At 73.5% G+C, this 53,406-nt stretch carries 62 protein-coding genes (2 of these 62 only partly in view); 34 read left to right on the top strand and 28 right to left on the bottom strand.

Going from position 1 to position 53,406, the window contains the following annotated elements; all coding sequences use genetic code 11:
• Positions 1-448, bottom strand: the 5' portion of a protein-coding gene (locus AC54T2_RS10590; RefSeq protein WP_206054538.1) for a TetR/AcrR family transcriptional regulator. 176 nt of this gene lie to the left of the window's left edge; 448 of the gene's 624 nt are visible here — the first part of the coding sequence; it begins with the start codon at positions 446-448; its stop codon lies beyond the left edge, outside the window.
• Positions 449-487: 39 nt separating this feature from the next.
• Between AC54T2_RS10590 and AC54T2_RS10585 the strand changes: the two genes are divergently transcribed.
• The 8 genes from AC54T2_RS10585 (at position 488) to AC54T2_RS10550 (ending at position 6,477) form a co-directional block, all read left to right on the top strand.
• Positions 488-1,741 carry an acyl-CoA dehydrogenase family protein gene (locus tag AC54T2_RS10585; protein WP_496666144.1) on the top strand — a complete coding sequence of 418 codons (1,254 nt, stop codon included), beginning with the start codon at positions 488-490 and terminating at the stop codon, positions 1,739-1,741.
• Positions 1,738-2,526, top strand: coding sequence for an SDR family NAD(P)-dependent oxidoreductase (locus tag AC54T2_RS10580; protein ID WP_186341585.1), 789 nt, complete (start codon positions 1,738-1,740; stop codon positions 2,524-2,526). Before AC54T2_RS10585 ends, AC54T2_RS10580 begins: the two co-directional genes overlap by 4 nt.
• Positions 2,523-3,596, top strand: a complete 1,074-nt coding sequence (locus AC54T2_RS10575; protein ID WP_186341584.1) for a phosphotransferase family protein — start codon at positions 2,523-2,525, stop codon at positions 3,594-3,596. The genes AC54T2_RS10580 and AC54T2_RS10575 overlap by 4 nt, the downstream gene beginning before the upstream one ends.
• Positions 3,593-4,261, top strand: coding sequence for a histidine phosphatase family protein (locus AC54T2_RS10570; protein WP_496666143.1), 669 nt, complete (start codon positions 3,593-3,595; stop codon positions 4,259-4,261). Before AC54T2_RS10575 ends, AC54T2_RS10570 begins: the two co-directional genes overlap by 4 nt.
• Before the next feature lie 7 nt (positions 4,262-4,268).
• Positions 4,269-5,012: an SDR family oxidoreductase gene (locus tag AC54T2_RS10565; protein WP_496666142.1), complete on the top strand. Its 744-nt coding sequence runs from the start codon at positions 4,269-4,271 to the stop codon at positions 5,010-5,012.
• A gap of 93 nt (positions 5,013-5,105) precedes the next feature.
• Complete coding sequence (locus tag AC54T2_RS10560) at positions 5,106-5,549, top strand: DinB family protein (RefSeq protein ID WP_496666141.1); 444 nt, start codon at positions 5,106-5,108, stop codon at positions 5,547-5,549.
• A complete protein-coding gene (locus AC54T2_RS10555; RefSeq protein WP_496666140.1) occupies positions 5,542-5,832 on the top strand; it encodes a DinB family protein in 291 nt (96 codons plus the stop codon). Before AC54T2_RS10560 ends, AC54T2_RS10555 begins: the two co-directional genes overlap by 8 nt.
• A 231-nt stretch (positions 5,833-6,063) precedes the next feature.
• The gene (locus AC54T2_RS10550; RefSeq protein ID WP_186341581.1) at positions 6,064-6,477 is read left to right on the top strand and encodes a type II toxin-antitoxin system PemK/MazF family toxin; all 414 of its coding nucleotides are present in this window, start codon (positions 6,064-6,066) and stop codon (positions 6,475-6,477) included.
• A 156-nt stretch (positions 6,478-6,633) separates the two neighbouring features.
• Here the strand turns inward: AC54T2_RS10550 and AC54T2_RS10545 are convergent, their stop codons facing one another.
• Both AC54T2_RS10545 and AC54T2_RS10540 read right to left on the bottom strand, forming a co-directional pair.
• Positions 6,634-7,245: a DUF1294 domain-containing protein gene (locus tag AC54T2_RS10545; protein WP_496666139.1), complete on the bottom strand. Its 612-nt coding sequence runs from the start codon at positions 7,243-7,245 to the stop codon at positions 6,634-6,636.
• 198 nt (positions 7,246-7,443) lie between these two features.
• Positions 7,444-8,718 (bottom strand): HNH endonuclease signature motif containing protein, encoded by a 1,275-nt coding sequence (locus AC54T2_RS10540; RefSeq protein ID WP_496666138.1) that lies wholly within the window; start codon positions 8,716-8,718, stop codon positions 7,444-7,446.
• A 240-nt stretch (positions 8,719-8,958) separates the two neighbouring features.
• On the opposite strand from AC54T2_RS10540, the gene AC54T2_RS10535 reads away from it, so the two are divergent.
• On the top strand, positions 8,959-9,666 hold the full coding sequence (locus AC54T2_RS10535; RefSeq protein ID WP_496666137.1) for a VOC family protein: 708 nt from the start codon (positions 8,959-8,961) through the stop codon (positions 9,664-9,666).
• A 47-nt stretch (positions 9,667-9,713) separates the two neighbouring features.
• Here AC54T2_RS10535 and AC54T2_RS10530 read toward each other — a convergent pair whose 3' ends face one another.
• Positions 9,714-9,857 (bottom strand): LuxR C-terminal-related transcriptional regulator, encoded by a 144-nt coding sequence (locus AC54T2_RS10530; protein ID WP_496666136.1) that lies wholly within the window; start codon positions 9,855-9,857, stop codon positions 9,714-9,716.
• A 144-nt stretch (positions 9,858-10,001) separates the two neighbouring features.
• Here AC54T2_RS10530 and AC54T2_RS10525 point away from each other — a divergent pair, with 144 nt between their 5' ends.
• The 3 genes from AC54T2_RS10525 (at position 10,002) to AC54T2_RS10515 (ending at position 12,507) form a co-directional block, all read left to right on the top strand.
• A complete protein-coding gene (locus tag AC54T2_RS10525; RefSeq protein WP_186341576.1) occupies positions 10,002-10,880 on the top strand; it encodes an ABC transporter ATP-binding protein in 879 nt (292 codons plus the stop codon).
• Between the two features lie 74 nt (positions 10,881-10,954).
• Positions 10,955-11,674 (top strand): ABC transporter permease, encoded by a 720-nt coding sequence (locus AC54T2_RS10520; protein ID WP_186341575.1) that lies wholly within the window; start codon positions 10,955-10,957, stop codon positions 11,672-11,674.
• Entirely contained in the window at positions 11,671-12,507 is an 837-nt protein-coding gene (locus AC54T2_RS10515; RefSeq protein ID WP_186341574.1) for a protein kinase domain-containing protein, read from the top strand. Before AC54T2_RS10520 ends, AC54T2_RS10515 begins: the two co-directional genes overlap by 4 nt.
• Positions 12,508-12,546: 39 nt before the next feature.
• On the opposite strand, the gene AC54T2_RS10510 is transcribed toward AC54T2_RS10515, so the two are convergent.
• The 4 genes from AC54T2_RS10510 to paaK form a co-directional block, all read right to left on the bottom strand.
• Entirely contained in the window at positions 12,547-13,845 is a 1,299-nt protein-coding gene (locus tag AC54T2_RS10510; RefSeq protein ID WP_496666135.1) for a S8/S53 family peptidase, read from the bottom strand.
• A 296-nt stretch (positions 13,846-14,141) separates the two neighbouring features.
• Positions 14,142-14,612 (bottom strand): DUF5709 domain-containing protein, encoded by a 471-nt coding sequence (locus AC54T2_RS10505; RefSeq protein ID WP_496666134.1) that lies wholly within the window; start codon positions 14,610-14,612, stop codon positions 14,142-14,144.
• Positions 14,613-14,665: 53 nt separating this feature from the next.
• Positions 14,666-16,780: a DEAD/DEAH box helicase gene (locus tag AC54T2_RS10500; RefSeq protein ID WP_186341571.1), complete on the bottom strand. Its 2,115-nt coding sequence runs from the start codon at positions 16,778-16,780 to the stop codon at positions 14,666-14,668.
• 196 nt (positions 16,781-16,976) lie between these two features.
• The gene (gene paaK / locus AC54T2_RS10495) at positions 16,977-18,284 is read right to left on the bottom strand and encodes a phenylacetate--CoA ligase PaaK (protein ID WP_496666133.1); all 1,308 of its coding nucleotides are present in this window, start codon (positions 18,282-18,284) and stop codon (positions 16,977-16,979) included.
• Positions 18,285-18,343: 59 nt separating this feature from the next.
• Between paaK and AC54T2_RS10490 the strand changes: the two genes are divergently transcribed.
• Positions 18,344-18,970: a TetR/AcrR family transcriptional regulator gene (locus AC54T2_RS10490; protein WP_496666132.1), complete on the top strand. Its 627-nt coding sequence runs from the start codon at positions 18,344-18,346 to the stop codon at positions 18,968-18,970.
• On the opposite strand, the gene paaI is transcribed toward AC54T2_RS10490, so the two are convergent.
• Genes paaI through paaA form a run of 6 tightly spaced genes read right to left on the bottom strand, consistent with a single transcriptional unit; the run spans position 18,924 to position 23,221 of the window.
• Positions 18,924-19,328: a hydroxyphenylacetyl-CoA thioesterase PaaI gene (gene paaI, locus AC54T2_RS10485; protein ID WP_186341568.1), complete on the bottom strand. Its 405-nt coding sequence runs from the start codon at positions 19,326-19,328 to the stop codon at positions 18,924-18,926. The genes AC54T2_RS10490 and paaI overlap by 47 nt on opposite strands.
• Positions 19,321-20,376 (bottom strand): 1,2-phenylacetyl-CoA epoxidase subunit PaaE, encoded by a 1,056-nt coding sequence (gene paaE, locus AC54T2_RS10480; protein WP_241005358.1) that lies wholly within the window; start codon positions 20,374-20,376, stop codon positions 19,321-19,323. The genes paaI and paaE overlap by 8 nt, the downstream gene beginning before the upstream one ends.
• A gap of 2 nt (positions 20,377-20,378) precedes the next feature.
• Positions 20,379-20,891: a 1,2-phenylacetyl-CoA epoxidase subunit PaaD gene (gene paaD / locus AC54T2_RS10475; protein ID WP_496666131.1), complete on the bottom strand. Its 513-nt coding sequence runs from the start codon at positions 20,889-20,891 to the stop codon at positions 20,379-20,381.
• Positions 20,888-21,844, bottom strand: a complete 957-nt coding sequence (gene paaC / locus AC54T2_RS10470) for a 1,2-phenylacetyl-CoA epoxidase subunit PaaC (protein WP_489976580.1) — start codon at positions 21,842-21,844, stop codon at positions 20,888-20,890. Before paaC ends, paaD begins: the two co-directional genes overlap by 4 nt.
• Positions 21,845-21,884: 40 nt before the next feature.
• A complete protein-coding gene (paaB, locus tag AC54T2_RS10465) occupies positions 21,885-22,265 on the bottom strand; it encodes a 1,2-phenylacetyl-CoA epoxidase subunit PaaB (protein ID WP_186341566.1) in 381 nt (126 codons plus the stop codon).
• The gene (paaA, locus tag AC54T2_RS10460; RefSeq protein WP_186341565.1) at positions 22,262-23,221 is read right to left on the bottom strand and encodes a 1,2-phenylacetyl-CoA epoxidase subunit PaaA; all 960 of its coding nucleotides are present in this window, start codon (positions 23,219-23,221) and stop codon (positions 22,262-22,264) included. The genes paaB and paaA overlap by 4 nt, the downstream gene beginning before the upstream one ends.
• Positions 23,222-23,329: 108 nt before the next feature.
• On the opposite strand from paaA, the gene paaZ reads away from it, so the two are divergent.
• Together paaZ and AC54T2_RS10450 are read left to right on the top strand one after the other, a co-directional pair.
• The gene (paaZ, locus tag AC54T2_RS10455) at positions 23,330-25,360 is read left to right on the top strand and encodes a phenylacetic acid degradation bifunctional protein PaaZ (protein WP_496666130.1); all 2,031 of its coding nucleotides are present in this window, start codon (positions 23,330-23,332) and stop codon (positions 25,358-25,360) included.
• Between the two features lie 38 nt (positions 25,361-25,398).
• Positions 25,399-25,617, top strand: a complete 219-nt coding sequence (locus tag AC54T2_RS10450) for a PLD nuclease N-terminal domain-containing protein (RefSeq protein WP_186341564.1) — start codon at positions 25,399-25,401, stop codon at positions 25,615-25,617.
• A 10-nt stretch (positions 25,618-25,627) separates the two neighbouring features.
• On the opposite strand, the gene AC54T2_RS10445 is transcribed toward AC54T2_RS10450, so the two are convergent.
• A complete protein-coding gene (locus tag AC54T2_RS10445; protein ID WP_496666129.1) occupies positions 25,628-26,284 on the bottom strand; it encodes an SDR family oxidoreductase in 657 nt (218 codons plus the stop codon).
• Positions 26,285-26,335: 51 nt separating this feature from the next.
• Positions 26,336-26,548, bottom strand: a complete 213-nt coding sequence (locus AC54T2_RS10440; protein ID WP_496666128.1) for a hypothetical protein — start codon at positions 26,546-26,548, stop codon at positions 26,336-26,338.
• Between the two features lie 108 nt (positions 26,549-26,656).
• Here AC54T2_RS10440 and AC54T2_RS10435 point away from each other — a divergent pair, with 108 nt between their 5' ends.
• Entirely contained in the window at positions 26,657-27,643 is a 987-nt protein-coding gene (locus AC54T2_RS10435; protein WP_496666127.1) for an LLM class F420-dependent oxidoreductase, read from the top strand.
• A gap of 178 nt (positions 27,644-27,821) precedes the next feature.
• Here the strand turns inward: AC54T2_RS10435 and AC54T2_RS10430 are convergent, their stop codons facing one another.
• From AC54T2_RS10430 to AC54T2_RS10420, 3 genes are read right to left on the bottom strand one after another with little or no spacing between them, the layout of a single operon-like run.
• Entirely contained in the window at positions 27,822-28,844 is a 1,023-nt protein-coding gene (locus AC54T2_RS10430; RefSeq protein WP_489976576.1) for an LLM class flavin-dependent oxidoreductase, read from the bottom strand.
• Positions 28,845-28,858: 14 nt separating this feature from the next.
• Positions 28,859-29,797: a cation diffusion facilitator family transporter gene (locus AC54T2_RS10425; protein WP_496666126.1), complete on the bottom strand. Its 939-nt coding sequence runs from the start codon at positions 29,795-29,797 to the stop codon at positions 28,859-28,861.
• A 4-nt stretch (positions 29,798-29,801) separates the two neighbouring features.
• A complete protein-coding gene (locus tag AC54T2_RS10420; protein ID WP_489976574.1) occupies positions 29,802-30,467 on the bottom strand; it encodes a hypothetical protein in 666 nt (221 codons plus the stop codon).
• A gap of 66 nt (positions 30,468-30,533) precedes the next feature.
• On the opposite strand from AC54T2_RS10420, the gene AC54T2_RS10415 reads away from it, so the two are divergent.
• The gene (locus AC54T2_RS10415; RefSeq protein ID WP_496666125.1) at positions 30,534-31,574 is read left to right on the top strand and encodes a 1-aminocyclopropane-1-carboxylate deaminase; all 1,041 of its coding nucleotides are present in this window, start codon (positions 30,534-30,536) and stop codon (positions 31,572-31,574) included.
• Between the two features lie 31 nt (positions 31,575-31,605).
• Here the strand turns inward: AC54T2_RS10415 and AC54T2_RS10410 are convergent, their stop codons facing one another.
• Positions 31,606-32,319: an aspartate/glutamate racemase family protein gene (locus tag AC54T2_RS10410; RefSeq protein ID WP_496666124.1), complete on the bottom strand. Its 714-nt coding sequence runs from the start codon at positions 32,317-32,319 to the stop codon at positions 31,606-31,608.
• A gap of 74 nt (positions 32,320-32,393) precedes the next feature.
• On the opposite strand from AC54T2_RS10410, the gene AC54T2_RS10405 reads away from it, so the two are divergent.
• The 3 genes from AC54T2_RS10405 (at position 32,394) to AC54T2_RS10395 (ending at position 35,936) form a co-directional block, all read left to right on the top strand.
• On the top strand, positions 32,394-32,996 hold the full coding sequence (locus AC54T2_RS10405) for a GNAT family N-acetyltransferase (protein WP_496666123.1): 603 nt from the start codon (positions 32,394-32,396) through the stop codon (positions 32,994-32,996).
• 91 nt (positions 32,997-33,087) lie between these two features.
• Entirely contained in the window at positions 33,088-35,778 is a 2,691-nt protein-coding gene (locus AC54T2_RS10400) for an FAD/NAD(P)-binding protein (protein ID WP_496666122.1), read from the top strand.
• 5 nt (positions 35,779-35,783) lie between these two features.
• Positions 35,784-35,936, top strand: coding sequence for a hypothetical protein (locus tag AC54T2_RS10395; protein WP_186341554.1), 153 nt, complete (start codon positions 35,784-35,786; stop codon positions 35,934-35,936).
• Positions 35,937-35,992: 56 nt separating this feature from the next.
• Here AC54T2_RS10395 and AC54T2_RS10390 read toward each other — a convergent pair whose 3' ends face one another.
• Positions 35,993-37,126 carry a carboxylate-amine ligase gene (locus AC54T2_RS10390; protein WP_496666121.1) on the bottom strand — a complete coding sequence of 378 codons (1,134 nt, stop codon included), beginning with the start codon at positions 37,124-37,126 and terminating at the stop codon, positions 35,993-35,995.
• A gap of 95 nt (positions 37,127-37,221) precedes the next feature.
• Positions 37,222-38,340: a fatty acid desaturase family protein gene (locus AC54T2_RS10385; RefSeq protein ID WP_496666120.1), complete on the bottom strand. Its 1,119-nt coding sequence runs from the start codon at positions 38,338-38,340 to the stop codon at positions 37,222-37,224.
• A 94-nt stretch (positions 38,341-38,434) separates the two neighbouring features.
• On the opposite strand from AC54T2_RS10385, the gene AC54T2_RS10380 reads away from it, so the two are divergent.
• The 7 genes from AC54T2_RS10380 (at position 38,435) to AC54T2_RS10350 (ending at position 43,057) form a co-directional block, all read left to right on the top strand.
• Positions 38,435-38,599, top strand: coding sequence for a hypothetical protein (locus AC54T2_RS10380; protein WP_496666119.1), 165 nt, complete (start codon positions 38,435-38,437; stop codon positions 38,597-38,599).
• Complete coding sequence (locus tag AC54T2_RS10375; RefSeq protein WP_489976566.1) at positions 38,596-39,408, top strand: hypothetical protein; 813 nt, start codon at positions 38,596-38,598, stop codon at positions 39,406-39,408. Before AC54T2_RS10380 ends, AC54T2_RS10375 begins: the two co-directional genes overlap by 4 nt.
• Before the next feature lie 32 nt (positions 39,409-39,440).
• On the top strand, positions 39,441-39,875 hold the full coding sequence (locus AC54T2_RS10370) for a phage holin family protein (RefSeq protein ID WP_206054535.1): 435 nt from the start codon (positions 39,441-39,443) through the stop codon (positions 39,873-39,875).
• Complete coding sequence (locus AC54T2_RS10365) at positions 39,851-40,447, top strand: DUF3618 domain-containing protein (protein WP_186341549.1); 597 nt, start codon at positions 39,851-39,853, stop codon at positions 40,445-40,447. Before AC54T2_RS10370 ends, AC54T2_RS10365 begins: the two co-directional genes overlap by 25 nt.
• A 145-nt stretch (positions 40,448-40,592) precedes the next feature.
• Complete coding sequence (locus AC54T2_RS10360; RefSeq protein WP_222129686.1) at positions 40,593-41,729, top strand: zinc-dependent alcohol dehydrogenase; 1,137 nt, start codon at positions 40,593-40,595, stop codon at positions 41,727-41,729.
• A 13-nt stretch (positions 41,730-41,742) separates the two neighbouring features.
• Positions 41,743-42,297, top strand: coding sequence for a hypothetical protein (locus AC54T2_RS10355; protein ID WP_489976565.1), 555 nt, complete (start codon positions 41,743-41,745; stop codon positions 42,295-42,297).
• 52 nt (positions 42,298-42,349) lie between these two features.
• The gene (locus AC54T2_RS10350; protein ID WP_186341546.1) at positions 42,350-43,057 is read left to right on the top strand and encodes a hemerythrin domain-containing protein; all 708 of its coding nucleotides are present in this window, start codon (positions 42,350-42,352) and stop codon (positions 43,055-43,057) included.
• Between the two features lie 236 nt (positions 43,058-43,293).
• On the opposite strand, the gene AC54T2_RS10345 is transcribed toward AC54T2_RS10350, so the two are convergent.
• Entirely contained in the window at positions 43,294-44,388 is a 1,095-nt protein-coding gene (locus AC54T2_RS10345; RefSeq protein ID WP_496666118.1) for a putative manganese transporter, read from the bottom strand.
• Positions 44,389-44,409: 21 nt separating this feature from the next.
• Positions 44,410-45,330, bottom strand: a complete 921-nt coding sequence (locus tag AC54T2_RS10340; protein WP_186341544.1) for a manganese catalase — start codon at positions 45,328-45,330, stop codon at positions 44,410-44,412.
• 236 nt (positions 45,331-45,566) lie between these two features.
• Here AC54T2_RS10340 and AC54T2_RS10335 point away from each other — a divergent pair, with 236 nt between their 5' ends.
• Positions 45,567-46,307 (top strand): AfsR/SARP family transcriptional regulator, encoded by a 741-nt coding sequence (locus tag AC54T2_RS10335; RefSeq protein WP_496666117.1) that lies wholly within the window; start codon positions 45,567-45,569, stop codon positions 46,305-46,307.
• Between the two features lie 9 nt (positions 46,308-46,316).
• Here the strand turns inward: AC54T2_RS10335 and AC54T2_RS10330 are convergent, their stop codons facing one another.
• Together AC54T2_RS10330 and AC54T2_RS10325 are read right to left on the bottom strand one after the other, a co-directional pair.
• Positions 46,317-47,123 (bottom strand): MBL fold metallo-hydrolase, encoded by an 807-nt coding sequence (locus AC54T2_RS10330; RefSeq protein WP_496666116.1) that lies wholly within the window; start codon positions 47,121-47,123, stop codon positions 46,317-46,319.
• Positions 47,124-47,134: 11 nt separating this feature from the next.
• Positions 47,135-47,602: a DUF4383 domain-containing protein gene (locus AC54T2_RS10325; protein WP_496666115.1), complete on the bottom strand. Its 468-nt coding sequence runs from the start codon at positions 47,600-47,602 to the stop codon at positions 47,135-47,137.
• Positions 47,603-47,813: 211 nt separating this feature from the next.
• On the opposite strand from AC54T2_RS10325, the gene AC54T2_RS10320 reads away from it, so the two are divergent.
• The 3 genes from AC54T2_RS10320 to AC54T2_RS10310 all read left to right on the top strand — a co-directional run bounded on the left by AC54T2_RS10320 (position 47,814) and on the right by AC54T2_RS10310 (position 49,547).
• Positions 47,814-48,482, top strand: a complete 669-nt coding sequence (locus AC54T2_RS10320) for a hypothetical protein (protein ID WP_496666114.1) — start codon at positions 47,814-47,816, stop codon at positions 48,480-48,482.
• Between the two features lie 87 nt (positions 48,483-48,569).
• A complete protein-coding gene (locus AC54T2_RS10315; protein WP_241005429.1) occupies positions 48,570-48,650 on the top strand; it encodes a DUF2200 family protein in 81 nt (26 codons plus the stop codon).
• 45 nt (positions 48,651-48,695) lie between these two features.
• A complete protein-coding gene (locus AC54T2_RS10310) occupies positions 48,696-49,547 on the top strand; it encodes an alpha/beta fold hydrolase (RefSeq protein ID WP_496666113.1) in 852 nt (283 codons plus the stop codon).
• 42 nt (positions 49,548-49,589) lie between these two features.
• Here AC54T2_RS10310 and AC54T2_RS10305 read toward each other — a convergent pair whose 3' ends face one another.
• Positions 49,590-49,802, bottom strand: a complete 213-nt coding sequence (locus tag AC54T2_RS10305) for a hypothetical protein (protein ID WP_489976558.1) — start codon at positions 49,800-49,802, stop codon at positions 49,590-49,592.
• Positions 49,799-50,320 (bottom strand): hypothetical protein, encoded by a 522-nt coding sequence (locus tag AC54T2_RS10300; protein WP_489976557.1) that lies wholly within the window; start codon positions 50,318-50,320, stop codon positions 49,799-49,801. The genes AC54T2_RS10305 and AC54T2_RS10300 overlap by 4 nt, the downstream gene beginning before the upstream one ends.
• 314 nt (positions 50,321-50,634) lie before the next feature.
• On the opposite strand from AC54T2_RS10300, the gene AC54T2_RS10295 reads away from it, so the two are divergent.
• From AC54T2_RS10295 to AC54T2_RS10285, 3 genes are all read left to right on the top strand, one after another.
• Positions 50,635-51,327: a response regulator gene (locus tag AC54T2_RS10295; RefSeq protein ID WP_489976556.1), complete on the top strand. Its 693-nt coding sequence runs from the start codon at positions 50,635-50,637 to the stop codon at positions 51,325-51,327.
• A gap of 164 nt (positions 51,328-51,491) precedes the next feature.
• Entirely contained in the window at positions 51,492-53,195 is a 1,704-nt protein-coding gene (locus AC54T2_RS10290; RefSeq protein WP_496666112.1) for a GAF domain-containing sensor histidine kinase, read from the top strand.
• A 95-nt stretch (positions 53,196-53,290) separates the two neighbouring features.
• A protein-coding gene (locus tag AC54T2_RS10285; RefSeq protein WP_496666111.1) for a siderophore-interacting protein crosses the window boundary here: on the top strand, positions 53,291-53,406 show its 5' end (the start). 688 nt of this gene lie beyond the right edge of the window; 116 of the gene's 804 nt are visible here — the first part of the coding sequence; its start codon is at positions 53,291-53,293; its stop codon lies beyond the right edge, outside the window.

The following is a 53,406-nucleotide window of genomic DNA, read 5'->3' as shown; positions in this document are numbered from 1 at the left end:
CGCCGAGCGCCGCCACGACGCGGTCCGTGCTGACGTCGCGCACGGAGTCCATCACCTCGCTGACCCGCGGGTCGGCGACCCCGTGCCCGTGGACGAGCGCGAGGTAGGACCGGCGCCGGCGGTCGATCTGCTCGATCATCAGGCGCGTGGTCATCTCGACCTGCGCCTCCCCCGCCAGCGACTCGTCGGGAGCCGTGTTGCGCAGGATCCGGCGACCGGCCGCCGCGATGCAGGCGAGGTAGAAGTCGGTCTTGGTCGGGAAGTAGTGGAACAGCAGTCCGCGCGAGATGCCGGCCTCCGCGGCGATGTCGTCCATCGACAGGTCCTGGATCGGCGTCTCGACGATCATCGCGAGGCCGATGCCCACCAGCTGGCGGCGCCGGTCGTCGGCGCTCAGCCGTCGTCGTACGACGGGCGCGTCGGCGGGCGGCACCGGGGCGTCGGACATCTGTTGAGCATTGCTCAACAGTGTGCGAAGGTCAACGCCATGGACTTCTCCCTCTCCCCGCGCGCGGACGACCTGCGCGAGCGCGTGCGCGCGTTCGTCACCGACGAGATCGAGCCCGTCGAGGCCGAGGCGCACCGCCGGATCACCCGGCTCCGCGAGTCCGGCGGCGACAACTGGACCCCCGACCCCGTCATCGCCGAGCTGCAGGCCAAGGCCCGCGCCCAGGGTCTGTGGAACCTCTTCCTCCCCGCCTCGCACGCCGGGCGGTACGCCGCCGACTTCGGCACCGACGGCGGCGACGGGCTCACCAACGTCGACTACGCGCCGGTCGCCGAGGCGATGGGCCGCTCGTTCCTGGCCCCGCTGGTCTTCAACTCCAACGCCCCCGACACCGGCAACATGGAGGTGCTGCTCAAGTACGGCACCGAGGAGCAGAAGCAGCAGTGGCTCGAGCCGCTCCTGCGCGCGGAGATCCGCAGCGCCTTCTGCATGACGGAGCCCGACGTGGCGTCGTCGGATGCCACCAACATGGCCGCCACCGCGGTGCTCGACGGCGACGAGGTCGTCATCAACGGCCGCAAGTGGTGGTCGACCGGCGTCGGCAACCCCGACTGCAAGGTCTTCATCTTCATGGGGCTCTCCGACCCCGACGCCGACCGGCACTCGCGCCACACCATGGTGCTGGTGCCCCGTGACGCCGAGGGCGTCGCCGTCGAGCGGATGCTCACCACGATGGGCTACTACGACGAGCCGCTGGGCCACGGCGAGGTCTCCTTCGACGACGTGCGGGTCCCGGCCTCCCACGTCCTGCTCGGCCCGGGACGCGCGTTCGAGATCGCCCAGGGCCGGCTCGGTCCCGGCCGGGTCCACCACTGCATGCGAGCGATCGGCCTCGCCGAGCGGGCCCTCGAGCTCGCCTGCGCCCGTGCGCTCTCGCGCACCGCCTTCGGCAAGCCGATCGCCAGCCTCGGCGGCAACCGCGAACGCATCGCCGACGCGCGGATCGCCATCAACCGCTCGCGACTGCTGGTGATGCACGCCGCCTGGCTGCTCGACCAGGGCATGAGCCGGGAGGCCTACTCCGCGGTGAGCGAGATCAAGGTCGAGGTGCCGGCGATGGCCCTGGACGTGATCGACATGGCGATCCAGCTGCACGGCGGGGCCGGGATGTCCGACGACTTCCCGCTCGCGGCCGCCTGGGTCGGGGCCCGCACGCTGCGGCTGGCGGACGGACCCGACGAGGTGCACCGCAACGTGGTCGCCAAGATCGAGCTCGGGAAGCACGCCTCGTGAGCGCCCCGTCGAGCAGCAGCGCGCGACGCGTCCTGGTCACCGGTGCCGCCTCGGGGCTCGGTGCCGCGCTGGTCACCGCCTTCCGCGAGAGGGGTGACGAGGTGCTCGCCACCGACCGGGTCGACGCCGACGGCATCGACCTCGTCCTCGACATCACCTCCGACGCCGACTGGGACGCGGCCGTGGACGCCGTCCGGGAGCGGTGGGGCGGTCTCGACGTGCTGGTCAACAACGCCGGCGTCGCCGGTGGCGGGCGGGTCGACCGCTGCACGATCGAGGAGTGGCAGTGGATCACCGACGTCAACCTCTTCGGCGCGGTCCGCGGCACCCGGGCGTTCGTCCCGATGCTCAAGGAGCGGCGCTCGGGCCACCTCGTCAACGTCGCCTCCCTCGCCGGGCTCGTGCACCCGGGCGGGATGGGCTCCTACAACGCGGTGAAGGCTGCTGTCGTGGCCTTCACCGAGACGTGCGGCCACGAGCTGGCGTCCCACGGCATCCGCGCGAGCGTCGTCTGCCCCTCCTACTTCCGCACCAACCTGATGGACTCCCTGCAGGGCAGCGACGAGGCCGTGGGCCGGGTGGTCGCCGGGCTGGTCGAGCGCTCGACCACCACCGCTGACGACATCGCCGCCGCGGTCCTGGCCGGCATCGACGCCGGCGACGACGTGATCGTGCCGGACGAGGCGGCCCGGCAGGCCTTCTTCCTCAAGTGGGCCGACCGACCGGCCTACGACGCGATCATGCGCGACCAGGCCGCCAAGCTCGAGGCGGGAGCGGGCTCGTGAGCGACGTGCCGGGCGCCCGCGAGGTGCGCGCGGAGGACGCGTTCGACGTCCCCCGGGTCGCGGCCTGGCTCCGCGACCACGCCGAGCACGCCGACGGGCTCGACGGCGAGCCGGAGGTCCGCCAGTTCACCGGCGGCGCGTCCAACCTCACCTACCTGCTGCGCTACCCCTCGGGCCGCGACCTCATCGTGCGACGCGCCCCGGCCGGCACCAAGGCGCGTGGGGCGCACGACATGCACCGCGAGCACGCCATCCAGTCGGCGCTCGCGCCGGTCTTCGGCTACGTCGCCCCGATGGTCGCCTTCTGCGACGACGCCGACGTCATCGGCGCCGACTTCTACGCGATGGAGCGGATCCCCGGCGTGATCCCGCGCAGCGAGTGGCCGGGCGACGTGCCCCTGTCCGCCGAGCAGGCGCGCGAGCTGTGCCTGCACGCCGTCGACGTGCTCGCCGAGCTGCACGGCATCGACCCCGGGGCGGCGGGCCTCACCGGTCTCGGCAAGGGCCGCGGCTACGTCCGCCGCCAGGTCGAGGGCTGGTCGACGCGCTACCGCAACGCCCGCACCGACGACGTCCCCGACCTCGAGTCGGTGATGGCGTGGCTCGACGCGCACCAGCCCGACGACGTGGCCACCTGCGTGATCCACAACGACTACAAGCTCGACAACCTGGTGCTCGCCGAGGACGACGTGACGCGCGTGGTCGGGGTGCTCGACTGGGAGATGGCGACCCTGGGCGACCCGCTGATGGACCTCGCGGGCTCGATGGCCTACTGGGTGCAGGCCGACGACGACGAGGAGTTCCAGCTGATGCGGCGGGTGCCGACGCACCTGCCGGGGATGCTGACCCGCGGCGAGTTCGTGGCGGCGTACGCCGAGCGCACCGGCCGGTCCGTCACGCCCGAGCAGTGGCGCTTCTACGAGGTCTTCGGGCTCTTCCGGATGGCCGTGATCGCCCAGCAGATCTACTACCGCTACGTCCACCGCCAGACGACCAACGAGATGTACGCCCTGTTCGGCGCGGCCGTGCAGGTCATCGGCCGCCGCGTCGACGGACTGATCGTCCGGTGAGCAGCATCCTCCTCGTGCGGCACGGGCAGGCCTCGTTCGGCGCCGCCGACTACGACGAGCTCTCCTCGACCGGCCACGAGCAGTCGCGGCTGCTGGGCGCCGCCCTCGCCGCCCGGGGGGTCGTGCCCGACCTGGTCGTGACGGGCGGGATGAGGCGGCACGCCCAGACGGCGGCCGGCGTGCTCGACGGCGCGGGCTGGTCGACCCCGGCGGACGTCGACCGCGGCTGGAGCGAGTTCGACCACCTGCAGGTGCTGGCCGTCCACGACCAGCCCACCACGGCCGGCGGCGAGTCGGAGAAGGCCGCCTTCCAGCGGTGGTTCGAGGAGGCGACGCGCCGCTGGACGTCGGGCGACCACGACGAGTCCTACGACGAGTCGTTCGCGGCGTTCACCGCCCGAGTGGGCGCGGCGCTCGACCGGCTGGCCGACGCGCTGCCCCGCAGCGGCACGGCCGTCGTGCTGACCAGCGGCGGACCGGTGGCCTGGGCGGCGGCCTCGCTCCTCGCCGACGGCGAGCCCGCGCGGACCGACCTGTGGCTGCGGCTCAACCCCGTGTCGATCAACACCGGCACCTCGACCGTCGTCCGTGGCTCGCGCGGCACCACGCTCGTGACGTTCAACGCCGCCGACCACCTCTCCCCCGACCTGATCACCTACCGCTAGGACCCCCGTGCCGACCACCCTCATCACCGGAGCGAGCAGCGGCCTGGGCGCCGAGATGGCCCGCCAGCTGGCCGCCCGCGGCCACGACCTCGCGCTCTGCGCGCGGCGGACCGACCGGCTCGACGCGCTGCGCGACGAGATCGTGGCCGCCCACCCCGAGCGCCGCGTGGTGGTCAAGGCGCTCGACGTCGACGACCACGACGCGGTCTTCCGCGTCTTCGGCGAGCTCCGCGACGAGCTCGGCGGACTCGACCGGGTCGTCGTCAATGCCGGGATCGGGAAGGGCCAGCCGCTCGGCACGGGCCGCTTCGACGCCAACCGCCAGACCGCGATGACCAACTTCGTCGGTGCGCTGGCCCAGACCGAAGCGGCGGCGGCGATCTTCCGCGCCCAGGACTCCGGCCACCTGGTGGTGGTCTCCAGCTTCTCGGCCCTGCGCGGCATGCCGCGCAACATGACGACGTACGCCGCCTCCAAGGCCGCGGTCGCCCACCTCGCCGAGGGCTTCCGCGCCGACGTCCACGGCACGCCGATCAAGGTCACCGTGCTCTACCCGGGCTTCATCGTCTCGGAGATGTCGGCCACCGCCACCGCCACTCCCCTGGTCGCCTCGACCGAGAAGGGCGTGCGCGCCATGGTCGAGGCGATGGAGAAGGAGAAGGGCTCCGCCGTGGTCCCCGCCTGGCCCTGGGTGCCGCTGGGGTTCCTGATCAGGCGCGTGCCGGTGTCGGTGCTGCGACGTCTGGCCTAGCGCCGGCTCAGGTGCCTCGTTCGCCCGGGTGAGCCCGAGCCTGCTCGGGCCATGGCGGGGTGGATGTCGGTATGGCGGTGCAGAGTGTCCGGCATGGTCACATTCGAGGATCAAGACATGACTGGTGCCGAGTTTCGCGAGTGCGACATGACCCGGGCTCGTCTGATCGGCGTGGTGATGCAGGACGCGGTCATCGACGGGCTGGTCACCAACCTGGTGGTCAACGGAGTCGAAGTGACGGCGTACGTCGAGGCCGAGCTGGACCGGCGGCACCCGGTGCGAGCGCTGATGCGATCAACCGACCCCACAGACCTACGCGGGGCCGAGCGAGGCCTGCGGGACAGCTGGGCATCCACGGTCGCGCGACTGCGCGGCATGCCCGAGGGGTCAGAGCACCGGCGCGTCGGCGGCGAATGGTCGGCGGTAGAGACCCTGCGCCACCTGGTGTTCGTGCACGACTCGTGGTTCCGTCGCTGCTGCCTTGGGGTCACCTCGACGGTTCACGGCAATCGGGTTGGCACCGGCCTTCGTGCCTGACCAGGAGGAGCAAGGCCTGGACCGAGCGGCTGCGCCTGGCCTCGACGAGGTGCTGACGGTGCGCGAGGAGCAGGCCGCCGAGCTCGAGCGTTGGTTGGCGAGCGTGACGACCGATGAGCTGTCGGCGCCCGCGCCCGTGCCTGCTGGGCCGGGCTGGCCGCCGTACGCCGCGGGGAAGACGGTGCTCGAGTGTCTGCGGGTGGTCTTGAACGAAGAGTGGGCGCATCACGGGTTCTGCGAGCGCGACCTCGACCTGCTGGGGGGTGATCGTCGGACGCGATGAGCCATCGGTGGGTACGAGCGGGGGCAGACCCGCGAGGTTCCCCTCCATCTCGACGGCAGGTCGACGAACAACGGCTGGGAAGCCGCCGCCCTTCTCCGTCACGCGGCGATGACGCACCCTCCCGACGCACGCCCAGCGGCAGCTCCGGATGGCCGACGCCTCGCACGCCATGGGCATGAGCGGGCGCCTTGAGTCGTCCTTGCCACACATCAGAACTGGTAGTTTCGCCAGGTGCGTCGTGGCGAGCTGTGGTGGGCAGAGATCGACGGGAAGCGACCGGTGGTTGTGCTGTCGGACGAGGCGCGCTCTGAGGTCCACGTCATGCAGATCGTCGCACCGGCCACGTCGGCCGAGAAACGCGGCTTCCTGATCATGTCCGGCGACCAGGCGGTCGACGCCGACAACCGGCGCCGCATGGTCGCCGAAGCCGGTCAGGTTCAAGCCATCGGGATCGAGGTCTGGTTCGGCAGCTCGGAGGGGCTGGCCGAGGAAGGTGTCGTGCGAGTCGCGCTCCCGCAGAACGCGACGGTCTTCTGCACCTGGGGTACGCGCCTCGGCGAGGAACTTCTTGTCGAGCGGATCGGCGCCTGTTCGCCGGAGAAGCTCCGTGAGCTCGACGCCGCCATCCAGTTGGCCGGCCCCTGACGTTCACAGGTGCAGCGTTGTCGGCAACCGGATGGCACAACCAGACCATGCAGGAGGCGGACAGCGGCTGTCCGGGTGCTTTCCAGGTGGCGCGGACAGGCGGCCGAACGGCCAAGGTCGGGGCCGGCACCGATTCGTGCAGCGGACCCCACCTGGTCAGGGCAGCGTCACAGGCGCGTCGTACACGAACCAGGCAAGTGCCACGCAGTTGGCGATGACCGTGAACCAGAAGATCGTGCGGAACGGTTGCTTGGTCGTCTTGTGTCGGAAGACCCGTCGCGCGACCAGCGCACCCGGCCAGCCACCCAGGAGGGCGATCGTGTGGAGGGTGGACTCCGACGTGCGCCACCTCCCCTGTTCCGCTGCGGACTTGTCGGCGCCGTACATCAGGAACGCCACTCCGCTGCACAGGCCGTAAGCAGCCAACAGCGTGACTGGCAGCTCGTCCAGCACGAGAAGGCCCACCAGGAGGGTGAAGAACAGCGTCGCTGCGGCGAGCGCCAGGGGCATCCCGGTGACGCCTGGACGGCCGGCCCAGACGGCGCCGACGTATCGCACCTCCGATGCACGCGCCCGGTTGCGCTCGTCTCGAAGCTCGGCGTAGGTGACCTCGCACCCGGTGACGGGCCGCCGACCACGAGGGAACGCACTTACGTGCACGAACACACGCGGGCCTCCAACAGCGGGCGTGATGAAGCCGAAGCCCCGGTCGTCGTTCCAATCCGCCAGGACCCCCTGCTGCCGCCCGACGACGGCGTCAGAAGTCACGTCTTCGGCTCCTTGGCTCGGGTGTCGCCAGGCTGGTCAGCCTGGATCGCGGCACAGGTGGCTCCCGCCCTCGGAGCACCGAGCACCTGTGATCGGCATTATGCGACGTTCGATCTCGCGACGGGTCGAACTCCGAGAAGACGTGACACGAGCGTGCCCAGGCGAGCGGAGACATCGTCGGTCAAACGGCGGTGACCCTCACGTCCGCCTGGTGAAGCGGACGTCGCCGTTGGGGAGGCGCGCGGCGTTGTAGGCGGGGTCGTGGGCGCGGTGGTGGTGGTGGCTGCAGAGCAGGACGCCGTCGTCGAGGTCGGTGCGGCCGCCGGAGAGCCAGGGGTTCCAGTGGTGGGCCTCGGCCCAGGTGCCGGGGATGTCGCAGCCCTCGCCGCGGCACGTCCGGTCCCGGATCAGGAGGGCGCGCTGCTGGGCGGGGCTGAACAGGCGGCGGGTGCGGCCGAGGTCGAGGACCTCCGAGGGGCCGCCGAGGACGGCGGGCACGATCCTCGCGCTGCACGCGAGCCGGCGGGCCTCGGCGGCCGTGATCATGTCCCCGGACCCCGCCGGGCCGTCGGAATCTCCGGGCACGGTCGGGGCGATGAGCCCGGCGGTGGCGAGGTCGGCACGCAGTGAGTCGAGACCGATCGTGACGACGAGGGTGGTGGCGTCGCCGCCGTGGACCGGGAGGCGGCGCGGGTCGACGGCCTCGAGGAGCCGGCAGAACGCCTCGCCGAGCTTGCGCGGGTGCGGGAGCCGACCGAGCGCGTCACCAGCGGCAGGGGCGGTCGTGCCGTCGTCGCGGCGGGGGTTGGTGTACGCCGTGAGGTAGGTGACGAACCGGTGCGCGACGGCGTCGGGGACGAGCGAGGTGATCCGGGTGGTGCCGTGACCGAGCCGGCGCACGGTGGTGCGGGTCTTGCGGTGCGCCTCGGCCTCGAGCTCGGCCAGCCGCCGGGCCTCGGCGTCGTCGACGAGCTCGGGGGCGACGGTGGCGAGGATGTGTCGGCCGACCTTCGCGAGCCGCTGCGGGTCCAGGGTCGCGGCGTGGCGGACCAGGGCGCCCTCGGCAGCGGCGAGGACGTCGCCGGGGACGGTGTCGGGCAGGTTGTCCAGCGCCCGCACGATGACGCGGGCCTGGGCGAGGTTGGCCGACCCCTCCCGCAGCGCGGCACCGACCACCGGCCAGCGCCGGTCGACCGCCGACGCGAGGCGCAGGTCGGCGCGGGCGTCCTCGGGACGCGACAGCGTGGCCCACGCGAGCCAGCCGGCGGCGTCGCGGGCGGCCGCACCCGCGGCCACGTCACCGGCGTCGGCCAGCACCCGCAACCTCAGCTCCGCCAGCCGGGTCTCGAGCCGGATCAGCTCGCCCAACGCGGCGGCCTTGTCGGACGTCGACATGAACGTCGGGTTGGTGTCCGCGACGCTCTTGAGCGTCTCGTCGATGACGCCCGCGGCAGCGAGGATCGGGTGGGTCACAGGTGGTCCCCTTCCCGTCGGCGTCGTGCGAGCGTAGCTCGATCCTACCGCCCTTCTGGCGTTATTCGAATACATGTTCGATCAAGGAATCCGCAAGAGATGCCCCCATCCCAGGGACCTTGCGCGCGCCGGTCGCTCGGAGGACGGCCGGCAGCGGCCAGCGCGGTGACGGTGCCGACCTGGCGCGCCGCACGTCGTCGTACGGGCATGGCGCTCCCGATCAGGGGTAGGTTCGCGCGCATGGACATGCTGCGCGGGCCCCAGATCGCCGGGGCGGAGCTGACCGACTGGCGCAAGCTCGCCCAGGGACTGCACGCGCGCTACCTGACCGACGACTTCGGCGCCGCCGTCCGGTTCGTGACCACGATCGGTGAGGCGGGCGACGCGATCGGCCACCACCCGAGGGTGAGCATCGGCACCGGGAACGTCGACCTCGAGCTGGTCACGGGCGACGCGATCTACCGCGACGACGAGGGCACCGAGCACGTCGTCGAGTGGGTGACCCAGCAGGACATCGACCTCGCCCGCCGGATCACCGACATCGCCGCCGACCACGGGCTGACTGCCGACCCGGCGTCCGTCAGCGAGGTCGAGCTCGGCCTCGACACCTCGCGCTCGGCGACGGTCGCGCCTGTGTGGGCCGCGCTCCTCACGGGAGATGCCGACTCACAGGGCAGGGGCTCGCCCGGCGACGAGGTCCGCGACGCCACCGGACGCGTGCCCAACCTGTGGTTCGACGACAGCGCCGACGAGGGCGCGTCCCACCAGCGGCTCCACGTCGAGGTGTACGTGCCGCTCGAGGTGGTCGAGGAGCGGATCGCCGCCGCCGTCGCCGCGGGCGGGACGGTCGTCGACGACACCCAGTCGCCCGGGCTCACCGTCCTCGCCGACCCCGACGGCAACACCGGCGTCGTCTGCGCCGACGTGTCCGCGGCCGGCAGGGGCTGACGCAGTCGATCGCCCGTCGTCTCGCCTGAGCCCGTCCAGGAGCCGGGTCAGGACAGTCCCACCTCCCTGAGCTGGCGGCGGCGAGAGCCGATGTCCAGCTTGCGGAAGATGTGGCGCAGGTGGGCGTCGATCGTGCGCGGGCTGAGGAACGGCTGCGAGGCCGCCTCCCGCGAGGTCGCCCCGGTGGTCATCACCGACGCGACCCGGACCCGCAACGCCTCCCGTCCCTGGAGGCCGACGATCCGGCGAGCACATCGGTGACTTTCACCGACGCGGTGGTGCCGTCATCAGCACGAGCCTGATGACACACCACCACCTCGACCCGAAGGATCCCCATGTCCACCAGTCCCGTCATCGATGTCGCCGACCTCCACGTCACGTACGGCGACTTCACCGCCGTCAAGGACCTCTCGTTCCAGGTCGGACAAGGCGAGCTCTACGCCCTCCTGGGCACGAACGGGGCCGGCAAGACGTCCAGCCTCGAGGTCGTGGAGGGTCACCGGCCGGCCGCCTCCGGCGCGGTCCGGATCTTCGGGCAGAGCCCGATGGACAGGCGCGCGGTGCGGCCGCGGATGGGCATCATGCTGCAGGAGAGCGGCTTCTCCGCCGACCTGACGGTGCGGGAGTCGGTGGGCCTGGTCGGCTCGTTGAGCGGGCGGCTGGACGACGTCGACCGGTTGCTCGACGTCTCCGGTCTCACCCGCCGGGCCGACACCCGCGTGGCGCAGCTGTCGGGGGGCGAGAAGCGCCGCCTCGACTTCGCCACGACGATCTACGGCGGGCCCGACCTGGTCATCTTGGACGAGCCCACGACGGGTCTGGACATCCAGTCCCGCGACGCGCTCTGGGACGCCGTCGAGCGGCTGCGCGAGGACGGCGCCACGATCGTGCTCACCACCCACTACCTGGAGGAGGCGCAGGAGCGCGCGGACCGCATCGGGCTCATGCACGAGGGCACCCTGCGACGCGAGGGCACCGTCACCGAGCTCACCGAGTCCCTGCCCTCCGTCATCACCTTCACGCTCCCCCCCGGCGCGCCCGAGCCGCCCCTCGTCGGCGCGCTCAACGGCGCGTTCCATGTCGAGACCTTCCGCCTGCAGGAGGACCTCCACCGGCTGCTGGGCTGGGCGGACGACTCCGGGGTGGAGCTGCGGGAGCTGGCCGCCGGGCCGACGCGGCTCGACGACGTCTTCCGCACGCTCGATGCGGCCTGAGGCCTCTGCGCCGCCACCCACCGCACCCGCGCCCGCCGACCGGCGTACGCCCCCACACCCGAAGGGAACCACCCATGCTCGAGATCGCTCGCAGCGAGCTCATCCAGATCTTTCGCAACCGGCTCGTCCTGGTCACCGGACTCGTCATCCCGGTCGCCGTCGGCGGCTACTTCGTCCGCCAGCACGAGACCTTCTCCGAGCTCGGCAGCCTCGGCTACGTCGCCGGGATCGTGATGTTCACCGTGCTCGCGTTCGGCCTCTACACCACCGCCGTGACCACCCTGGCCGCGCGCCGGCAGAACCTCTTCCTCAAGCGACTGCGCTCGACCGCGGCGAGCGACCGGAGCATCCTCGCCGGGCTGGTCCTGCCCATCACGGTCATCTCGCTCATCCAGGTCGTCGCCATCCTGGTCGTGCTGGGGGCGGTGGTCCGCAGCCCCGCGCACGTGCCGCTGCTGGTCGTCGCGGTGCTCGCGACGACGGCGATGATGCTCGCCCTCGCGCTGGCCACCGCCGGGCTCACGAACTCGCCCGAGCACGCCCAGGTCACCACCCTGCCGGTCAGCCTCGCGGTGATCGCGATCGCGAGCTGGGTGGGGATCACCGGCACGGAGGAGCTGGCCTACCTCAAGCGCCTCCTTCCCGGTGGCGCGGCGACCGAGCTGGTCGTCGACGCCTGGAACGGTGGGGTGCCCCTTCGCGACTCGCTCCCCCTGCTGGCGCCCACGCTCGCCTGGGTCGCCGCCTCCGTGGCGCTCGCCGAGCGATTGTTCCGGTGGGAGCCGCGCCGATGATCGCCGAGTCGGTCGTCGACGGCCGCTACGCGGTGGGTGACGTCATCGGGCGGGGCGCCACGGCCGAGGTCCACCGCGGCCACGACCTCCGCTCGGGGCGCCCCGTCGCCATCAAGGTGCTGCGCCAGGACCTCGCCCGCGACCCTGCGGCCCGGTCCCGGTTCCGGCGCGAGGCACGGACCGTGGCTCGCCTGGACCACCCCGCCATCGTGTCGGTCTACGCCGCTGGCGACAGCGCCGACGAGGGGCTCGGGGGCGAGACTGCCGGCGGGGTCCCGTTCCTCGTCCTGGAGTACGTGGCGGGGCGCACCCTGCGCGAGCTCCTGGCGACCCGCGACCTCGGGCGCGACGAGGCGATCCACTACCAGACCGGGATCCTCGCCGCGCTCGACGCCAGCCACCGGGCGGGCGTCGTCCATCGCGACGTCAAGCCGGCCAACGTGATGATCACGCCCGAGGGCGCCGTCAAGCTGCTGGACTTCGGCATCTCGAGCGCCGGGACCGACCCCGCCGCGACCCAGACCCACGGGCGGACGTTCCTCGGGACCCCGTCGTACACCTCCCCCGAGCAGGTGCGGGGTCACCCGGTGGATGCCCGCAGCGACCTCTACGCCGCCGGCTGCGTGCTCCACGAGCTGCTGACGGGGCGGCCGCCGTTCGTCGGGGACGACGCCGTCTCCGTGGCCTACCAGCACGTCCACGAGGCGCCCGCCGCCGTCAGCACCGCCCTCGCCCCGCTCGACGCGGTGCTGGCGAGGGCCCTGGCCAAGGAGCCGGACGACCGGTTCCAGGACGCGTCCACGTTCCGCGACGCGCTCCTGTCCGCGGCGTAGCAGCGACGCGAGGGCGGTCGTTCCTCGCCCGAGGGGCTGTCAGCCGCCGCCCGGCGAGGCGCTGGTCGGCCGGGCGTCAGGGTCGTGGATCGGGTCACCGCGCTCGTCGAGGTGCGCGTGCACGGCCCGCTGCGCGTACGTCGTGGGTGGGCCACCGACGCGCAGCCTCGAGTGACCGTGGCCCGTCGCCCCCGGCGGGCCGACCTCGACGAAGAGGTCCTCGTGCTCGGCGGCGTAGAGCTGCTCGCACGTCTCCAGGTCCGCCAACGACCACAACTCGCCCAGCTCGTGGTCGAGCGCGGCGGCGACGGCGGCTCGTCGCTCGTCCCACCGGCCGCCGTCGGCGAAGAGCCGCAGGAACCGCGAAGGGGTCATGTCGGCGAGGAGCGCCCGCACCGACTCGCGGGACACGACACCCGCGCCGCCGCCGACGGGGTCGGGCGCGGGGCCGGGGCGGGCGGTGGCGAGGAGGACGCGCGCCACCCAGTCGGCGCCGGCGTCGAACGCCACGGGCACCTGCTGCGCAGCGGCATGGTCCATGACCCGGCCCAGCCACCAGATCCGGCGCATCGTCGCTCCCGCGTAGATCACCGAGCCGGCAGGCGAGATCCCGCGGCCCTGGCGAAGCGCGACGAGCGCGTCGACGTCGTCGCGGGAGAAGTCGCTGTCGACGTGGGCGAGCCGGGAGGGCGCCGGCATCTCGGCGAGCCGCTCCCCTGCCCGGGCGGCGCTCGCCTCAGCGGCCAGGCACTGGAGCATCGAGCGGATCCAGACGCAGAGGACCGCGACGCGCGCGGCGGCCAGGCCGGTACCCGGCCTCGCGGGGCCGGTGGGGTCGGTCCCGTCCGCGGTCAGGGTCGGTCGTGCCCCGTCGACGGTGCCGCGGCTCGAGCAGTCGAGCAGCAGCCCGTCCGGCGTGCACCCGGCCACCGCGATGACGCCCGGGGCGCGGGCGAGGTCGTCGAGGGTGCCCGGGCGCGGACCCCAGTCGCCCGCGGCCGCCACCACGAGCCGGTTGCTCTCGCGCAGGAACCGGGTGGCGTGCGCCAGCGGGTCGGACTCGGGATCCCGCGAGCGGGTCACCCCCAGGCTGAGGCGGTAGACGTGCGCGTCGTGGGCCTTGGCGGCATCCAGCGCGTGGAGGAGGCGCAGCCGGGTGCGCGGGTAGCGCGGCCACGTGCGCAGCACCTCGAACCTCGGGTCGGGAGGCACTCCGGCGGGCCAGGCCAGGAGGGGCAGCCCGCGGAACACGATCCCGCCGTCGGCGGTGTCGTACGGGTCGCCGTCGCGCAGGTCCGGAGGGGCGGGCAGGAGGTGCACGTCGAAGCGTCGTGCCATGCCTGCCTCCCTCGGTCCCCCGGCCACGTGGCGGGACCGCCCTCACTCGTGGGGCGTGGACGTCACCGTGGCGGTGCCGCGGACCTGCCGGTCCCGGGCCATGGCCCGGACCCCGTCGGTCACGCCCATCCGCTCTCCCGTTCCTGCGGCTCCCCCTGCTCGGGGCGCCTACGTCCACGGTGACCCCTGCCCCGCGCCACGGTCAAGGCCGGACGGCCCGGGTCGCCGACGCCGATCGGGGAGGATCCGAGCCACCTGGTGACCGACCCGGATCCGCCACGATCACGCGGGCGCGGTCAGTAGTCGTCGGGCTCCGCGGGCTCGGGCTCGCGGGTGAGGTGCATCGCGGCCTCCTCGGCCGACGCGCCGGCGCCGTCGATGCCGATGTCGTGGGCGATCTCCTGCTTGTCGCGGTCCTCGCCCAGACCCTGGTCGGGAGCGACGAGGCGGCCGGTGCGCTCGTCGGGCTCGTCGAGGCCGAGCTGCTCGTCGAGCGCGTTCTCGTCCTCGCTGTCGTCGTCGGCGTCGTCCTGGGCGTAGGGGTCGGGGTCCGGCTCCTCCTCGGCCAGCCGCTCGTCGAGGGACTCGCCCTGGCGGCGCTCGGCCTCGGTCGGGTAGTCGTCGTAGCCCTTCGGCGCGCGGTCGGGCGGGGAGTAGCCGCGGTCGAGCACGTCGTCGAGGTCGGTGTCGTCGAGCGTGTCCTCGGGCTGGAGCTGGTCCTCGTCGTCGATGGACATGTCGAGGTAGGTCTCGCGGTCCTCCGTCATGCCTACAGGCCTACCCGACCCGCGCGGGGCGGGCAAGGGCCGGACGGGACCGCTCAGCCGAGCTCGCGCTCGAGCGCCTCGGTCAGCAGCGTCACCAGCGCCTCGGTCTGGATGTTGGCCGAGGACGACACCTCCTCGTCGGAGCCGTCGAGCGCCCGGGCGGCGAGGCCGGCCTTGGAGTCGATCAGCTCGGCGATGCGGGTGTCGATGGTCTGCGCGGCGATGATGCGCCACGCGGTGACCGGGTCGCTCTGGCCGATGCGGTGCACGCGGTCGATCGCCTGGGTCTGCTCGGCGTCGGTCCACGACAGCTCGGAGAGCACGACGTTGGAGGCGACCTGCAGGTTGACGCCGACGCCGGCCGCGGCCAGCGAGCAGACGATGACCTGGACGTCGGGGTCGTTGACGAAGGCGTCGATCGCCTTCTCGCGGGCCCGGGGCGTCTGGTCACCGCGGATCGAGGTGTGCTTGAGACCGCGGCGGGTGAACGTGTCCTCGGCGATGTCCATCACGTCGACGTGGCGGGCGAAGAAGACGACCTTGCCGACGTTGCGGGCCAGCTGCGCGGCGTAGTCGGCGGCCAGGCCGGCCTTGGCGCGCCCGATCCTGCGGAACATCGAGAAGACGTTCTCGCCGCCGGTGCCGGAGTCCATCTCCTCGCGCTCCCACGTCGCGACGCGGCGGACGAGCTCGTGGTCGATGCCGTCGACGACCGAGCCCGTACGACGTGTCTCGAGCGCGGCCCTGTAGCGCTGCACGAGGCGACGGGCGAGGTCGTCCTCGGCCGCCCGGATGGAGCGGGTGTCCTCGTCGTCGAGCTCGACGGGGATGTCGGCGATGCGGCGGGCCGGGATGTCCTCGGCCACGTCGACCTTGCGGCGACGCACGATGCCCATGTCGATGACGGCCTTGCGCGCCGCGGGGTAGAACGGCGGGTCGGCCGGGGTCAGGTCGGTCTCCTCGAGCGCCTCCATCAGCCGGGCCAGCGGCTTGGTGTCGTCGATCCAGCCCAGGAACTGCCAGATCGCGCGGAAGTCCTCGATGTCGTTGATCAGCGGGGTGCCGGTCAGCGCCATGAGCAGCGGGCGGGCGGTGCGCGCGCGGAGCTGCTCGGAGAGCTCGAGCACGTGGCGCGAGCGCTGCGAGGTCTTGTTCTTGATGAAGTGGGCCTCGTCGACGACCATCCCGCGGAAGCCGAAGGAGCCGAGCCAGCCGACGTGCCGGTCGAGGATCTCGTAGTTGACGATGATGACGTCGGCGAACGCGTCGACCTCGTCGCCGTCGCCGTGGATCACGGTGGCCCGGCGGCGGGGCGTCCAGCGCTCGGTCTCGCGGGCCCAGTTGGTCTTGACGACGTTGGGGCACACCACGAGCAGCGGGAACGCGTCGGCGGCCTGCGCGGCGAGCAGCGCCTGCGCGGTCTTGCCGAGGCCGGGCTCGTCGGCGAGGAGGAAGGTGCGGTGGCCCTCGGCCGCGGCGGCGATGAGTCGCGCCTGGTGCGGCATCAGCTCGAGCTTGCCGGGGGCGCTGAGCGAGGTGGCCTCGGGCAGGTCCATGCACGAGGAGGCGCCACCGAGCTCGAAGGAGCGGAAGAGCGGGCCGAGGAGCTCCCACGACGACAGCCGGCCGTGGATGCTGCGGCGCTCGCGGCCGATGCCGAAGTCGGGCACGAGGAACGGGTTGGCCAGCTGGTGCTGGACCACCGAGCGGGGCACCACGCGGCGCTCGCCGAGACCGGGGCCGGCCTCGTCGTCGGGCTTGGGCTCCTCGGGGGCCACCTCGACGCCGGCCCGGCGCAGCATCTCCAGGCGCAGGTCGCGGGCGCTGTCGGTGACCACGGCCTCCTCCGAGAGCAGGCCGAAGAGCGAGGGGTCGCGGGTGGCGGTCTTGGCCAGGATCGTGGCGATGCCGTCGAGGCGCTTGAGCTCGTCGGCCTTCTGGGCCTCGCTCAGCTCGGTGGAGGCCCGCACGTCGGTGCGGTGCTCGCGCACCAGCAGCGCGACGACCTGGAAGCGCACCCGCTGGCCGGGGGCGAGCGGGCCGCGCTGCACCGCCGACTCGAGCTCGCGCACGGCGCGCGCCAGGACCGGGACGATGCCCTCGTTGTCCTTGTGGCGGGCGTGCGCAGGGGTGCGGCGACTGCCGCGTTGGCGCTGGCGCTGGGCCAAGGTGGTCCTCCCGGACTGGGTACGCGTCGTGGAGCAGGCGACCCGTACGGCTCTGCCTGGCACGCCACGGCGTGGAGGTGTGGAGCGGGCGTCAGGTGCGCGGTGGCGACGGATCAGGGGCGATCACTGCGGCACGGCGTCTGGACGCTCGGACCACTGTACCGCCCGCGCGCCGGTTGCCGGTAAACGCATTGCCTCAGCGCGCCGCGCGGTGGTCGACGATGCGGCGCATCTTGCCCACCGAGCGCTCGATGGAGGCCACGTCGACGACCTCGACGCCGACACTGACGCCGATGGAGGCCTTGATCCGCTGCTGCAGCTCGGACTGCGCGTGGGCGGCCTCGGTGTCCGTCGTGGCGTCGCGTCGCTCGACCCGCACGGTGAGGCTGTCGAGGTTGCCCCGGCGCTCGAGGTGGCACTGGAAGTGCGGCGAGAGGGTCGCGATGCCGAGCACGATCTCCTCGATCTGCGTGGGGAACAGGTTGACCCCGCGCAGGATGATCATGTCGTCGGTGCGTCCGGTGATCTTCTCCATCCGCCGCATGCTGCGGGCGGTGCCGGGCAGCAGCCGGGTCAGGTCGCGGGTGCGGTAGCGCAGGACCGGCATCGCCTGCTTGGTGAGCGTGGTGAGGACCAGCTCGCCCTCCTCGCCGTCGGGCAGCACCTCGCCGGTGACGGGGTCGATCACCTCGGGGTAGAAGTGGTCCTCCCAGACGTGCAGGCCGTCCTTGGACTCCACGCACTCGCTCGCCACCCCGGGACCGATCACCTCGGACAGGCCGTAGATGTCGACCGCGTGCATGTCGGTGCGCTCCTCCATCTCCCGGCGCATGTCGTTGGTCCACGGCTCGGCGCCGAAGATGCCGACCTTCAGCGACGTCGAGCGCGGGTCGACGCCCTGCGCCTCGAGCTCGTCGAGGACCGAGAGCATGTAGGACGGGGTGACCATGATGATGTCGGGCTCGAAGTCGAGGATCAGCTGCACCTGGCGCTGCGTCATGCCGCCCGAGACGGGCACGACGGTGCATCCCAGCCGCTCGGCGCCCGCGTGCGCGCCGAGGCCGCCGGTGAAGAGCCCGTAGCCGTAGGCGTTGTGCAGCACCATCCCCCGCCGGCCGCCCGCGGCCCGGATCGAGCGGGCCACGACGTCGGCCCACATGTCGAGGTCGTCGCGGGTGTAGCCGACGACGGTCGGCTTGCCGGTCGTCCCGCTGGAGGCGTGCACGCGCACGACGTCCTCGCGCGGCACCGCGAACATCCCGAACGGGTAGTTGTCGCGCAGCGTCGCCTTGGTGGTGAACGGCAGCCGGCCCAGGTCCTCCAGCGACCGTACGTCGTCGGGGACGACGCCGGCCTCGTCGAGGGCGCTGCGGTAGTGCTGGACGTTGTCGTAGGCGTGGCGCACCGACCACTGGAGCCGCTCGAGCTGGAGGGCGCGCAGCTGCTCGACGGGTGCGGTCTCGATCGGCTCGAGGTCGCCGGGCTGCGGAGTCAGGTCGTGCACGGTGGGGTCCTCAGGGTGGCGGGTCGGGTCGCGGGTCGGGTCGTGGGAGGCTGGGGCTCATGACGGAGGGAGCGACGCGGCGCGGACGCCCGGGCCACGACCAGCACTCCGTGCTGCGGGTGGCGGTCGAGCTCTTCAACCGGCAGGGCTACGACGCCACCAGCGTCGGCGACGTGGCCCGCGAGCTGGGGCTGACCAAGTCGGCGATCTACCACCACGTGCCGAGCAAGGAGCACCTGCTGCAGAGCGCTGTGGACGAGGCGCTCGACGCGCTCACCGCCGCGCTCGACGAGGTGGCGGACGCCGAGGGCCTCGACGCCGGCCAGCGGCTGCGGGTGGCCGTGCGGGCCAGCGTGACGGTGCTGGTGCACCACCTGCCGGCGGTCACGCTGCTGCTCCGGGTGCACGGCAACACGCCCGTCGAGAAGGCGGCCCTGGCGCGCCGGCGCGCGATCGACGAGCGACTGGCCGACATGGTGCGCGACGCGGTCGACGAGGGCGTGCTGCGCGACGACCTCGACCCGCTCGTGATCAGCCGGCTGCTGTTCGGGATGGTCAACTCGCTGGTCGAGTGGGTGCGTCCCGGCATCGACGCCGACGCGCTCGGCGACGCCCTGGTGGCGCTGGCCTTCGACGGTCTCACCCACGGGACAGCACCCGGCTCCGGCCGCGGAACTGCGCGATGACCTCGCCGGCGTCGGGGTCGTCGGCACGCACGGTCACGTCGTAGAGCCCGGACCGACCGCGCAGCCACACCTCGCGCGCCCCGGCGTGGAGCGTCTGGCCCAGGCGCGCGGGCGCCAGCAGGTCGACGGAGAACCCCGCCGCCACCGTCACGGGCCCGCGGGAGTTGCAGGCGAGCGCGAACGCCGAGTCGGCGAGCGACGCGACCAGGCCGCCGTGGCACAGGTCGTGGCCGTTGACCATGTCGGGACGCACGACCATCGAGACCCGCGCGGCGCCGTCGCCGACGTCGGCGAGCCGCATCCCGAGCATGGCGCTGGCCGCGTCGGCCGCCCACATCTCGCGCGCCGGGTCAGGCATCGAAGTCGATGGTCACGGCGTCGCCGACCGGATAGGTCTGGCAGGTCAGCACGAACTGCCGGGCGACCTCGTCGGGCTCGAGGGCGTAGTTGCGCACCATCTCCACGTCGCCCGCGACGACCTTGGCCCGGCAGGTGCCGCACACCCCTCCCTTGCACGCGAACGGCAGGTCGCTGCGCACGGCCTGGGCGGAGTCGAGCACCGTCGCGCCCCGCGGCATCGGCGTGGTCGTCGTACGCCCGTCGAGGACGACGGTGACGTCGCTCGTCACGCCCTCGACCACGCGGTCGGCGTGGTGCAGCTCCGGGGGCGGCTCGTCGACGTAGAACAGTTCGAAGTGCACCTTGTCCTCGGGCACACCCAGCTCGGCGAGCACGGCGCGGGAGTCCTCGATGAGGCCGAGCGGGCCGCAGAGCCACACGTGGTCGAGCGCCCCCAGCGGCACCTTCAGCGGCAGCAGCCGGCGCAGTCGGGCGGCGTCGAGGCGCCCGCTGAAGAGCTCGACGTCGCGGGGCTCGCGCGAGAGGACGTGCACGAGGTCGAAGCGCGGGCCGTGCAGGTTCTTGAGGTCGCTGAGCTCCTCGGCGAACATCACCGACGTCGTCTCGCGGTTGCCGTAGAGCAGGGTGACCGAGCTGGCCGGGTTGGCCAGCACGGACGCCGCGATCGAGAGCATCGGGGTGACGCCCGACCCGGCGGCGATGCACAGGTGGCGCCCGGCCATCGCCGGGTCGGCACGGAAGCTGCCCGACGGCGCGGCGACCTCGATCCGCTCCCCCGGCCCGACCTCGCGGATGAGCCAGGACGAGAACATGCCCCCGGGGATCTCGCGCACCCCGATCCGGGGCGCGGCGCCGGCCGGGGCGCAGATGGAGTAGCTGCGGCGGTGCTCGACCCCGTCGACGACCCGGCGCAGCGTCAGCGACTCCCCCGGCTCGAAGGCGAACACGTCACGCAGGTCGTCGGGGACCTCGAAGGTGACGGCGGCCGAGTCGTCGGTGAGCGGCTCGACGCGGCTCACGGTCAGCTCGTGGAAGGCGGTGGCCACGCTCAGATCTCCTTGACGTGGTCGAAGGGCTCGCGGCAGGCGGTGCAGCGGTAGTGCGCCTTGCAGGCGGTGGAGCCGAACTCCGAGACCAGCTCGGTCGCGGCCGAGCCGCACTGCGGGCAGCGGACCTGGCGGGCCGTCGGCAGCAGGGTGAGCGGGATCGGCCCGGTCGCCGACGGCGCGGGTCCGGGAGGCGAGATGCCGGCCGCGGCGAGGGCGGCGCGGCCGGCGGGCGTGATCCAGTCGGTCGTCCAGGCCGGGGTGAGGCTGACGCGCACCTCGACGCGGGCGAAGCCCGCCGCCTGCAGCTCGCGCACCAGGTCGTCGCGCATCGTCGCCATCGCCGGACAGCCGGAGTAGGTCGGGGTGATCTCGACGACGACGTGGGAGTCGCCGACCACCTCGACGTCACGCAGCACGCCGAGGTCGGCCAGCGTCAGCACCGGGAGCTCGGGATCGGTGACCCGCTCCGCCACGCGGCGGGCGCGCTCGGTCGTGCGGCTCCTCAGCCTCACCACAGCCCCCTCGGGTGGGCCCGCGCGACCGACTGCATCTCGGCGAGCATCCGGCTCAGCGGCTCGCCGTGCATGCCGTCGCGCCCGGTGCGGCCGAGCACCCCGGCGCGCCGGGCGACCTCGGGGCGCGGCACGTCGGCGGCGGCCAGCACCTGCCCGAGGACGGCCTCGGCATCGTCGCGCACCGTCGCGGGGTCGACGCCCACCCCGCCCGCGGCCGCGGCTGCCTCGACCGGGTGGGTGTCGAACAGCTCGGGCCACAGCGGCCACAGGGCGTCGAGCGCGGCGACGAGCCGGCGACGCGACTCGTCGGTGCCCCCGGCGAGGGTGACGAACCACCGGGCGGCGTAGTCGCGGTGGTAGGCCAGCTCCTTGACGCCCTTGGCCGCGACGGCCGCGAGCACGTGGTCGCGGCTCTCCCGCAGCCGCTCGAAGGTCGCCAGCCGCCAGACCGAGAACAGCAGCACCCGCACCGTGGCCTCGGCGAAGTCGCCGTTGACCAGCTCGACGAGCCGCACGTTGCGGAACTGGTGGGCGTCGCGGAAGAACGCCAGCGCGTCGTCGGGCGGGGCAGGCGAGCCCTCGGGGAGCGTCGGCACGAGTGACGCGTCGGCCTTCGCGGCGCGGGCGAGCAGGAGCCGCGCCTGGCCGAGCAGGTCGAGCGCCAGGTTGGACAGCGCGATGTCGTCCTCGAGGTCGGGCGCGTTGCTCGTCCACTCCGAGACCCGGTGCGACATCACCAGCGCGTCGTCGCCGAGCATCAGCGCGTACGCCGCCAGCTCCGCGGCGTCGACGCCCTCGGGGACGGTCGTGTCGACGCCGGCGAGCGGGTCCTCGCCGTGTCCGTCAGGAACGGGGGCGGCGCCGAACGCCCAGTGGGCGTCGTTGACGAGCAGCCCGGAGTAGGCGCTGTCGTGCTCGTCCTCGTCGGGTGTCGCGATGTGGGAGTCCATGGCCTCGATCCGTCGACTGTCGGCAGGGGGTGGGACGACGTCACATGTGCGGGACGTCGGCGGGGATGTCGTAGAACGTCGGGTGGCGGTAGACCTTGTCGCCGCTCGGAGCGAACATCGGGTCCTTCTCGTCCGGGCTCGAGGCGGTGATCGCGGCGGCGCGCACGACCCAGATGCTCACGCCCTCGCTGCGCCGGGTGTAGACGTCGCGGGCGTGGAGCAGGGCCATCCGGTCGTCGGCGGCGTGCAGCGAGCCGACGTGGACGTGGTTGAGCCCGCGCTTGCCACGCACGAAGACCTCGTAGAGCGGCCACTCCGGCTCGGGGGCGGGCACCCCCTGCCCCGTCGGGACGCCCTGGAGCGGGACGGCGCCGTGGCCGCCCTCGGCGGAGAGGTCGGCCCCGGTCGGCTGGTCGCTCATCGGGCGCCTCCCTGCGTGCGGGCGTACGCCGTCGCGGCCTCGCGCACCCAGGCGCCGTCCTCGTGGGCGCGGCGCCGGTGGGCCATCCGCTGGGCGTTGCACGGGCCGTTGCCCTTGACGCCCTCCATGAACTCGTCCCAGTCGGGCTGGCCGAAGTCGTGGTGACCGCGCTCGGCGTTCCACCGCAGCTCGGGGTCGGGCAGCGTGACGCCGAGCGCTTCGGCCTGCGGCACGGACATGTCGACGAACTTCTGGCGCAGCTCGTCGTTGGTGTGGCGCTTGATCCCCCACGCCATCGACTGGGCGGTGTTGGGCGAGGCGTCGTCGGGCGGGCCGAACATCATCAGCGCCGGCCACCAGAAGCGGTCGACCGACTCCTGCACCATCGCGCGCTGCTCGTCGGTGCCGCGCATCATCGTGGCGAGCAGCTCGTAGCCCTGGCGCTGGTGGAAGGACTCCTCCTTGCACACGCGGATCATCGCGCGGCCGTAGGGCCCGTAGGACGTGCGGCACAGCGGCACCTGGTTGCAGATCGCGGCGCCGTCGACCAGCCAGCCGATCGTGCCGACGTCGGCGTAGGTCAACGTCGGGTAGTTGAAGATGGAGGAGTACTTCTGCTTGCCGGCGACGAGGAGCTCGGTGAGCTCGAGCCGGGAGACGCCGAGCGTCTCCGCGGCGGAGTAGAGGTAGAGCCCGTGGCCGGCCTCGTCCTGCACCTTGGCGAGCAGGATCGCCTTGCGGCGCAGGCTCGGGGCGCGGGTGATCCAGCTGCCCTCGGGCTGCATCCCGATGATCTCGCTGTGCGCGTGCTGGGCGATCTGGCGCACGAGCGTGCGGCGGTAGCCCTCGGGCATCCAGTCGCGCGGCTCGATGCGCTCGTTGCGCGCGACGGTGGCCTCGAAATGGCGCTCGAGCTCCTCCTCGGACGCCCCGGGCGCGGTCTGGGTCAGCGTCATCCGTCCTCCAGCCTGGGCAGTGCGGCCACATTTACTGACCGATCGGTCTGTATTAGTGTGGCATCCATCACCCCCTGGAAGCAAACACCGATCGGCGAGGAGCCCACCGTGACCCGACTGCTCGAGAGCTATGCCGCCGGCCGGTGGTACGCCGCCCCCACCGAGGGCGATCCGCTGCTCGACGCCGCGACCGGCGAGGAGGTCGCCCGGATCTCGAGCGCCGGCCTCGACCTCGGGGCGATGACGCACCACGCGCGCGCCGTCGGCGGGCCGGCGATCCGCGAGCTGACCTTCCACGAGCGCGCGCTGCTGCTCAAGGAGCTCGCGACGCACCTGAACGGGCTCAAGGACGAGCTCTACGAGGTCTCCCTGGCCACGGGGGCGACCCGGCGCGACTCGATGATCGACATCGACGGCGGCTTCGGCACGGTCTTCAGCTACTCGTCCAAGGCCCGGCGCGAGCTGCCCAACGACGTCGTGGTGTGCGACGGCGACCCCGAGCAGCTCGGCCGCACCGGGGTCTTCCTCGGCCAGCACGTCTACACCTCGCGCCCCGGGGTGGCGGTGCAGATCAACGCCTTCAACTTCCCCGTCTGGGGCATGCTCGAGAAGCTCGCGCCGGCCTTCGTGGCCGGCCTGCCGACGATCGTCAAGCCCGCCAGCCAGACGGCCTACCTCACCGAGCTGGTGGTGCGCCGCATCATCGAGTCCGGCATCCTCCCCGAGGGCTCGCTGCAGCTGCTCGCCGGCTCGGCCGGCGACCTGCTCGACCACCTCGGGGTGCAGGACTCGGTCGCCTTCACCGGCTCGGCGCACACCGCGGGCATCCTGCGGCAGCACCCCTCGGTCCTGCACGGTGGCGTCGAGCTCCAGGTCGAGGCCGACTCGCTCAACTGCTCGGTCCTCGGCCCGGACGTCACCCCGGACGAGCCCGAGTGGGACCTCTTCGTCAAGGGCGTGGTGACCGAGATGACCGCCAAGGCCGGCCAGAAGTGCACGGCGATCCGGCGCGCGATCGTGCCGTCCGCGGTGGCCGGGGAGGTGACCGAGGCGATCGCGGCCCGGCTGGCCACCATCACCGTCGGCGACCCCGGCGACGAGTCGGTGCGGATGGGCCCGCTCGCCTCCCTCGGTCAGCGCGAGGAGGTGCGCAAGGCGGTCGAGGCGCTGCGCTCCTCCGCGGACGTGGTCCACGGCGACCCCACGGCCACCTCGGGCTTCCTCGGCGACGCCGAGCGCGGCGCGTTCATGCAGCCCGTGCTGCTGCGGGCCCGTTCCGGGGCGCTCGAGCCCCACGACGTCGAGCCGTTCGGGCCGGTCTCGACGGTGCTGACCTACGACTCGCTCGACGAGGCGGTCACCCTCGCGGCACGCGGCAAGGGGTCGCTGGTCGGCTCGGTCGTGACGCACGACCCGGGCGTGGCCCGCACGCTCGTGCTCGGCCTCGCGCCGTGGCACGGGCGGATCCTGGTCCTCGACCGCGACGACGCCCCGGAGAGCACCGGGCACGGCTCGCCCCTGCCGACGCTCGTGCACGGCGGCCCGGGCCGCGCCGGCGGCGGCGAGGAGCTCGGCGGCGTACGCGGGGTGCTCCACCACATGCAGCGCTCCGCGATCCAGGCCTCCCCCGACATGCTGACCGCGATCACCGGGCGGTGGACGCGCGGCTCCCGGCGCACCGAGACCCCGGAGCACCCGTTCCGCCACTCGCTCGCCACGCTGCGCATCGGCGACACCATCACCTCCGAGCCGCGCACGATCTCGCGCGACGACATCGACCACTTCTCCGACTTCACCGGCGACACCTTCTACGCCCACACCGACCCGGAGGCGGCGGCGCGCAACCCGCTGTTCGGGGGCATCGTCGCCCACGGCTACCTCATCGTCTCGATGGCCGCCGGGCTCTTCGTCGACCCGGCGCCCGGCCCGGTGCTGGCCAACTTCGGCGTCGACGACCTGCGTTTCCTCACCCCGGTCAGGGCCGGTGACACGATCCGGGTGACGCTCACGGTCAAGCAGATGACCCCGCGCGCGTCGGCCGACTACGGCGAGGTGCGGTGGGACGCCCTGGTGACCAACCAGGACGGCGACCCCGTGGCGACCTACGACGTGCTGACGCTGGTGGCCAAGGAGGCCTGAGCGCGCCGACCCGGCGCCGGCCCCGGTAGCGTGCGGCCATGGCACAGAAGAAGTCGTGGAGCGACCTGACGCCCACCCAGAGGAAGCTCGTCGCCGCGGCCGGGATCGTCGAGGTCGCCCTCACCGCCTGGTGCGCCCGCGACCTCAAACGGCGCCCCTCCGACCAGGTGCGCGGGCCCAAGCTGCTGTGGGTACCGGCGCTGTCGGTGCAGCCGGTCGGCCCGATCGCCTACCTCGTCCTCGGCCGCAAGGGCTGAGGCCCGCGCCTCATCCGTCGTAGGGGACCTCGGAGCGCCAGTCGGCCTCGTCCGTCCTCACGGCCGACCACAGCGCCTCGGCGACCCGGTCCGGGGCGAACGCGCCCTCGCGCGCCAGGGCGCCGCGCACCGTCACCGAGACGGCGCGGATCCCGTGGGGCGCGAGCGTCTTGTCGATGCTCTGCACGAGGTTGCGCACGCCGGCCTTCTGCACGCCGAGGGACGCCGCGCCCTCCCACGGCTCGTCGGCGGCCACGCTGCCGGTCACGCTGATCCGCGCGCCGGCCGACATGAAGGGCCGCGCTGCCTGCACGGCCGTCAGCAGCGCACCCACTCCCAGCGCGACGTCGGCGAGCAGCTCGGCGACGGTGAGCTCCAGCGGGTCCTTCTGCCGGAAGACGCTGGGGTTGAAGTGCAGCACGTCGATCCGGCCGCTGTGCTCGCCGAACCGGCGTACGGCCGCCCGGGTGGCCTCGTCGTCGGTGACGTCCACGCGGGCGTGCCCGACCGTGGCGCCCCGGCGCTCGAGGTCGGCCGCGAGGTCGTCGAGGACGTGCTGGTCCTGGCCGAGCAGCGCCACGTCGTACCCCTCGTCGGCGAAGCGGCGCGCGAGCGACCCGCTCACGCCCGGACCGGCCCCCACGACGACGATCACCGGTCGGCTCATGGGACGTTCCTACAGGACCAGCGTGCGGGGCCCGGCCAGGGGCCGGTGGGCTCAGGGCTCGTGGGGGTGCTCGCCGGTCGGGTCGTCCGGGATCGCGTCGGGTCCTTGCGCGCCCTCGTCGACCTCGCCGGGGTGGGGGTCGGGCTGCCCGGCCACGGAGTCGCCGGAGCTGATCGGCTCGGGCTCACCGCCGGCCGCGGCCATCTCGGAGACCTGCCCGTCCTGCTGGTCCTGCTGATCGTCGTGTCCGTCGGTGCCGCTCATGCGTGCCTCCTGCTTCGTCGGGGACCCTCCACACAACCAGCAGGCCCGCGCGCACACCTCACCTCGCCGGGTGGTGGGTGCCCTGCAGCGGCTGGCTACCGTCGCAGCATGACGCGTTTCGGCTACACCCTGATGACCGAGCAGAGCGGCCCGCGGGAGCTGGTGTCGTACGCCGTCGCCGCGGAGCGGGCCGGCTTCGACTTCGAGGTGATGAGCGACCACTACTCCCCGTGGCTGACCGAGCAGGGGCACGCCCCGTACGCCTGGACGACGCTGGGAGCGGTGGCGCAGGCGACCGAGCAGGTCGGGCTGATGACCTACGTGACGTGCCCGACCCTGCGCTACCACCCGGCCGTGGTGGCGCAGAAGTCCGCGACGCTGCAGATCCTCGCCGAGGGCAGGTTCGTCCTCGGCCTCGGCAGCGGGGAGAACCTCAACGAGCACGTGGTGGGCCAGGGCTGGCCGGCGCTCGCCGAACGGCAGGACATGCTGGCCGAGGCCATCGAGGTCATCCGCGCGCTGCACACCGGCGACCTGGTCGACCACCGCGGCGAGTTCTTCCAGGTCGACTCCGCCCGGGTCTGGGACCTCCCCGAGCAGGGCGTCGACATCGGCGTCGCCGTGGCCGGCGACCGCGCGATCGAGCGCTTCGCGCCCCTGGCCGACCACCTGGTGGCCGTCGAGCCCAAGGCGCAGATCGTGGAGTCGTGGAACTCCGTCGACGGGGCCCCGCGCATCGGCGACGGAGCCCGCGCGGTCGGCCAGATCCCCATCTGCTGGGACCCCGACGAGGACGCGGCGCTCGCGCGCGCCCACGAGCAGTTCCGCTGGTTCGGCGGCGGCTGGTCGGTCAACGCCGACCTCCCCACCCCCGCCGGCTTCTCCGGCGCGACGACCTTCGTCCGCCCCGAGGACGTCGCGGAGTCGATCCCCTGCGGGCCCGACCTCGACAAGATCGTCGAGGCCGTCTCGGCCTACTGGGAGGCGGGCTTCACCGACGTGGCGCTCGTGCAGGTCGGCGACGAGGGCCAGGACCGCTTCCTCACCGAGGCCGCCCGGCCGCTCCTCGACAAGCTCCGGGCCGCCGCCCCCTGACCCCGCGGGGTTGCTCCGCCCGCCCTCGTCGGAGTCCCCGCTCGGGCGCGCGCCTGTCGGAGTCCCCGCTCGAGCGGGGAGTTCGACACCTGGAGGGGGTTGCGAAGGCCTCCAGGTGTCCGACTCGCCCTCCAAGTCCGGCCCGAGGACGTACGCCGAGCGGCCACGCCCAGCGGCGTCAGCGCCAGCCGAGGCCGGGGGCCACGTCGGTGAGCACCGACTCCAGCAGGTGCGCGTTGTAGTCGACCCCGAGCTGGTTGGGCACCGTGAGCAGGAGCGTGTCGGCGGCGGCGACCGCCTCGTCGCCGGCGAGCTCCTCGACCAGCACGTCGGGCTCGGCGGCGTAGGTCTTGCCGAAGACCGCGCGCAGGTTGGCCTCGATCTGGCCGAACTGGTCGGAGCTGCTGCCCTCGTGGCCGAAGTACATCCGGTCGAGGTCGGTGGTGATCGGCATGATCGAGCGGCTGACCGACACCCGCGGCTCGCCCGCGTGCCCGGCCTCGCGCCAGGCCTCGCGGAACACCTCGATCTGCTTGCGCTGCTGGACGTGGAAGGGCTCGCCCGTCTCGTCGGCCTTCAGCGTGGAGCTCATCAGGTGCATGCCCTTCTCCGCCGCCCACCGGGCGGTGGCGTCGGAGGCGGCGCCCCACCAGATGCGCTCGCGCAGGCCCTCGGAGTGCGGCTCGATGCGCAGCAGGCCGGGCGGGTTGGGGAACATCGGGCGCGGGTTGGGCTGGGCGAACCCCTCGCCCTCCAGCACCTGCAGCAGCACCTCGGTGTGGCGGCGGGCCATGTCGGCCTGGTCCTCGCCCTCGGCGGGGGCGTAGCCGAAGTAGCGCCACCCCTCGATCACCTGCTCCGGTGACCCGCGGCTGATGCCGAGCTGCAGCCTGCCGCCGGCGATGAGGTCTGCCGAGCCGGCGTCCTCGGCCATGTAGAGAGGGTTCTCGTAGCGCATGTCGATCACGCCGGTGCCGATCTCGATCCGGCTGGTGCGCGCGCCGACGGCGGCCAGCAGCGGGAACGGCGAGGCGAGCTGGCGGGCGAAGTGGTGCACGCGGAAGTACGCACCGTCCGCGCCGAGCTCCTCGGCGGCCACGGCGAGGTCGATCGACTGCAGGAGCGTGTCGGAGGCCGAGCGCACCGCGGACTGCGGCGAGTCGGTCCAGTGGCCGAAGTTGAGGAACCCGATCTTCTTCATGACTGGTTCAACGCTCAACCATCGTGGATGTTCCCGGGCACGCGTACGACGCTCGGCGGGCGCCCCGGCGCGGCCAGCGACAGCACCGCCCGCACGATGTCCGGGCGTTGCGCGAGCTCGTCCTCGAGCCGCTGCAGATGCTCGGCGGCCTCGCTCTCGACGTGGTCGCCGACCAGGTCGACCGACCCGACGAGGAAGAGCCGCTCCGGGCCGACGTACTCCAGGTGCAGGGTGTTGACCGACTGCACCTCGGGTCGCTCCTCCAGCCAGCGGAGCACCGAGGCGTAGATGCGCGGATCGGCGACCTGGCCGACGAGGAACGCCATGTTGCGGCGCAGCAGGTAGATCGCGATGAAGCCGAGCAGCAGGCCGACGAGGATCGACCCGATCGCGTCCCACGCGGCGTCGCCGGTGACCTGGTGCAGCGCCAGCCCGGCGAGCGCGATGACGATGCCGACCAGCGCCGCGGCGTCCTCGAAGAAGACCCCCCGCAGCGTCGGGTCGGACGTCTGGTCCACGAACTGCGCCCCGCTCACCTTCGCCGAGAGCGCGCCCCGCCTGACCTCCCGGCGGGCCTGGAGGAACGACGTGCCCTCGAGCACGAACGCGGCGCCCAGCACGAGGTAGGCCCACAGGTAGTCGGCGTCGCGCTCGTCGGCGCCGAGCGACTGGATCCCGTGGATGACCGACACCGCCGCGCCGACGGCGAACAGGCCGAACGCGGCGATCATCGACCACACGTAGGCGGCACGGCCGTAGCCGAGGGGGTGCTCGTCGTCGGGCGGCTTGTCCGACCTGCGCTCGGCCACCACCAGGAAGATCTCGTTGCCGGTGTCGGCCCAGGAGTGCGAGGCCTCGGCGACCATCGACGCGGAGCCGGTGACGACCGCGGCGACGGTCTTGAGCACGGCCAGGATCGCGTTGGCGGTGAGCGCCACGATGACGGTCAGCATGACCTCAGTGTGCGCCCTCCCCGCCCTTCCGCGGCTGGCCCGCGCGACTGCCGACGTACGCACGCTCGCGCACCGCGGCCAGCCAGTGCGGGCCGAGCCGCCACGGCCGCGGCCGGTGCAGCACCGGGTCGAGGTCGGGACGCGGCGCCTCGGACCGGCGCTCCACCCGGACCGTGGCCGTCTGCACGTCACCGCCCGCCCCCACGACGCGCAGGGTGAGGTCGACGGGCAGCCGCCCGACGAGCACGTCGGGCTCCGGCGAGTCCAGGCGCGGGTCGGGCACGTCCACGACGACCTGGAGCCGCTCCCCCGACGGCGAGCGCCACCACATCAGGGAGGTCAGCGTCGCGCCGCCCCACCGCATCCTCGGCGCGAGCAGGTAGCGCTGCCACCGCGCGCCCCCCGGCGCCGTCGTGCACAGCACGTCGACGGGCGGGTCGTGGAGCAGGCGGACGCCGAGGCCGAGCAGGTCCGGCACCCCGCGCGGCGTGCCGATGCCCTTCGAGAGCCGGACCAGGCAGTGCACCACGCCCACCGGCAGCGGCCCGGCGCCGTGCACCTCGGCGCGACCCTCGTACACCACGCCGCGGGGATGGAACGCCGGCGCGGAGCGGGCCGCGGCGAGCGCGGCGAAGGAGCGCACGACGGCGCGGGTGGCGAGCGAGGGCATGGTCGGTGGGTACCCCCTTGACCGGTCCGCCATATTGAGGGACCCACCCCGATGCAGGGAGACCCCGTGATCCTCGACCGGTTCGAGCGCCACCCGCTCACCTTCGGACCCTCGCCCGTGCACCACCTCCGGCGCCTGAGCGAGCACCTCGCCGCCCGCGGTGGCGGGGCGCAGGTGTGGGCCAAGCGCGAGGACGTCAGCAGCGGCCTGGCCTACGGCGGCAACAAGGTCCGCAAGCTCGAGTACATCGTCCCCGACGTGCTGGCCAGCGGCGCCGACACGCTGGTCTCCATCGGCGGCTACCAGTCCAACCACACCCGCCAGGTGGCCGCCGTCGCCGCCCACCTCGGCCTGAAGTGCCGCCTGGTGCAGGAGAGGTGGGTGCCGTGGGACGACCCGGCCGCCACGCAGGTCGGCAACATCCTGCTCAGCCGCATGATGGGCGCCGACTCGCGGCTCGACCCGAGCGGCTTCGACATCGGCATCCGCGACTCGTGGAAGGACGCGATCCGCGAGGTCGAGGAGGCCGGCGGCACGCCGTACGCCATCCCGGCCGGCGCGAGCGAGCACCGGCTCGGCGGCCTCGGCTTCGCCCGCTGGGCCTTCGAGCTGGCCGAGCAGGAGCAGGCGCTCGGCGTCACCTTCGACACGATCGTCGTCTGCACGGTGACCGGCTCCACCCACGCGGGCATGGTCGCCGGCTTCGCGGCCCTCGAGGACCTCACCGGCGTCCGCCGCCGCGTCCTCGGCATCGACGCCAGCGCGACCATCGACAGGACCCGCGACCAGGTCGAGCGCATCGCGCGGCACACCGCCGAGCTCATCGAGCTCGGCCGCGACCTGCGCGACGACGAGGTCACGGTGCTCGAGGGGTGGGCGGGCGACCTCTACGGGATCCCGGTCGACTCGACGATGGAGGCGATGGCGCTGGGCGCGCAGCTCGAGGCGATGATCACCGACCCGGTCTACGAGGGGAAGTCGCTCGCCGGCCTGGTCGACCTGGTGAGCGCCGGCGACATCCCCCGCGACTCGCACGTGCTCTACGCCCACCTGGGCGGTCAGCCGGCCGTCAACGCCTACCACTCCCTCTGGCCGGCGCAGGGCTGACCGACCGCCGCTCCCCGGGGCCGGGGCGACGTCAGGCCAGCGCGAAGTCGACGGCCGCCAGCGCGTGGAGGCGGGTGGTGGCGAAGACGGGGACGTCGACGTCGTCGGGGCCGAGCAGCAGCTCGATCTCGGTGCAGCCGAGCACCACGCCCTCGGCGCCGCGGGCGACCAGCCGCGCGACCACGTCGACGTAGGCCGCCCGCGACTGCGGGCGTACGACGCCGCGGACCAGCTCGTCGTAGATCACCCGGTGCACGAGCTCGAGGTCGTCGCCCGCGGGCACGATCGCCTCCACGCCGTGGCCGGCGAGCCGCTCGCGCACGAACGTCTGCTCCATGGTGAACCGCGTGCCGAGCAGGGCGACCCGGCGCAGCCCGGCGCCGCGGACCGCCGCCGCGGTCACGTCGACGATGTGGATCAACGGGATCCGGATCGCCGCCTCGATCGCCCCGGCCACCTTGTGCATCGTGTTGGTGCACAGCACCAGGCACTCCGCGCCGGCCGACTCGAGCGCCGCGGCCTCGGCCGCCAGCAGCGCGCCCGCCGCGTCCCAGTCGCCCGCCGCCTGGAGTGCCTCGACGTCGGCGAAGTCGACCGAGGCCATCACCACCCGCGCCGAGTGGTAGCCGCCGAGCCGGTCGCGGACGGCCTCGTTGACGATCGCGTAGTAGAGCGCCGAGCTCTCCCAGCTCATCCCGCCGAGGAGCCCGATCCGGCGCACGACCGGTGTCGCTGGTGCGTCCATCGCCCCATTCAACATCGCGCCGTCCACCACCGTCGCCGGCCGCACGATGTCGGCGCGCAGCGCTAGCGTGCACCATGGCCACGACTCCCCTCGTCGCCTCAGGCGACCTCACCGTCCACCCGGCCACCCACGCCCGCTTCGACGACGTGCGCACCATGGTCGGCCCGAAGAACCCAGGCTCCAACGTGTGCTGGTGCCTCAGCCACCGCATCCCGGCCAAGGACAACCGCGAGCTGGTCGGTCCCGCGCGCGCGGCCCGGGTCGAGGCGCTGACCCGCCGCGCGACCAAGCCGGGCGTGCTGGCGTACGACGGGAGCGAGGTCGTGGGGTGGGCGGCCGTCGCCCCGCGCGCCGAGCTGCCCTTCGCCCGCTCCACCAGGATCCCGGTGATCGACGACCAGTCCGCCTGGTCGGTGTGGTGCATCCGGGTCCGTCCCGGCCACCGCGGCCGCGGCATCTCGCACGTCCTGCTCGAGGGTGCCGTGGCCTACGCCGCCCGCCGCGGCGCGCCGGTCGTCGAGGGCTACCCCGTCGACAACCGCGGGGAGAAGGTCGACCTGACGATGGCCTACGTCGGCACCCGCAAGCTCTTCGAGGACGCCGGCTTCGAGGTGGCCGCTCCCACCACGGCCACGTCGGCCGGGTTTCCCCGCGTGGTGATGCGCCGCACGACGTGATCGCCACGCCGAGACCCGGATGCGCGGGAGGCCGCCTGCTCCTGATATCGTAAGTCGAGTAAACCAGTTGACTAAAGGAGAATGCGCTGTGGTGACGAACGAGGGGGACTGTCGGGTCGTCGTGGTCGGAGCGGGCGCCGGCGGCACGCTGGTCGCCACCCACCTCGTGACGGCGCTCTCCTCCCGCTTCCGGGTCGAGCTGGTCGACCCGGCCCCCGGCACCGGTCGCGGCCAGGCCTACTCCACCACCGACGAGCGGCACCTCCTCAACGTCCCGGCGTCGGGCATGAGCGCCTTCCCCCGCGATCCCGAGCACTTCCTGCGCTGGCTCCGCGCGCACCACGACCCCGACTTCCAGCCCCACGACTTCGCCCCGCGCGCCGTCTTCGGTCGCTACGTCGAGAGCCTGCTGACGACCGCGACCGAGTTCCCGGGCAACGCCCAGCTCGTACGCCGTCGCGCGGAGGTCGCCGACATCGCCCGCTCCGGCGACGGGTTCGTCGTGGACCTCTCCGACGGCGACCGGCTCGAGGCGCGCGCGGTCGTGCTCGCGACCGGCAGCCGCCCCGGCACCGGCTGGGCCCCGCCCGAGCTGGCCGACGACCCCCGGCTGGTGGCCGACCCGTGGACGCAGCCGATCCCGGCTGTCGGCGACGTGCTGATGCTCGGCTCGGGCCTGACGATGGTCGACCTCGCGATCAGCGCCGACCGCCCCGACCGCACCATCCACGTCGTCTCGCGCACCGACGCGATGCCGCACGCCCACGTGCTGCCGACCACCCCGCCCGTCCCGCCGCCGCCCGGCATCACCCGCACCCAGGACCTCGACACGCTGCGCTCCACGCTCGCCGCGCACGTCCACGAGACCGTCGAGGCCACCGGCGACTGGCGCGCCGCCATCGACGGGCTGCGCCCGGTCACCGCCCAGCTCTGGCGCGGCCTGTCGGAGGCCGACAAGCGTCGCTTCATCGCCGAGGACGCCCGAGCGTGGGACGTCCGTCGCCACCGGATGGCCCCCGCCACGGCGCGCCGCCTCGACGCCGTCGCCGCCGAGGGCCGGCTCGTGCGCCACCGGGGCACCCTCGCCGCCGTGCGGGCCGACGACACGGCCCTCCACGTCACCCTCGACGACGGCACGACGCTGCGGGTCGCGGCGGTCGTCAACTGCACCGGCCCCGTCGGCTCCATCGCGGCCGACCCGCTGCTGACCCGGCTGGCCCAGTCGGGCCTCGTCCGACCCGGCCCCGCGGGCCTGGGCATCGACACCGCCGACGACGGCCGCATCCTCGGCACCCTGCCCGACACGCTCCCGTTCCTCGCCGTCGGCTCGCTGCGCCGCGGCAACCTGTGGGAGTCCACCGCCATGCCCGAGATCCGCGAGCAGGCCTACGACGTCGCCCGCATCGTCAGCCGCTCGCTGCACGGCGAGTCGCGCCGCCGCCCGGTCGACCCCTACGGACTCACCCTGTCCACCAGCCAGGACGCCGCCGAGCGCTACAACGCGGCCCTCGGCCGTCTGCTCCGCCTGCAGGAAGGCGTCGAGGAAGGGCTCACCGACGCCGTCGCCGCCGATGAGGGCTTCGTGCTCGCCCACGCCGCCCTGGCGCTGCTCGGTCACGAGTGGGGCACCACCGCCCAGTGGCGGGAGTCCCTGCGCGCCGCACACCGGGCGGCGGCCGAGCGCCACCTCGACGACCGCGAGTCGTCGTTCCTCGACGCCGTCACCACGCGCCTGCGCACCGACGAGGCCACCGGCGCCGCCGCCCTCCTGCGGCACGTGCGCCTGTTCCCCCGCGACGCGCTCGCCGTCAGCGTCGCGGTGCCGACCGTCGCCTTCGGCGGCCTGACCAGCGGCCCCCAGACCGCCGACCTCGTCGAGTCGCTGGGCCGTGCCTACGGCGACGACTGGTGGTACGCCGGCCAGCTGGCGTTCGTCCGGCAGGACCAGGAGCGCTGGGCCGAGGCCGAGGACCTGGCCTCCTACGCCCTCTCGGTCGAGCCGGCCTCGGGCCACGCGGTCCACGCCCGCGCCCACGTCCACTACGAGACCGGCGACCACGCCGCCGGGCTGGCCTGGCTCGACGAGTGGATCCACACCCGCGGTCCGGAGGCCAACCACCGCTCCCACTTCTCCTGGCACGCCGCGCTCCACGAGCTGATGCAGGACGACGTGGAGGCGGTCCGCCGCCGCTACGCCCGCGAGCTCGCCCCCTCGGTCGTGAGCGGCAGCCGGGTCGTGGTGGACAGCGGGTCGCTGCTGTGGCGCGGGCGGATGACCGGCGCCTGGACCGACGACCTGCCCGTCGCCGAGGTGCGCGCCCAGGCCCCCGCCGAGTGGCTCACGACCCCGCCCACGCCGTTCGCGGCGATGCACAGCGCGGTGCTGCTCGCGGCCGACGGCGACGCGTCCGCGCTGGCCGCGCTGGCCGTCCGGTCCCGCGCGAGCGACGACCGGGTGCTCCGCGACGTGGTCGCCCCGCTCTGCGACGGACTCCTGCAGGTCGTCGAGGAGCGCTGGGACGCCGCCGCGACGACCCTCACCGGCATCGTCGGCAGGTTGTCGCCGCTGGGCGGCAGCCGGGCGCAGCGCGAGGTCGTCGAGGACACCCTCGTGCACACGCTCGCGATGGCCGGCCGCACCACGGAGGCCGCGGGGCTGCTCGACCAGCGGCTCACCCGCCGCTCCTCGGCCCTCGACGCGCGGCGCCGGGCGGCGGTCACCGCCGCCCGCGCGGCGGCCCCCGGCACGACCCCGCAGCACAGTCGGTCGCTCGGGCGCTGATCGCGGTGCACCTCGACGGGTTCGGCTCGGTCGCGGCGACCACGATGGTCGCCGTGGTCATGGCCGACCTGCACGTCGAGGTGGTCGCCGGCGCCGCCGCGTGGCTGGCGGGGTGGTGGCTGCTGCGCGAGGCCGGTCCGCCCCGCGCTGACGGCTAGGGAACGGGTGCCGCGGGCGTGCGCGCCACGACCGCGAGGTGGTCGACGTGCACGGCTCAGCCCTCCAGGTCGCCGGTGCGGGCGACGAGGTCGGCGAGCAGGGCCGGCATGCCGCCGGCGGCCACCACCCGGCGCTGGCGGTTGGGCTCGGTCTCCCCCGCCAGCGTCGCGTCCAGCGCGTCGAGCGGTGCGTCGATCCGATCGGGAGCCAGCACCGCGCGCGCCTCGGCGACCACCCGGCCCGCGATCTCGCGCATCGGCCGGAGGTGCTGGTCGACGTCGACCACGCGGGTGTCGAGGCCGTAGCGCGACGCCCGGTGGTCGTTGACGGCCAGCACGTCCTCCTCGAGGTCGTGCTCGTCGGGCGCCTCCACGGCGCGACGTGCGATGCCCTGAACGAGGGCGGTCAGCGCGGCGACGCTCGTCAGGGACGGCACGGAGTCCATCACCCGGACCTCGAGGGTCCCGAGCAACGGGCGCGGGCGCATCTCCCACCACACGTAGGTGTGGTCGGACGCCTCGGCGGCCCGCATCAGCGACTCGGTGCGCGCGACGTAGTCGTCCCACGACCGCAGCAGCGGCGGCATCGTGGTGCGCGGGTAGGAGCGGATGATCGCGGCGCGGGCCGTGGCCTGCCCGGAGTCGAGCCCGTGCCAGTAGGGCGATCCGGCGGCGAGGGCGCGCAGCAGCGGCAGCCGGTTGCGCAGCCCGCGGTAGGCCAGGATCGCGGTGCGCTCGTCTGGCAGCCCGACGTGCACCTGCAGCGCGGCCGTCGGCGTGCGCAGCAGGCCGGCGTACTCGTCGATGATCCGGTCGTAGCGCGGCGACGCGGCGATGTCGGCGACGCCGACCGGGGCGGTCGGGTGCACCCCTGCGGCGAGGACCCGGCCGCCGTTCTTGCCGACGAGGGCGCGCAGCTCGCGCAGCGCGCGCCACGCGTCCTCCGCGGTGGCGCAGACGGGCGTGTTGAGCTCGACCTGGTCGACGTAGATCTCCCCGGTCACCACACCCGCGTCGGGCCTCGACTGCGACATCGCCGCGACCAGCGGGCCCGCCGCCGCGCCCATCAGCGCGTCCTGGTCGTCGACGAGCATCAGCTCCTCCTCGACGCCGACGGAGAACTCACCGCCCGGCACGTGCGCCGGTAGGCCCCCGTCGACCGGGAGCTCCCCCGGCATCCCGCTCGTCATGCGCCCCTCGTGCCCCGCGGGCGCCCTGCGCATGCGCCCTCGTGGCACCCGTACTCCGGGGTCGGCGACGGCGCGGTGTCAGCGACGGCGCGGTGTCAGCGACGGCGCGGGGGCAGCGACAGCCGGAGGACGCGGTGCCAGGCGCTGGCGACCTGCCGCAGCAGCGGAGCGCTCTGGTAGGCCAGGCCGTGCCGCTCGAAGAGGTCGCGGACGGGACCGGCGATCTCGCGGTAGCGGTTGCTCGGGAGGTCGGGGAACAGGTGGTGCTCGATCTGGTGCGACAGGTTGCCGCAGAGCACGTGCAGCAGCGGCGGGCCGGAGATGTCGGCAGAGCCGAGCATCTGGCGCAGGTACCACCGCCCGCGCGTCTCGTGCTCGTCGACCTCCTCGACCTCGAAGACCTCCACGCCCTCGGGGAAGTGGCCGCACATGATCACCGAGTGGCTCCACACGTTGCGGGCCAGGTTGGCGACCAGGTTGGCGGTCAGGGTGGTGCGCGCCGAGCCGGTGGGCAGCGACAGCAGCGGGTGGAGCACGTAGTCGCGGAACGCGCTGCGCGCCACCCGGCGCCCCGTCGTGCGCATCTCCTCACGCTGCTCCGGGGAGAAGCCGGTGCCCGAGCGGAGCGACTCGCCCAGGTCGAGGTCGTACATCGCGATGCCGTACTCGAAGATGCAGGCGTTGACGAAGTTCAACAGCGGCTGGGCCAGGTGGCGCGGCTCCCACTCCTGGGCCTCGTCGACGCGCAGGATGCCGTAGCCGAGGTCGTTGTCCTTGCCGAGCACGTTGGTGTTGGCGTGGTGGCGGTCGTTGTGGGCGCGCCGCCACTGCTCCGGCGCCGAGGCGTGGTCCCAGTCCCAGGTCGAGGAGTGGATCTTGGGGTCGCGCATCCAGTCCCACTGCCCGTGCAGGACGTTGTGGCCGATCTCCATGTTGTCGAGCACCTTCGACAGCGCGAGCGAGGTCGTGCCCAGCCACCACGCGACGCGGCTGCGGCTGCCGAGGAGGACCACCCGACCGCCCACCTCCAGGCACCGCTGCACGGCGATGACGCGGCGGACGTAGGCCGCATCCCGTGCCCCGCGGTCGGCCAGCACCTCCTCGCGCAGCGCGTCGAGCGTGCGGCCGATCTCCTCGATCTCGGCGTCCGTCAGGTCGGCGTACGAGCGGGTGGCCGGCGGCGGCGCAGGGGCGTGCTGGAGGAGGGGGGCCATCGTTCCCAGTGCCCCTCTCCGGCCTCCCCCATGCATCTCGAAAAGTCCGCCCCCAGGGGTGGAGTGTGCCGCAGGTCGATGGGTACGGAGCGCCATGACAGAGGACTCGTACCACGACCAGGACGCCGACCCGCCGACCCCTGACGGCCGAGAGCCCGACCAGGAGCAGCTCGAGCCGGAGTCCGAGCCGGCGAGCGACCCCGACCCGGATCCGGGCGCAGGCCCGGGCACATCCACCCAGTCCGAGGAGGACGAATGACGACCTACGGAAACGAACCAGCAGGCACCACCACCGGCAGCGACCCGGCCAGCACGGGCGGCTACGACGCGAGCGGCTTCACCCCGGGCTCGACCGGCACCGGTGACTCGAGCACGACCGACAAGGCCAAGGAGACGGCCGCCACGGCCGCCGACCAGGGCAAGCAGGTGGCCGGGACCGCCAAGGACGAGGCGCTCAACGTCGCCGGGACCGCGGCCGCGCAGGCCCGCACCGTCGTCGGCGAGGCCCGTCAGCAGGTCACCAGCCAGCTGAGCGACCAGGCCACCACGGGGCGCGACAAGCTGGCCCAGACGCTCGTCACGCTGGGTGACGACCTCGAGCAGATGGCCCAGGGCGAGGGTGCGTCGCAGGGCCTCGCGAAGGACCTGGCCCAGGAGGTCTCCGACCGCGTCCGCGCGCTCGGCAGCCACCTCGAGGACCGCGACCCCGCGCAGCTGCTCGACGACGCCCGCGACTTCGCGCGGCGCCGCCCGGGCACCTTCCTGCTGGGCGCCCTCGCCGCGGGCGTGGTCGCCGGGCGGATGTTCCGGGCCACCGCCGACGGCGCGGCTGCGGCGTCGCTCGCCGACTCCGGCACCACCGGCACGCCGGGCACGACCTACGGCAGCACCGGCGTGGGCACGGGACCGATGGCCACCGCCAGTGGGGACGCGCCGCTCGCCGCGCACTCCAGCACCGACAGCCCGGGCACGACGGGCTACGACACCCCGGCGACGGACCCGGCGCCCTCGTCCCTCGACCCGACGACGTCCGGCCTCCCGGGACAGCGCACCCAGGACACGCCGTGACGGGCGTCCCGGGCGCGGATCCGGTGTCGGGCGTGGGTCCCCTGCCGACCGGCTCACCGGAGCCCGGCCCCCACGTGGCCGGCGCCGCGGACGAGCGCAGCCTCGGCCAGATCGTGGGCGACCTGAGCCACGACCTGACGACGCTGGTCAAGCAGGAGCTCGACCTGGCCCGCACCGAGCTCAAGGCGGAGGCGGCCAAGGCCGGCAAGGGCGCCGGGATGCTCGGTGGCGCTGGCGTCGCCGGCCTGCTGACGCTGATCCTGGCGAGCTTCGCGCTGAGCTACCTGCTCGACAACTGGATGCCGGTGGAGCTGGCGTTCCTGATCACGACCGTGCTCTGGGCCGTCGTGGCCGCCGTCCTGGCGGCCCGTGGACGCGCGGAGCTGAAGAAGACCAACCCCCAGCTGCCGGAGACGCAGCAGACACTCAAGGAGGACGCGGCATGGGCCAGAGCACAGAAGAGCTGAGCAACGACATCGCGCACACGCGCGAGTCGATGACCGCCAACGTCGACGCGCTGCAGGACCGCGTGAGCCCGTCGGCCATCGTCGAGCGGCGCAAGCAGGCGACCCGCAACCGCCTGCTCGGCGTGCGCGACAAGGTGATGGGCACCGCCCAGGGCGTGGGCTCCTCGGCCTCGGGCACATCGGGGTCCGCCAAGGACTCCGCGACCGGCGCCGTCGACTCGATCAAGGGCACCGCACAGGGCGCCGTCAGCGGGGCCCAGGACAGGGTGCAGGGCACGCCCCTCGCCGCCGGCCTGGTCGCCTTCGGCCTGGGGATGGTCGTCTCGGCGCTGATCCCCGCCTCGGAGAAGGAGGCGGTGGCCGCAGGGCATGCCGTCGACGCGGCCAAGGAGCACGGTCAGCCGATCGTGGACCAGGCGAGGTCGGTGGCGCAGGACGTCGCCGACGGCGTCAAGGAGACGGCCACCCAGGCTGCTCAGGAGGTCAAGGACGCCGCCACCGACAGCGCCGGGCGGGTGAAGTCCGAGGGCCAGTCGGGAGTCGACGAGGTCCGCTCGCAGACGCAGTCCTGACCCGACCCCTCCTCCCCACCGGTTCGCCGGCCGGCCCCCACCGGGGCCGGCCGGCGAACCGGTGGCCCAGCCCCTCCCGGTCCAGCTCCGCCCCGCCCCGCCCCGCCCCGCCCCGCCCCATCACAGGAGGCACGCCGTGCGCGCCATGGTCTACCGCGGTCCCTACCGCGTCCGCGTCGAGGACAAGCCCCGCCCGCGGATCGAGCACCCCGCCGATGCCATCGTGCGGGTGCGACGCGCCGCCATCTGCGGCTCCGACCTTCACCTGTTCCACGGGATGATGCCCGACACCCGGGTCGGGCACACGTTCGGCCACGAGTTCGTCGGCGTGGTCGACGAGGTCGGTCCCGCGGTGCGCGACCTGCAGGTCGGCGACCGCGTGATGGTGCCGTTCAACATCTACTGCGGCACCTGCTTCTTCTGCGCCCGCGGGCTCTACTCCAACTGCCACAACGTCAACGCCAACGCCACGGCCGTCGGCGGCATCTACGGCTACTCCCACACCACCGGCGGCTACGACGGCGGGCAGGCGGAGTACGTCCGCGTCCCCTTCGCCGACGTCGGTCCGATGGTGATCCCCGAGTGGCTCGACGAGGAGGACGCCCTCCTGATGACCGACGCCTTGGCCACCGGCTACTTCGGCGCCCAGCTCGCCGACATCCGCGAGGGCGACACGGTCGCCGTGCTCGGCGCCGGGCCGGTCGGGCTCTACGCCGCCCGCAGCGCCTGGCTGATGGGCGCGGGCCGCGTCGTCGTGATCGACCACCTCGCCGAGCGGCTGGCCAAGGCACAGACGTTCGCGCACGCCGAGGTCCTGGACTACGACCAGATCGACGACGTGGTCGTGGCGATGAAGGAGACGACCGGTCACCTCGGCTTCGACCGCGTCATCGAGGCCGTGGGCGCCGAGGCCGACGGCAACCTCACCCAGCACCTGACCGCGGCGCGGTTCAAGCTCCAGGGCGGCGCCCCGACCGCGCTCAACTGGGCGATCGACGGCGTGCGCAAGGGCGGCACCGTGTCGGTCATGGGCGCCTACGGCCCGATCTTCAGCGCCGTCAAGATGGGCGACGCCGTCAACAAAGGGCTGACCCTGCGGATGAACCAGTGCCCCGTCAGGCGCCAGTGGCCCCGGCTGCTCGAGCACGTGCGCAACGGCCACCTCAAGCCCAACGACATCGTCACCCACCGCTTCGACCTCGAGGACATCGCCGAGGCCTACCACGTGTTCTCCGCCAAGCTCGATGGCTGCATCAAGCCGGTCATCGTGGTCGGCGACTGAGGAAGGACGACCCATGCCCTACACCCCGGACAAGCCCGCACTCCCCGAGGACGTCGAGCAGCTCCGCGCGCGCATCCCCGGCTGGGGTGCCGACCTCGACCCCGCGGACCGGCCCTCCTTCCCGCGCGAGGTCCTCGACCCGGCCGTCGTCGGGCGGCCCCTCCCGGAGCAGCAGCCCGGCGGCGAGGGACGCGAGCGCTCGATCGAGCACGCCCGGCTCACCCCCGCCTTCGGCACCGCGCAGCCCATGACCGGACTCTCCGGGACCATCCGCCGCTACGCCTACGCCAGGCACAGCGAGGCCAAGGCGGCGCACTGGCTGCTCCTCATGGCCGCCGACCGCGTCGACGTCACCGAGCACGTGGTCCGCTCCCTCGCGACGACACGGCCCGACAACCCGCTCACGCAGAGCGGGATCCGCGCCGAGGCGACCTACGGCGGCATCCGCTCGCGCCGCGGACGCAGCGACGTGCGCCACCAGGTGCTCGACCCGGTCGTCAACGGACTGCCGTGGGCGCTCGCGACCTACGTCGCCTGGCGGGCGGCGCGGTCCCTGCGCCGGGGGTGACCGGACCGGCCCGCGGGCGCGTGCGAGGGCGCACGCGTGGGTACGACGGAGGATGACCTCACTCGCAGAGCAGGACCTCGACCAGCTCGGCGGCCGGCTGAGCATCCTCACCCGCCAGAAGCGCGACCACGAGCGGCTCGACCGGCTGCTGCACCGCCTCGGCCGGAGCGCGCCGGGCGAGGAGGAGGACGCCACGCTGCACGCGATCGCCCGACTTGTCTTCCCGCACGCGTTCGCGGAGGAGTCGGTGCTGTGGCCCGAGGCCCGGCGGGTGCTCCCCGACGGCGAGGCGCTCACGCTCCAGGTGGAGCGGGAGCACCAGGAGGTCAACGAGCTGTGGACCTCGCTCGAGCGGCTGCCCTCGGGCAGCCCCGATCGCCGCGAGGTACTCACCCGGCTCGCCGCGGTGCTGCGCGAGGACGTCCGCGACGAGGAGGACGAGCTGCTGCCCCGCCTGCAGGACGCCGTCGACACCCGCCGCCTCCAGGTGCTCGGCGTCGCGTGGGAGGCCGTGCGGCGCACGGCGCCCACCCGCCCCCACCCGGTCGTGTCGCGCCGCCCTCCCGGCAACGCGCTGGCGGCCGTGCCGCTCACGGTGCTCGACCGCAGCCGCGACCTGCTCGACGCCGGCGCCCGGCGCTTCCCGCGGGCCCACGAGCCCGCCTCACGGGCCAGCCGCGGTCTGGCCCGCGCTGCCGGACGGGTGGAGCGGGCCGGGGTGCTGCGCCGCGGCGAGCACCCCTCCACGCACCGCGACTGATGCGCCTGCCGAGCGCACCACCGCCCGGCGAGCCGCGTGCTGCGCCGCCAGGACGCCGAGCACGACCAGGGCCATCGTCACGCCCCACCAGGTGCCGGTGAGCGCGCAGCACAGGGCGAGCACCCGCTGCAGCCCGTCGTGGTGGCTCGGGCGGGCGGCGTGGCGCGCATGACGGACGGGCTGAAGGACCGGGGGAACGACGGGCACGGACATGATCTGCCTCCGGGATGAGGTGGTCAGGTGAGGACGAGGAACGCCAGCCCCACGAGCAGCGCGGGGATGGTGGTGAGCACGGTGGCGGCCAGGGCCGAGCGGTGCTCGAGGGCCAGGAGGGGCAGCAGGGCGTCCCCGTCCTGGCTGATGGTGTTGGCGACGAAGGTCGCCAGCGGCATGCCCCCGGCGGCGAAGATGCCGACGAAGACGATCTGCACCGCGCACCCCGGCACGAGGCCGATCAGTGCTCCCACCAGCACCCCCGCGAGGCCCAGCACGGGCAGCTGCGAGCCGTCGAAGCCGGTGAGGTGCGTGAGCAGCGACCACGCGAGGTAGGCCACGGCCACCCACACGGTCACGAACGCCACCTCGTGACCACCGTGGCGCAGCACCGCGGCCATCGACGTCTCCCCCGCGCTGCGCTCGTCGTCGTCGGCGAGCCGGCAGCCGCTGCGCACGAACACCACCAGCGCCACGACGGCGCCCAGCACGCCCAGCGCGAGGTAGACCGTCTCGGGGTCGAGGAGCTGGAAGGTGACCGGGACGCTGACCGTGGCTCCCCCGCCGATCGCCAGCCAGAGCAGCACCGGCAGCACGCCGACCTCGTGGAGCGCGAGCACCGGGCGCGCCCGCACCGGTCGGGCCGCCGTCAGGACGGGCGACGGCACGAGCGCCGCCCGCGCGCCGGCGTCCACCGGGGCGGGCGCGGGGGACGGCGTACGCTGGCGCGGGTCGATGCCGATCGCGTCGACCAGCCATCCGGTCGTGGCCCCCACGACGAGCAGCAGCCCCTTGAGCTGCACCGTGAGCCACGGGTCGTGGGCCAGGAGCACCCACGACGCGTCGCCCATCGTGGCGACCAGCGCCGCGACGGCCGCCCCGTAGGACACGGCCCCTCGGCCGTAGGCGGCCATCACCAGGATCGCCCCGCCGCACCCGGGCGGCATGGTGAGGGCGGCCGCCACCAGCGGACCCGCCGCCCGACGCCGCTCCAGTGCGGCGTCGAGGCGGTGGCCCCACCGGCAGCGGGCCCAGCCGAAGGGCGCGACCATGAGGGCGACGAACACGCCGACCTGCATGAACGCGTCGGCCAGGGGCCGGAGCAGGAGCTCGGTCATCCCAGGCGCTCGCTCGGCAGCTCACTCGCCGGGAGTGAGCTTCTCCTTGGCCTTGTTCATCAGGTTCTGCATGCCCTGTGCGTAGGCGCCACCGGCGGTGCCGGGCTTGCCCGGCCCCTTCGACCCGTCGTAGGTCGCGAAGTGCAGCGGGTCGGGAGCCGGCAGCTCCTGCACGTCGTCGGTGAGCGCGCGGCCCTCCTCGAACCTGATCTCGCCCTCCCCGGTGAGGGAGGCGCCCTGGGCCCAGCGGCCCTCGCCGGCGGTGCTGCCCTCGTGGAAGCTGTAGAACACGGTGGCCTGCTCGGACGCCTCCTCGTCCTTGCGGGAGCTCTCGAAGCCGTCGGTGTGCCCGTCCTCGATGAGCTGCTCGATGCCGAGCAGCCACTGCTGCTGGTGGAAGGTGTCGCGGGCCAGCGCGAACGACAGCGTCTCCTTCACGCCCGGGTCGTCGGTCATGCCGATGAGGCGCGACACCTGCAGCCGGCCCTGGGCCTCGGCGGCGACGTTGTGCCGGAAGTCGGCGAGCAGGTTGCCGCTGGCCACGATGTAGCCGGCGTTCCAGGGCACGCCCTGGCTGTTGGTCGGCATCGCGAAGCCGCCGCTGACGATGGCCTGTTGCGGGTTCTGCCCACCGAGGATCGCCGCGAGCGCCGGGTTGGCCGCGGCCGCCTCGGCCTGCGTCTCCGACGGGGCCCCCTCGAGCAGCCGGGCCAGAAGCGTGGTGAGCATCTCGACGTGGCCGATCTCCTCCGTGCCGATGTCGAGGATCATGTCCTTGTACTTGCCCGGCGTGCGGCAGGCCCAGCCCTGCCACATGTACTGCATCATCACGGTCATCTCGCCGAACTGGCCGCCGATCACCTCCTGCAGCTTGGCGGCGTAGAGGGCGTCGGGGCGCTCGGGCCGGGCGCTCCACTGGAGCTCCTTGGTGTGCCGGTACATGTCGTGCCTCGCAATCTGTCGGGTGAGGCGGAGCGGTCGGCTCCGCTGCGACGACCACGATTCCGGGGGCCCGTCGCGGGGTCGTGACGCCGGCGACCACACCGGCGTACGTCCGTCGGTCCGCCCGCCATTCGACGGGCGTCCGGCCGTCGGCTCCGAGGCGTCACCGTCGCGTCACGCATGCATGCACACCGGGGCGAGGGGCACTGTCTTCGCACGCGATCCTGGAGGCGCACGTGGCGTTGGCGGCACGACTCGACCTGCTGGGCGGGTTCCGGCTGGACCTCGACGGTCAGCCGCACCCCGTCCCGGCCAGTGCGCGCCGGCTGCTCGCCCTGCTCGCGGTGTGCCACCGCGGACGTCGCGCCCCCCGCGCGGCGCTCGCCGAGATGATGCGCCCCGACTCCGACCCCGCGCGGGCGACCTCGACGCTGCGCTCGGTGCTGTGGCGGCTGCCCCGCGACCGCGGGCGGGCGCTGGTGCAGGGCGACGCGCTGGAGGTCTGGCTGCACCCCGAGCTCACCGTCGACCTCTGGGAGGCCGAGGCGGAGGCCCAGCGGCTGTGCCGCAGCGAGGCGCCGCCGGTCGACGAGATGCCCGACCTGTCCCTGCTGGCCCAGGACCTGCTGCCCACCTGGCACGACGACTGGCTGACGGTGGAGCAGGAGGCGTTCCGGCAGCGTCGGCTCCACGCCCTCGAGCGGAGCGCCGACCTGCTGTGCCGCGCCGGTCACTACCACGACGCCCTGAGCGCCGGGCTCGGAGCGGTGCGTGCCGAGCCGCTGCGCGAGAGCGCGCACCGGCGGGTGATCGCGGTGCACCTCGCCGAGGACAACCACGCTGAGGCGCTGCGGCAGTACGACGGCTATCGGCGCCTGCTCGCCTCCGAGCTCGGGCTCGCGCCGAGCCCGTCGATCCGCGGCCTGGTCGCGCCCTTGCTCGGGCGACCGGTCGACCTGCCGACCGGCACCGACTGACCCCCCGGCTCAGGACGGCGGCGCCGACGGGTCGAGGCTCACGACCTCGCCCCGGGCCGGGCAGCGCAGCTCGGCCTCGAGCCCGGCGTCGCGGGCGCGGGTGACGAAGTCGGACAGCGGCGAGCGGAAGACGGTGTAGTCGTCGTGGTGCACCGGCACCACGACCCTGGGCCGCGTCCGCTGGACGAAGTCGACGCCCATCCGGCCGTCCATCGTGACGGTCCGCAGCAGCACCCGGGTGCCGCCGAGGTGCACGACGGCGGCGTCGATGTCGGGGAACCGCTCCCGCACCTCGTCGACGTGCGCGCCGGTCAGCGTGTCGCCGCTGACGTAGACGCGCCGGCGCACCTCGCCGTCCACCAGGTGCTCCAGGACGCTGCCCATCACCGGCGGCAGCATTCGCCCGAGGAGGCCACGCGCGTGCACGGCGGGCACGGCGGTCACCCGCAGCTCCTCGCTCCCCTTGACCAGCATGTGCCGGTCCCAGGTCTCGATCGCCCGTGCGTCGAAGCCCCAGGGGCCGAGGCGACGCACTGCGTGCGGGGTCGAGAGCACGGGAGGCGACCTGTCGAGGCGTGCGCGGGCGACCCGGTCGAAGTGGTCGCCGTGCAGGTGCGAGAGCAGCACCGCGTCGAGCGCCGGGAGCTCCTCCGGCTCGACGGCCGGGTCGGTCAGCCGGCGGCTGGACAGCCCCCAGCCGAGGTAGGCGCGCTGCCCGCGGTGCAGGAAGTTGGGGTCGGTGAGCAGCGTGAAGGAGCCCAACGACAGCACCGTCGTGGCGGTGCCGATGAAGTGGAGTCGGTCGCTGGTCGTCATCGGCTCGCTCCTCAGCGTCCGAGGCCGGTGGTGCCCGGCCGCCCGGCGAGCACCACGGCGAGGGCGATCATGCCGATGCCGAGGACGAAGTGCAGCCAGTCGTCGGCGGTGTTGAGCGGGACGAAGTTGGCCTGCGAGTCCTCGTCGACGACGAGCCCGTAGAGCCACAGGGCGAGGTAGACCGCACCCCCGCCGAGCAGGTAGCCGCGAGCGCTCGCCGCGGTGCGGGCCAGGACCATGCCGGCGACGCCGAACAGCAGGTGGACGACATTGTGCAGCACCGACACCTGGAAGAGGCCCAGGAGCTCCGCGTGCGACTCGTGCCCGGCGGCCTCGAGGCCGTCGTGGCCGGTCGTGATGCCCGGGATGAAGCCCAGGACACCGACGAGGAGGAACGCTGCCCCGACGAGGACGGCGGCCGCCTGGATCGGTGATCCTGTCGCGGTCGACGTCGAACGCAGGCGCATGTCGTCGGTCATCGGAGGCTCCTTCGGTTGCCGGTCCGTTCCGGGAGCGGCGTGGCTGGGGCTCGGTCCGTACCCTGCTGCGGTCGAGGCACACGTCGTCCCACCCGTTGTGACGTGCTCGAACGACGTGCTGGGCCCGTGGTGAAGATCACGGATGCCGGGGGCCGCACCGGGGTACGTGGACCGCGTCCGTCGACGCCGAGAACTGACGAGAGGACCGCAGGTGAACCCGATCCGCCTGGTCTCCGGAGCCATCGCCCTGCCCGCCCACGCCGCTGCCGCCGTGCTCGGAGCGTCCGTCGGGGTCGCCACGACCGGCGCCCTCGCCACCGCGCGAGCCGTGGGACGGGTCATCGAGCGCGCGTCTGCCGCCGACCGCGCCGCTCCCGGCCCGTGGCCGGAGCCTCCGGCCACGGCCCGCGAGGTCGACCCGATCCCCGGCACCCGTACGCACCCGGCGGCAGGCGCCGAGCCGGCCGCGGCCCCCGAGCAGGCGCCGGCACGCACGCAGCCCACGGCGACGCCCGCGACGCGGCCTGCGCGGAAGACCGCCACGAAGACTGCGAAGACGGCTGCGAAGACGGCTGCGAAGAAGGCCCCGTCGAAGGCCCCGAGGAAGGCCTCGTCGAAGCAGGCGGCCGTGCTCGCGCCCGCGCTGGGCCTGAGCGAGACCGAGGTCGAGAAGGCCGTGGCCGACTCGGGCACCGGCTCCGACGACGGACCGACCACGCCGTCCGGCATCCCCGCGGCCGGCGCCGGGGTCAACCCCGACACCACCGAGACCGACCTCCACCAGCCCGGCACGGAGCCCCTCATGGACCCCGCCACGGTGAAGTCGGTGGCGAGCGAGTCCGACGTGCTCAGGCGGGCCGCCGAGGTCGACAAGGGCTGAGGGTCCCGGGAGCGGCCAAGGCCGAGCGCACGGGCCGCCCCCAGGCCGAGGTCGACCGGGTGATCGAGTGGCTGGCCGGATCCGCTCGTGCGGCGGATCCGCTCCCTCGACAAGCTCGTCGACGAGCTCGCCCAGGGACGCCCCATGGAGAAGGTGCTGCGCGCCTGAGCCCCGCCCGCGCGTGCTCCGCCTCGCGCTGGGTACGGGGGCCGCATGGATCCCCGACCCGACCCCGGCGCGTGGCGACGGCGCACTGTGCGCGGCGACGGCGTCGACCTGGCAGTGCTCGAGGCAGGCGACCCGGAGGCACCCGCCCTCGTCCTGGTGCACGGCTGGCCCGACACGCACCGGGTGTGGCTGCCGGTCGCGGAGCGGCTCGCCGCCGAGCTGCGCGTCGTCCTCTACGACACGCGCGGGCAGGGCCTGTCGCCCACGGACGCCGCCGACAGCGCGTTCGCCCTCCCCCACCTCGCGGCCGACCTGATGGCCGTCGTGGACGACACCGACCCGGTGCGACCGGTCCACGTGGCCGGGCACGACTGGGGGTCGGTGCAGGCGTGGGAGGCGGTGTGCGAGGACGGCGCTGCCGAGCGGATCGCCTCGTTCACCTCCATCAGCGGGCCCAACCTCGACCACGTCGCGGCGTGGGCCCGCAGCACGCTGCGCCACCCGACGGCGACCGGTCTGACCGGCCTCGTCGGGCAGGCCGTGTCGTCGTCCTACGTCCCGTTCCTCGTCTCGCCCCTGGCGCCTCCGCTGCTACGCGTCCTCGGGCACCGCGACATGGTCTCCGGGCTGCGCTACTACCGCGGCAACGTGCACGGACCGGTACGCCGCCCGCGCCCGCGACGCACGAGCGTGCCGGTCCTCCAGCTCGCGCTCGCCCGCGATCCAGCGATCCGGGAGGCGGCACTCGTCGCCAGCGAGCCGTGGTGCGACGACCTGCGCCGTCACGACCTCCCCCTCGGCCACTGGGCGTTGCGGACCCACCCCGAGGTGATGGCCGCGGAGGTGCTCGGCCACGTCACCGCCGTCGAGGCGCGTCGACCGGTCGGAGGCGCGTGAGCCGGCCCCGCAGCCGCCGCGCGGGCAGCGTGCTCCCGGGCGTCACGTGCCGATCGCGACCTGGCCCACCAGCACCCCGACGAGGCGCGCCAGCACCATCCCCACCGCGCCTCCAACGACGAGGCCCACCGTGACGAGGACCAGCACGGTCATCGTGGTCGCGGTCCACGGCCGGCGCTCGGGGAAGTAGGTGTCCGGGAGGCCGCGCCGGTGCAGGAGAGGCCATCCGGAGAGCCGGACGGTCGGGAGTCTCATTGCGGCAGCGGCGCGACGCGACCCGCGCCCGCCTGCCTCTCGGGACGCACCACGGCGCGAACGGCACTCCGCGCGTTCCCGCGCTCACCGCCCCGGCCGTGGGCTGCGTGGTCGCGGATCAGCCGTCGGGCGAGCGCCTCGCAGAGCGCGAGGGCGTCGGGGCCGCTGGCGGCGATGGGGGCCACGAGGCGGTCGGCGCGGTGGACCATGCGCAGCACCCGCCCGGCCGGGACCGACTCGCCGAACTCCGCGACGAGACGCTCCCCCAGGTCCGCGACGCCCTTGCGGTGGTCGAGCGGGGTCGTCACCAGGTCGGCGGCGTGGTCGTCGAGCAGCCCGCGGGCGACCGCCTCGCAGAGGGCGAGGGCATCCGCCGCGTCGCTCGCGGCCGAGGCGACCAGCCGGTCGGCGCGATGGACGATCCGCAGCACTCGGCCCGCCGGGATGAGTGTCCCGAACTCCGCCGCCAGCCGCTCGCAGAGCTGGTCGATGTCCCTCCTGTGCGTCGTTGCGTCCATCGGTGCTCCTTCGTCGCACATGAGGGGACTGCCCTCAAGCGTCGACGACGCGGCGCACGGAACGCAGAGGCCAAGTGCTCGCTGCCGCGATGACCTCCGCAATGGGACCCCGGCCGGGCGGGCGGGAGCTGCCTTGATCCGCCGGGCGGGCACGGCGCATGATCGCGAGATGTCCCGGACCGCTCACCGTCGGGCCCGGGACCGCTTTCGGCACGATAGACCCAGCGAGCGCAGCGCGGTAGTGCCGAACGTTCGACAACTAGCGTGACTTCTTACCACGTCACGAAGTCGGCGCACAGCGGTACTTTGGTCGCATGGCACAGCCGTCTCGGGCCGCGGCCGGCACGTCGCGTCGACCCGTCTCCGTCTATCTGCTCGACGACCACGAAGTGGTGCGTCGAGGGCTCCGCAGCGTCCTCGAGCACGACGGCGACATCGTCGTCGTCGGGGAGTCGGGCCTGGCCCAGCAGGCGGCGAGACAGATCCCTGCCCTGCGCCCGCAGGTCGCCATCCTCGACGTCCGGCTCCCCGACGGCTCGGGGGTCGAGGTGTGCCGACAGGTCCGCTCGGTCGACCCCGGCATCGCGGCGCTGATGCTCACGTCCTACGACGAGGACGAGGCGTTGTTCGCGGCCATCATGGCCGGGGCGGCCGGCTACCTGCTCAAGCGCGTCAAGCCGGCCGACCTCGCCGAGACCGTGCGCCGGGTCGCCGACGGGCAGTCCATGCTCGACCCGGCGGTGACCTCGCACGTCCTCGCCCGCTTACGCGACACGCGCCCCGAAGACCCCCTGACCCGTCACCTCACCCCCAAGGAGCAACAGGTCCTGGAGCTGCTGGGTGAGGGCATGACCAACCGCGAGATCGCGTTCGCGCTGCACCTGTCCGAGAAGACCACGAAGAACTACGTGTCGTCGGTGCTCGGCAAGCTCGGGGTGAGGTCGAGGACGCAGGCCGCGATCCTCGCCAAGAGCCCGCACCCCAACACCGGCGATCGTCACGGCTGAGGCCATGCAGCCGCGGGTACAGGTGGACCAGGCGCGGCCGCCGCGACGGGCGGCTCGCGAGCTCGCCGTCCTTTCGCACCCCCCAGGGGTGGACGTCAGGGGAGGGAGACGCCTGCAGGGCGCATGATCGTGTGACACAGCCGCACATCTTGGGGGGAGCAGGAATGCAGGAGATCTCGAACAACATCGCCGCCGGCACTCAGGAATGGGGCCCGGAGAGGTCGACCTTCGACGACCTGATGCGCATGGCCAGGCGCGGCGGTCGTGCCGACGACGAGACGGACCGGTGGGAGCGGCTGCTGGCTGCGGCGTCGACCCTGTCGTCCGGCTCGGCTCTCGACGACGTGCTCAACCAGGTGCTCCGGGTGGGGGCCGAGATCACCGGCGCGCGCTTCGGGGCCCTCGCCATCGCCGACTGGGACACGACCCGGCCGATGCGCCTCCTCTTCACCCACGGCGACCTCGGCACCCACGGCACGCGGCTCGACGACCTGCTCACCGACAAGCCCTTGGGCTCGCCCGGCGAGGAAACGTCGCGGGCGGCGAGCGACGATGCCACCGGCCGCCGGCCCCCTCGTCGCGCCGAGGGCGCAGCGCGCGACATCCTCAGCGTGCCGGTGCGGGTCGCCGACCGCGCCGTCGGGACGCTCTACTTCTCCGAGAAGACCAACGGGCCGGCGTTCCTCGACCGCGACGAGCAGGTCGCGCGGGCGCTCGTCGGCGTCGCTGCGATGGCCATCGAGAACTCCCGGCTCCACGACCGGGCATCGCACCGCGAACGGTGGGTCTCGGCAGCCAGCGAGCTCGTCACGTCCAACCCCGACGACATGTCGCTGCAGATCGTCGCCGACTGGGCCCGCGACCTCTCCGGTGCCGATGCGGCCTGGATCGTCCTGGGCGACGACCCGGCCCACCTGCAGCTGCGCGTCGTCTCCGGCTTCGACGCCGACCCGGACGCCATGGCCGAGGTCGACTTCACCACCTCGCTCACCCGCTGCGTGACCTTCAGCGGCCGCCCGCTCAAGGTGAACAACATCTTCGAGCACGACAGGGGGGTCGACGTCTCGGCGGCGCTCGGTCACGGCCCCATGGCCTCCGCCCTCGTCGTCCCGCTCTACAGCTCCGCCGACGGCGACGCCGCCGTCACCCTGGCCTGGCTGGACGAGGTCGACCCGGCACGCCTGCACCACGACGCCGCGCTCCCCACCCTGCTGGCCCAGCAGGCTCCGCTGGTGCTGCACGTCGCCCGCATCCGCCAGGACGAGAGGCGCCTGGCCGTGCTCGAGGAGCGCGACCGCATCGCCCGCGACCTGCACGACCTGGTCATCCAGCAGCTCTTCGCGGTGGGCCTCGAGCTGCACAGTGCGTCATGGGTCGAGGACCCGTGCGACATGGCCGCGCGCATCGACCGCGCGACCGAGGAGATCGACGACGTCATCCGCGAGATCCGGACGACGATCTTCCGGCTCGGCCCGGTGGCCGCGGCCGCCGACCCGCGCGCGGCCATCGTGGAGGTGGTCGAGCGTGCCGCCCGGACGATGAAGGTGCGTCCTGTCGTGCGCTTCGACGGACCCGTCGGGTCCGTGCTCGACACCGACCTGCTGCCCGAGGTGCTGGCCGTGATCACCGAGGCGCTGTCCAACGTCGTGCGCCACGCCCACGCCTCGACGTGCGCGATCGACGTGGCGGTCGACACCGAGGTGGTCGTGCGTGTGCGCGACGACGGCGTGGGGATGCCCGACGGCGTGCACGAGACGGGCGGGCTGGCCAACCTCAGGCTGCGCGCCGAGCAGCGCCGCGGGCGCCTCCAGGTCGCCACGGCCGACGGCCGTGGCACGACGGTGACCTGGTCGGCGCCACTGACCTGACCGCGGCATCGGAGGGTCCGCGAGGCATGGCTAACCTGAGCGCGACGACCCGCCGGGGTAGCACCGGCGGGTCCCGGACGCCCAGGAGGGACGACATGTACGGCGAGGTGGTCTCCACCCGGCAGCTGGGCTCCCACCTCGTCCGGGTGGTGCTGGGCGGGCCGGGGCTCGACGGGTTCACCCCGACCGGGCACGCCGACGACTACGTCAA

Source organism: Nocardioides sp. Z35_8 (assembly GCF_059621125.1).
This window is presented reverse-complemented; position numbering and strand designations above follow the sequence as displayed.

Bases quoted from the DNA above. Each gene is read 5' to 3' on its own strand.
- AC54T2_RS10585 (WP_496666144.1), top strand. From the start codon at position 488: ATGGACTTCTCCCTCTCCCCGCGCGCGGACGACCTGCGCGAGCGCGTG.
- AC54T2_RS10560 (WP_496666141.1), top strand. From the start codon at position 5,106: ATGGTCACATTCGAGGATCAAGACATGACTGGTGCCGAGTTTCGCGAG.
- AC54T2_RS10535 (WP_496666137.1), top strand. From the start codon at position 8,959: ATGGACATGCTGCGCGGGCCCCAGATCGCCGGGGCGGAGCTGACCGAC.
- AC54T2_RS10530 (WP_496666136.1), bottom strand. From the start codon at position 9,857: ATGACCACCGGGGCGACCTCGCGGGAGGCGGCCTCGCAGCCGTTCCTC.
- AC54T2_RS10525 (WP_186341576.1), top strand. From the start codon at position 10,002: ATGTCCACCAGTCCCGTCATCGATGTCGCCGACCTCCACGTCACGTAC.
- AC54T2_RS10520 (WP_186341575.1), top strand. From the start codon at position 10,955: ATGCTCGAGATCGCTCGCAGCGAGCTCATCCAGATCTTTCGCAACCGG.
- AC54T2_RS10515 (WP_186341574.1), top strand. From the start codon at position 11,671: ATGATCGCCGAGTCGGTCGTCGACGGCCGCTACGCGGTGGGTGACGTC.
- AC54T2_RS10510 (WP_496666135.1), bottom strand. From the start codon at position 13,845: ATGGCACGACGCTTCGACGTGCACCTCCTGCCCGCCCCTCCGGACCTG.
- AC54T2_RS10505 (WP_496666134.1), bottom strand. From the start codon at position 14,612: ATGACGGAGGACCGCGAGACCTACCTCGACATGTCCATCGACGACGAG.
- AC54T2_RS10490 (WP_496666132.1), top strand. From the start codon at position 18,344: ATGACGGAGGGAGCGACGCGGCGCGGACGCCCGGGCCACGACCAGCAC.
- paaI (WP_186341568.1), bottom strand. From the start codon at position 19,328: ATGCCTGACCCGGCGCGCGAGATGTGGGCGGCCGACGCGGCCAGCGCC.
- paaC (WP_489976580.1), bottom strand. From the start codon at position 21,844: ATGGACTCCCACATCGCGACACCCGACGAGGACGAGCACGACAGCGCC.
- paaB (WP_186341566.1), bottom strand. From the start codon at position 22,265: ATGAGCGACCAGCCGACCGGGGCCGACCTCTCCGCCGAGGGCGGCCAC.
- paaA (WP_186341565.1), bottom strand. From the start codon at position 23,221: ATGACGCTGACCCAGACCGCGCCCGGGGCGTCCGAGGAGGAGCTCGAG.
- AC54T2_RS10450 (WP_186341564.1), top strand. From the start codon at position 25,399: ATGGCACAGAAGAAGTCGTGGAGCGACCTGACGCCCACCCAGAGGAAG.
- AC54T2_RS10445 (WP_496666129.1), bottom strand. From the start codon at position 26,284: ATGAGCCGACCGGTGATCGTCGTCGTGGGGGCCGGTCCGGGCGTGAGC.
- AC54T2_RS10440 (WP_496666128.1), bottom strand. From the start codon at position 26,548: ATGAGCGGCACCGACGGACACGACGATCAGCAGGACCAGCAGGACGGG.
- AC54T2_RS10435 (WP_496666127.1), top strand. From the start codon at position 26,657: ATGACGCGTTTCGGCTACACCCTGATGACCGAGCAGAGCGGCCCGCGG.
- AC54T2_RS10430 (WP_489976576.1), bottom strand. From the start codon at position 28,844: ATGAAGAAGATCGGGTTCCTCAACTTCGGCCACTGGACCGACTCGCCG.
- AC54T2_RS10425 (WP_496666126.1), bottom strand. From the start codon at position 29,797: ATGCTGACCGTCATCGTGGCGCTCACCGCCAACGCGATCCTGGCCGTG.
- AC54T2_RS10420 (WP_489976574.1), bottom strand. From the start codon at position 30,467: ATGCCCTCGCTCGCCACCCGCGCCGTCGTGCGCTCCTTCGCCGCGCTC.
- AC54T2_RS10410 (WP_496666124.1), bottom strand. From the start codon at position 32,319: ATGGACGCACCAGCGACACCGGTCGTGCGCCGGATCGGGCTCCTCGGC.
- AC54T2_RS10405 (WP_496666123.1), top strand. From the start codon at position 32,394: ATGGCCACGACTCCCCTCGTCGCCTCAGGCGACCTCACCGTCCACCCG.
- AC54T2_RS10390 (WP_496666121.1), bottom strand. From the start codon at position 37,126: ATGACGAGCGGGATGCCGGGGGAGCTCCCGGTCGACGGGGGCCTACCG.
- AC54T2_RS10385 (WP_496666120.1), bottom strand. From the start codon at position 38,340: ATGGCCCCCCTCCTCCAGCACGCCCCTGCGCCGCCGCCGGCCACCCGC.
- AC54T2_RS10380 (WP_496666119.1), top strand. From the start codon at position 38,435: ATGACAGAGGACTCGTACCACGACCAGGACGCCGACCCGCCGACCCCT.
- AC54T2_RS10375 (WP_489976566.1), top strand. From the start codon at position 38,596: ATGACGACCTACGGAAACGAACCAGCAGGCACCACCACCGGCAGCGAC.
- AC54T2_RS10365 (WP_186341549.1), top strand. From the start codon at position 39,851: ATGGGCCAGAGCACAGAAGAGCTGAGCAACGACATCGCGCACACGCGC.
- AC54T2_RS10360 (WP_222129686.1), top strand. From the start codon at position 40,593: ATGGTCTACCGCGGTCCCTACCGCGTCCGCGTCGAGGACAAGCCCCGC.
- AC54T2_RS10355 (WP_489976565.1), top strand. From the start codon at position 41,743: ATGCCCTACACCCCGGACAAGCCCGCACTCCCCGAGGACGTCGAGCAG.
- AC54T2_RS10350 (WP_186341546.1), top strand. From the start codon at position 42,350: ATGACCTCACTCGCAGAGCAGGACCTCGACCAGCTCGGCGGCCGGCTG.
- AC54T2_RS10345 (WP_496666118.1), bottom strand. From the start codon at position 44,388: ATGACCGAGCTCCTGCTCCGGCCCCTGGCCGACGCGTTCATGCAGGTC.
- AC54T2_RS10340 (WP_186341544.1), bottom strand. From the start codon at position 45,330: ATGTACCGGCACACCAAGGAGCTCCAGTGGAGCGCCCGGCCCGAGCGC.
- AC54T2_RS10330 (WP_496666116.1), bottom strand. From the start codon at position 47,123: ATGACGACCAGCGACCGACTCCACTTCATCGGCACCGCCACGACGGTG.
- AC54T2_RS10325 (WP_496666115.1), bottom strand. From the start codon at position 47,602: ATGACCGACGACATGCGCCTGCGTTCGACGTCGACCGCGACAGGATCA.
- AC54T2_RS10310 (WP_496666113.1), top strand. From the start codon at position 48,696: ATGGATCCCCGACCCGACCCCGGCGCGTGGCGACGGCGCACTGTGCGC.
- AC54T2_RS10305 (WP_489976558.1), bottom strand. From the start codon at position 49,802: ATGAGACTCCCGACCGTCCGGCTCTCCGGATGGCCTCTCCTGCACCGG.
- AC54T2_RS10300 (WP_489976557.1), bottom strand. From the start codon at position 50,320: ATGGACGCAACGACGCACAGGAGGGACATCGACCAGCTCTGCGAGCGG.
- AC54T2_RS10295 (WP_489976556.1), top strand. From the start codon at position 50,635: ATGGCACAGCCGTCTCGGGCCGCGGCCGGCACGTCGCGTCGACCCGTC.
- AC54T2_RS10290 (WP_496666112.1), top strand. From the start codon at position 51,492: ATGCAGGAGATCTCGAACAACATCGCCGCCGGCACTCAGGAATGGGGC.